Here is a 41315-nt window from a genome sequence, read left to right on the forward strand (position 1 = left end):
CCGCCGCCCGGCCGCATGATCGCGACCGGGCGACTGCTTAACTGCCAGTGCAACACATCAGAGATCACGTGTTGCGACGACCAGTGGAATCCGCCCACAGGAGGAACGGTGCGGGGCTTCGCCGTGTCCGGGACGGACAGAAGGTCGGCCGGCCGACAGGTCAGTCAGCGGGCCGACCGGGTGTCACTTCTTACGGCCGCGCTTCTCGCGGACCCGCACCGAGATGTGGATCGGGGTGCCGTCGAAGCCGAACTCCTCGCGCAGTCGGCGCTCGACGAAGCGGCGGTAACCGTGCTCCAGGAACCCGGAGGCGAAGAGCACGAAGCGCGGCGGCTTGGTGCCGGCCTGGGTGCCGAAGAGGATGCGGGGCTGCTTTCCGCCACGGACCGGGTGCGGGTGGGAGGCGACGATCTCACCGAGGAAGGCGTTCAGCCGACCGGTGGGAACGCGAGTCTCCCAGCCTTCGAGTGCGGTCTCGATCGCCGGGACCAGCTTCTCCATGTGACGGCCGGTAACAGCCGAGACATTGACCCGAGGCGCCCACGCAACCTGCGCGAGCTCCGTCTCGATCTCGCGCTCCAGGTAGTAGCGGCGCTCCTCGTCGAGGGTGTCCCACTTGTTGTACGCGATCACCATCGCGCGCCCGGCCTCCACGGCCATGGTGATGATGCGCTGGTCCTGCACGCTGATGGACTCGCTGGCGTCGATCAGGACGACGGCGACCTCGGCCTTCTCGACGGCGGCCGCGGTACGCAGCGAGGCGTAGTAGTCCGCTCCCTCCTGGAGGTGGACGCGGCGGCGGATGCCGGCCGTGTCGATGAACTTCCAGGTGATACCACCGAGCTCGATCAGCTCGTCGACCGGGTCACGGGTGGTGCCGGCCATTTCGTTGACGACGACCCGGTCCTCGTTCGCCACCTTGTTCAGCAGCGAGGACTTGCCGACGTTCGGACGGCCGATGAGGGCGATGCGCCGCGGTCCGCCGAGGGCGGTACCGAAGCGCTGGGCCGGAGCCTCAGGCAGTGCTTCGAGGACTGCGTCGAGCAGATCGCCGGTGCCGCGGCCGTGCAGCGAGGAGACCGGGTGCGGCTCACCGAGACCGAGCGACCAGAGCGCAGTGGCGTCGGCCTCACCGCTCTGGCCGTCGACCTTGTTGGCGCACAGGACGACGGGCTTCTTGGCCCGGCGCAGCAGCTTGACGACGGCCTCGTCGGTGTCGGTCGCGCCGACGGTCGAGTCGACGACGAAGACGACCGCGTCGGAAGCCTCGATCGCGTACTCGGCCTGGGCGGCGACGGAGGCGTCAATGCCCAGCACGTCCTGCTCCCAGCCGCCGGTGTCGACGACCTTGAAACGGCGGCCGGCCCATTCGGCCTCGTAGGTGACTCGGTCCCGGGTGACTCCGGGCTTGTCCTCGACGACCGCTTCGCGGCGGCCGATGATCCGGTTCACCAGGGTCGACTTGCCGACATTGGGGCGGCCGACGACGGCGAGGACGGGCAGCGGTCCGTGACCGGCCTCGTCGATCGCGCCCTCGACGTCCTCGACGTCGAAGCCCTCCTGCGCGGCGAGCTCCATGAACTCCGCGTACTCGGCGTCGCCAAGCGCTCCGTGCTCGTGGTCCGAGCCGCCGGAGTGAATCTGGTCGTTCATGAAGTCCGTTCCTCTTTGCATCATCATCGATGGACCACGATCACGCGGCCCACTACTCAAGTCTTACTTAGCGCCCAGTGAAGCGCCTGGCCCCGGCCAGGTGCGAGGTCAGCCGCTCCTGGATCCGTACCGTCGCCTCGTCCAGTGCCTTCCGGGTGCGCCGGGACGCACCTTCTTGTGCTTCGAAGGCGTCGCCGAAGACGACATCGACCCGGCTGCGCAAAGGCGGCAGTGCCGATATCAACCGCCCGCGGCGCTCAGTGCTTCCCAGGACGGCCACGGGGACGATCGGCGCCCCGCTGCGAACCGCGAAGTACGCGAGTCCGGCCCGCAGCGAGGCGAAGTCTCCTTCACCCCTGGTGCCCTCGGGAAAGATCCCCAGCACCCCGCCGTTCTGCAGCACGCCGAGGGCGTGGGTGACGGCGGTGCGGTCGGCGCTCGTACGGTCCACCTTCAGCTGACCGATTCCGCGCAGGAACGGGTCGAGGGGGCCGACGAACGCCTCTTTCTTGATCAGGAAGTGCACGGGCCGGGGCGCGGTGCCCATCAGCATCGGCCCGTCGATGTTGTGGGAGTGGTTCACCGCGAGTATGACGGGTCCGGAGGCGGGTACCCGCCACGCACCGAGGACGCGGGGCTTCCACAGCCCGTACATCAGCCCGATGCCGATCCCGCGCCCGACCGCCGCTCCACGCAGTGTGGGCGTGCCCGTGGCAGGGGTCACTTCGCGGCCCGCTTCTCCTCGACGAGGGTGACGACGCACTCGATGACCTGCTGCAGGGTCAGCTCGGTGGTGTCCACCTCGACCGCGTCGCCCGCCTTGGCGAGCGGCGAGGTCTTCCGGCTGGAGTCCGCGGTGTCCCGCTTGATCAGCGCCTCCTTGGTGGTGGCGAGATCGGAGCCCTTGAGCTCTCCGCTGCGACGGGCCGCGCGGGCCTCCGGGGAGGCGGTCAGGAAGATCTTGAGGTCGGCGTCGGGCAGCACGGTCGTGCCGATGTCACGGCCCTCGACCACGATGCCGACCTCGGCATCCGCGGCGATGGACCGCTGCAGCTCGGTGATCCGGGTCCGCACCTCGGGGACCGCGCTGACGGCGCTGACCTTGGAGGTGACCTCCGGCGTACGGATCGGGCCCGCGGCGTCCTCGCCGTCGACCGTGATCGTCGGGGCGGCCGGGTCCGTGCCCGAGACGATGACCGGCTTGTCCGCGGCGGTCGCGACCTCCGCGGCGTTGTGCACGTCGATGCCGTTGTTCAGCATCCACCAGGTGATCGCCCGGTATTGGGCGCCGGTGTCCAGGTAGCTCAGGCCGAGCTGGGCGGCGACAGCCTTCGACGTGCTCGACTTACCCGTGCCGGACGGGCCGTCTATGGCAACGATCACTGCGGCCGGGGCCGTCCGGGCGGCGGCGCTTACGGTTTCCACGGTGGTGGACACCTTCCTGGTACTCGGGGTGGGCGGGACGGGGACGCGCGAACCCGCCCCGCTCAAGGTTACCGAGTGTCTGGGCGGGCCTTTACACCCTGTGGACAAGTGCCCTCGGACCTGGCCACCGCGGGCCCGGGGGCGTCCGGCCGTGATGCGCGGGACACCACCTACTGGCGGATCGACCAGCCCCGCTCGCGCAGCGCCGTGGCCAGTGCGGGGGCCGCGCTCGGCTCGACCATCAGCTGCACCAGACCCGCCTGCTGCCCGGTGGCGTGCTCGATGCGGACGTCCTCGACGTTGATCCCGGCCCGGCCCGCGTCCGCGAAGATCCCGGCCAGTTCGCCCGGCCGGTCGCTGATGAGCACGGCCACGATCTCGTACGACGCCGGGGCCGCCCCGTGCTTCCCGGGCACCCTGACCCGGCCCGCGTTGCCGCGCCGCAGCACGTCCTCGATGGAGTCGGTGCCCTCGCGGCGCTTGTCTTCGTCGCCGGTCTGGAGGCTGCGCAGCGCCCGTACCGTCTCGTCGAGATCGGCGGCGACCCCGGCGAGCACATCGGCGACCGGGCCGGGGTTGGCGGAGAGGATCTCCACCCACATCCGGGGGTCGGAGGCGGCGATCCGGGTGACGTCCCTGATGCCCTGGCCGCAGAGGCGTACGGCCGTCTCGTCGGCCTCCTCCAGGCGGGCGGCGACCATCGACGAGATCAGCTGCGGGGTGTGGGAGACGAGGGCGACGGCCCGGTCGTGGGCGTCGGCGTCCATGACGACGGGAACGGCGCGGCAGAGGGCGACCAGCTCCAGGGCGAGGTTGAGGACCTCGGTGTCGGTGTCGCGGGTCGGGGTGAGGACCCAGGGGCGCCCCTCGAAGAGGTCGGCGGTGGCGGCGAGGGGGCCCGAACGCTCCTTGCCGGCCATCGGGTGCGTACCGATGTACGGCGTGAGGTCGACGCCGAGGGCTTCCAGCTCACGGCGGGGGCCGCCCTTGACGCTGGCGACGTCGAGGTAGCCGCGGGCGATGTCGTCCCGCATGGCGGTGGCGAGCACCGAGGCCACATGGGCGGGCGGTACGGCGATGACCGCCAGGTCGACGCGGCCCTCGGGCGCCTCGTCCGTACCGGCGCCGAGCGCGGCCGCGGTGCGGGCGGACGCCGGGTCGTGGTCGAGGAGGTGGACGTGGACGCCGCGCCCGGCGAGGGCGAGGGCTGCGGAGGTGCCGACCAGGCCGGTTCCGATGACGACGGCGGTTCTCACTGGGCGATGTCCTTGCGGAGGGAGGCGGTGGCCCCGAGGTAGACGTGCGTGATCTCGGACTTGGCGAGGTACGTCTCGACATGGGCGAGGATGCGCACCACGCGGGGCATCGCCCCTTCGATGTCCAGCTCCTGGGCGCAGATCAGCGGTACGTCGACGATGCCGATACCGCGTGCGGCGGCGGCCGGGAAGTCGCTGTGCAGATCGGGGGTGGCCGTGAACCAGATGCTGATCAGGTCGTCCGCAACGAGGCTGTTGCGCTCCAGGATGGCGGTGAGCAGGCCGCTGACCCGCTCGTCCATGTGTCCGGCCTCGTCCCGGTCCAGCTGGACAGCTCCGCGGACCGCTCGTACCGCCACGTCTGGCTCCTCACTTCTTCGTGCTGCTGTTCTTCGTGCCGTTGTTCTTCGTGCCGCTCTATGGTTGTCGCGCCTGCTCGGCGCCAACCTGCGCGTTTCAGCCTAGAGGGGCGAGGCGGCCGGCGACCGAGGTGCTCTTTCCGTGAGACACAGCGGTCATCGGGACGCTGCGGTGGCGTGCACGGCGAGCAGCGTCCGGGGGACCCGGCCGGCCGGCTGCGCCGGCAGGACGAGGGCCACCGCAGCGGGGACCGACTGGACGAAGAGGATCACGCGGTTCACGGTGGCCGCTCCGTACACCCGGGCGGTGATCAGGCAGCCGGCGAAGAAGATCTGCGCCTGGTACCCGACGGGGTCACCCGCCCGGCCGCTCCGTTGCCACCGCCCGCGCCGCCCTTGTCATCGCCCGGCGCGGGTGCCGGCCGGCGCCGGGACCATCCTCGGAACGCTCCGCTCCCGCCGCCCAGCAGGCTGCCGAGGTCGTTTCCTTGCCATGGTTCTGCCCCTCGGAAGAGGGATGGAGTATCGACAATGTCGGCCAGAACCGGTGCTTCTGCCACTTGGGCGATTCTGCCGCCGGGTTGCTAGGCCCTCGGCGTCCGCGGGGTCACGATGCCCATGCCGGAAGCAGACAGCTCACCGGTCGTGGCCACCACACAAGGAGCAAGCCATGGACGCACGACGAAGGACGGTCCTCACGGCAGCCGCAGCGGGCGCCGCCGGGCTGGTGACCGCTTGCGGCTCGTCCGGGGACGGAGCCAGCACGACATCCGCACCGGAGACCTCACCGGGCGTCACCCCGAGCACCAAGGCAAGCGCCACGCCGCCGAAAGGTTCCCCCGCGAGCGGCACGGCAAGCGCCACGGCGTCGAAAGGCTCCACCGCGAGCGGCACGGTTCTCGCCAAGACCTCGGACATCCCCGTCGGCGGCGGCACGATCTTCACGGAACAGAAGGTCGTGGTGACCCAGCCCAAGAAGGGCGAGTTCAAGGGCTTCTCCGCCATCTGCGTCCATGCGGGGTGCACCGTCGACTCGGTCAGTGACGGCACCATCAACTGTCCCTGCCACGGCAGCAAGTACCGCATCACGGACGCGGCGGTCGTGGCCGGTCCCGCGCCGGGCCCGCTGCCCACCGAACGGATCACCGTCACCGGTGACACCATCCGGCTCGCATGACACCGGCCGTCCCGGCGGGAGCCGAAGCCCCCGCCGAGACGGTCGCGTCAGGGCAGTCTGCGGACGTCACCAGCGACGACCGCCCGGCCTCCGTGGCCGCCCATCCGCACAGCAGCTCCACCGCGGCGACCCCGAAAGTGGGGTCATCGCGCTCACTGGAGGGGTACGCGCCGGGCCTTTCGGATCATCGTCATGCGGCCGATGCTGACGCCACGGCTCCCTGCCCGCAACGCATTTACCCGCACGTACGCTCACCCGCATGACCACCCAGGACGCCGAGGCCCTCGTACGCGACCACACGATCTACTCCTGCGTGATGGGCTCACGCGCGTTCGGGCTCGCCACGGACGGCAGTGACACCGACCGGCGCGGTGTCTTTCTGGCGCCGACCCGCCTCTTCTGGCAGTTCGAGAAACCGCCGAAACACGTCGAGGGCCCTGCGGAGGAGCAGTTCTCCTGGGAACTGGAGCGCTTCTGCGAACTGGCGCTGATCGCCAACCCCAATGTCCTGGAGTGCTTGCACTCCCCCCTGGTGGAACAGGTCGCCCCCGTCGGCCGCGAACTCCTCTCCCTGCGCGACGCGTTCCTGTCCCGCCTCGCCCACCGGACCTTCGTCCGCTACGCGCTGGGCCAGCGCAGGAAGCTGGAGGCGGATGTCCGTAGTTTCGGTGCGCCGCGCTGGAAGCACGCCATGCATCTGCTGCGGCTGCTGGCGAGTGGCCGGGATCTGCTGCGTACGGGAGAACTGACGGTCGACGTCGGCGCGGCCAGGGAGGAGCTGCTCGCGGTGAAGCGCGGCGAGGTTCCCTGGCCGGAGGTCGAACGCCGGATGACCCGCCTGGCCGAGGAGAACGACGAGGCGGCAGCGGGCTCCCCGCTCCCACCGGAGCCGGACCGGGCCCGGGTGGAGGACTTCCTGATTCGCACTCGCCGAGCGTCGGCGCTGTCACCCGGCGCCGACTGAACGGGCCCGCTCGCCACCACCACCGGTCTGCTGCCCCGTGACGGCCCGTCCGGGGTCGCGCAGGGCAGTCCCGGCAGGGCGATGAAGAAGACTCCGGGTTCCCCCGCGTCGCGCTGGACGTTCACCGCCCGGGGGGCGCTCCGGAGGGGGACCGGGTCACCACAGACCGTCCCCGGCGGGGTCACCCTCGTGCGAACAGCGTCGGTCCGGGCTCCTCGGCGAGTACCGGGCCGAAGTCCGTGACCGGCAGCCCGGCCTCGTGCAGGTGCATCGTTTTCGTACGCATGGATCAAGAGTCCCAGAGCGCCCCCAGCGACAGCAGATCGCTGCGGTACTCGATCCGCTCCGACCACTCCTTGGGCCAGGCCGCGGCCCCCAGATGTGCCCCGGCCAGCGCCCCGGTCAGGCAGCCGATCGAGTCGGAGTCGCCGCGCGTGCAGGCGGCCCGGCGCAGGGCGGTGACCGGTTCGTCGGGGAACAGCAGGAAGCAGTGCAGGGCCGTGGCGAGGGCGTCCTCGGCGATCCAGCCGTCACCGGTCGTCTCGCACGGGTCGTCCTCCGGTGACGGGTCGCGCAGGGCGTCCTGCACCCTGGCCAGTGCGGTCAGGCACTCATCCCAGCCGCGCCGGATGTAGCTCTCGCCGGAGTCGTCGCCCGCGTACCGCCACAGGTCGCCGAGCCAGCGCGAGAGGTAACGGCTGCTGTTCTCGTACGCGTACGAGCGCAGCTGCCCGATCAGCCCCGCCGGCTCCGCGCCCTGCGCCAGCAGGTACACCGCGCGCGCCATCAGGTCGGAGGCGGCGAGCGCCGTGGGATGTCCGTGCGTGAGGGCAGCCTGCAACTGCGCCGCGCCGGAACGCTGTTCCTCGCTCAGCCCGGGTACGAGTCCGACGGGCGCCACCCGCATATTGGCGCCACAGCCCTTGGAGCCTGTCTGGCTGGCCTCCTGCCAGAGCCGTTCGCCGTCGAGCAGCCGGCAGGCGGTCATGCAGGTGCGGCCGGGGGCGCGGTTGTTGTCCGGTGAGTGGTACCACTCGACGAATTCTTCGCGTACCGGCCGGGTCAGCCGCAGTGCGGTGAGCAGTCCCCGGTCCATGGCGGTGCGGATGCCCCGCGCGAGGGCCAGCGTCATCTGGGTGTCGTCGGAGACGATCGCGGGACGCGGCAGCCGCATCTGCCGCCACGGCCCGCACTTGGCGAGGATCGAGGGCACGTTGTTGAATTCGGTCGGGAAGCCCAGCGCGTCACCGAGCGCGAGCCCGGTCAGCGCGCCGGTGGCAGCGCCTTTGGTGATGGTCCTGGTCACGATCATGTGCTTCTTCCTTCCGGTCGCAGCAGTGGAGGGTGCAGGGCGGTGGCGGCACCCGCCCGGTACAGGGCGGCCGGTTTGCCCCGTCCGCCGGTGCGGCGCGGTGATCCCTCCACGGCCTGGACGAAGCCGGGCGTGGTGAGGACCTTGCGCCGGAAGTTGGGTCGGTCGAGCTCGACGCCCCAGACGGTCTCGTACACCTGTTGGAGCTCGCCGAGGGTGAACTCGGCCGGGCAGAAGGCGGTGGCAAGACACGTGTACTCGAGTTTGGCGCCGATCCTGTCGTGTGCGTCGGCGAGGATGCGGTCGTGGTCGAAGGCGAGCGCGCCGAGTGCTCCGGCGTCCCACCAGCGGGCGTTGGCCGCGTCCCCACCGCCGCGCGGCTCCGGAAGATCGGGGACGAGCGCGGCGTACGCGACGGAGACGACCCGCATCCTGGGGTCGCGGTCCGGATCGCTGTAGGTGCGCAACTGTTCCAGGTGGAGGGGGGAGACGGTGGACTCGGACAGCCCGGTCTCCTCCGCGAGCTCCCGGCGGGCGGCGGACTCGGCGGACTCACGGGGCAGGACGAAGCCGCCGGGCAGCGCCCAGTGCCCCTTGTACGGGTCCTCGCCGCGTTCGACGAGCAGGACGTGCAGCCGTCCGCCGCGGACCGTGAAGACCGCGAGGTCGACGGTGACGGCGAACGGCTCGAAGGCATGCGGGTCGTAGCCCTCCGGGGCGGTGCTCATCGTCGCTCCGGGAGGGGTGCGGCGAAGTTCCAGCCTGCGGCGAGCAGTGCGTCGACAGCGGTGAGCGCGGTCTCCAGACGCTTCTCATGCGTCCCGGCCAGCTCGACGAACGTCCTTCCGGTGCGGGTGAGTTCGGCCCGGAACCGGTCGGTCATCCAGGGCCGCAGCTCCTCGCCGTCGCGTAGTCCGTCGTCCTCGAAGGCAACACCGTCGTGGTCGGTGAGCAGCCACAGGTGATGGCCGACCCGGTCGGCGGTCTCCTCGACGAGCGGATTGCGGCCGCCGACGTACCGCTCGTGCCAGACCGTGGTGGCGAAGGAGTCGGTGTCGCAGATGAGCACCGGGGACCCGGTCCGGGCGGCGGCCTCCTCCTTGGCGTTCTGCGCCTCGGCGATCAGCGGGAAGTCGTCAGTGGTGAAGGCGACGTCCTCCCACTGCGCCTGGGGCCACCGGGCACGCAGTGCGGCCAGCTTCTGTTCGCTGAACTCCCGCCCGTACTCGGCGACGTACCGGGTCTGTGCCCAGACGCCGCCGCGCCGCCGGTAATGGTCGGCGAGGGCGCAGGCCATCGTGGTGGTACCGGTGGACTCGGCGCCGAGAACGACGATCCGGCGGGTGAGCGCGGCCCGCACGGGCGGTTCGAGGAAGTCCCAGCAGCCCACCGGGTCCTTCCGGACGGCGGTGCCGGAGACCGGAAAGACCGTGCGGCCGGGGTCGACGCAGACGGATTCGGCACCGAAGCGGCGGGCCAGTTCGTCCCCGTACGACTCCGAGGTGAAGACGGCGTCGACCGGTTCCAGGACGGCCTCGGTGAAGACAGCCATGTGGGCGTCCCAGATCGCCGGGTCGTGGAGATCCATCCGGGTGTCGTCGACGGCGCCGACGACCCGTACGTCCGGATGCACCTCCCGCATCCAGGCGACGCGATCGGTGAGCGGGACGGACTCGACAGAGGCGGCGCAGACCAGGACGGTCAGCCGCTCGCAGCGGTCCTGGGCGGTGCGGACGAGGTGGTGATGGCCGGCGTGCGGCGGATAGAACTTGCCGAGCACGAGCCCGTGCGCGAACCGCTTCATCGGGCCACCTCCGCCAACTCCCGCTGCCGGACGGCGAGATCAAGCTTCCAGTTGCGCAGCCCGACCAGGCACAGCGTCAGGAACCCGACGTAGAGCAGGGAGGTCAGGTAGAGCTCCTTGTACGCGTAGAGCGGGATGTACACCACGTCGGCGGCGATCCACAGCCACCACGACTCGACCAGCTTCCGGCACTGCCCGTACGTCGCCGCCAGCGACAGCGCGGTCGTCAGCGCGTCCCAGAACGGCACGGTCGAGTCGGTGGCACGGTCGAGCAGGACGGCCAGGGCGAGGGTCCCCGCCACCCCTGCCGCGCACAGCCAGGCCCATTCGGTGCGCGTGGTACTGCGCACCGGCAGGGCGGACGAACCCGGTCCACCCCCGTGGGTCCAGGTCCACCAGCCGTACACGGCAAGGGTGATGAAGACGAACTGCAGGCCGGCGTCGGCGTACAGACCGGACTGGGTGAACAGCAGGATGAAGAAGAGGTTGTTGGCGATGCCGATCGGCCAGTTGGCGAGGTGCTGACGGGCCACGAGCCAGACGCACAGCGCTCCGCTGCCGAAGCCGAGGACCTCGGTCCAGCTGACCGGGGTGTCCAGGACCGTCACCAAGGGTTGCTGCAGGGGATCGAGGATGTCCGCGAGACTCACACCCGCCTCCTTAATAGTCACACTGACTATAAAGACGCAATGACGGCAGCAAAAGACCCGCGACCGATTCCTGTTCGAAAATCGAAGCCAGGAACCGGCCGCGGGCGGGAGAGCGGACGGAGCGACAGGGCAAAGCCTGCCGGGAGGGGTCCCTAGAGACCGACCTCCCGCATCAGCATGCCCACCTCGGTGTTGGTGAGGCGGCGGAGCCAGCCGGACTTCTGGTCGCCCAGCGGGATCGGCCCGAAGGACGTCCGTACGAGCCGCTCGACCGGGAAGCCCGCCTCGGCCAGCATGCGGCGGACGATGTGCTTGCGGCCCTCGTGGAGGGTCACCTCGACCAGGTAGTTCTTGCCGGTGTTCTCGACGACCCGGAAGTGGTCGGCGCGGGCGTACCCGTCCTCCAGCTGGATGCCGTCCTTGAGGCGCTTGCCCAGCTCACGCGGGAGGGGCCCCTGGATGGCGGCCAGGTAGGTCTTCTTCACGCCGTACTTGGGGTGGGTGAGACGGTGGGCCAGCTCGCCGTGGTTGGTGAGCAGGATGATGCCCTCGGTCTCGGTGTCCAGCCGGCCGACGTGGAAGAGACGCGTCTCACGGTTGGTGACGTAGTCGCCGAGGCACTGGCGGCCGTCCGGGTCCTCCATCGAGGAGACGACACCGGCGGGCTTGTTCAGCGCGAAGAAGAGATACGACTGGGCGGCGACGGTCAGACCGTCGACCTTGATCTCGTCCTTGTGCACATCGACGCGCATGCCCTGCTCGACGACGATCTGTCCGTTGACCTCGACACGGGACTGCTCGATCAGCTCCTCGCACGCGCGGCGCGAGCCCATGCCCGCGCGGGCAAGGACCTTCTGCAGGCGCTCACCCTCCTGCTCGGCGCCCGGGAATGTCTTGGGCGTCCTGGTGTCGGGCTTGTTCGCGTACCTGTCCCGGTTGCGCTGCTCGATCTTGGCGTCGAGCTCGCGCGGACGGGACGGGGCGCCCTGCGGTCCACGCCGCGGGCCGCCGCTCCTGCCGCCGCCCTGCGCGGTCTTCGGCCCGCCCTTGGCGCCACCGCGCGCCGCGGAGCCGCGGCCCTTGCGGGGGCCGTCGCCGCTCTTCTCGCCGGCACCGGTCGTGCCGCCCACGTCGTAGCGGCGCTCCTCGGGCCGGGGCCGGCGGGGACGCTGGTCCTGCCTGTCGTCACGCCCGGCGCCGCCACCCCGGGGGTTCCGGTTGCCGCCGCTCTTGCCGCTGCCGCTGTTCCTGCCACTGCTTCGCATCAAAATTCCGTCTTGTCGTCTGCGTGAGTATCCGGGGTGTCCGGTGCGTCCGGATCGAACGACGGCACACCCTCTAGCGTCTCAGCCTCGATCGCGTCCGCCTCGGGGAGGAAGGGCGCGAGCTCCGGGAGCTCATCCAGGCCGCGCAGGCCCATCCGCTCCAGAAAGTAGTTCGTCGTCCTGTACAGGATCGCACCTGTTTCGGGTTCCGCGCCCGCGTCCTCCACCAGGCCCCTCTGCAGGAGGGTCCGCATCACGCCGTCACAGTTCACACCGCGCACCGCGGAGACGCGTGAGCGGCTGACCGGCTGCCGGTACGCGACCACTGCCAGGGTCTCCAGAGCGGCCTGGGTGAGCCGGGACTGCTGGCCGTCCAGCACGAAGCCCTCGACGGCCTCCGCGTACTCCGGGCGCGTGTAGAAGCGCCAGCCGCCCGCGACCAGCCGGAGATCGAAACCGCGGCGCTGCACGGTGTACTCGTCGGCCAGCTCCCGCAGCGCATCGGCAACGGCCCGCCGGGGCCGCTCCAACACCTTGGCCAGGTGTTCCTCGGTGGCGGGCTCGTCGACGACCATCAGGACCGCCTCCAGGGCGGGCTTGAGTTCAAGATCCGCGACAGTGGCGCCGACGCTGTCCTGCTCGCTGCTCTCAGTCATGCCTCTGCGCCCTCCTGGACGTCCTTGTCGAACTCGTCCGTCACCCTCGGTGAGGCATCCGCTCCCCCGGACCAGCGCACCATGAGCTCGCCGAGCGCCTCCTCCTGGTCGAGGGTGACGGCCTTCTCCCGGTACAGCTCCAGCAGCGCGAGGAACCGGGCGACGACGGTGAGGGTGTCCGCGGCGTCCTCGGTGAGCTGCCGGAAACTGATCTCCCCCGCCTCCCGCAGCCTCGCCACCACGATCTCGGCCTGCTCCCGCACGCTGACCAGCGGGGCGTGGATGTGATCGACGTACACCTGCGGCTTGGGCTTGGGCTGCATCGCCTTCACGGCGAGCCTGGCGAATCCCTCGGCGCCGATGCTGATGACCACCTCGGGCAGCAGGTCGGCATGGTGCGCCTCCAGACCGACGGTCCGTGGAAAACGCCGTCCCTCCGACTCGAGCCGGGCGCTGAAGATCTCCGCGATGCGTTTGTACGCGCGGTACTGCAGGAGCCGCGCGAAGAGCAGGTCGCGCGCTTCGAGCAGCGCGAGATCCGCCTCGTCCTCGACCTCGGCGGCGGGCAGCAGGCGGGCCGCCTTGAGATCGAGCAGGGTCGCGGCGACGACGAGGAACTCGGTGGTCTGGTCGAGATCCCAGTCCGGCCCCATGGCCCGGATGTGGGCCATGAACTCATCCGTGACCTTGGAGAGAGCGACTTCGGTCACATCGAGCTTGTGCTTGGAGATGAGCTGCAGAAGAAGGTCGAACGGTCCCTCGAAGTTGGCGAGCCGAACGGTGAACCGCCCGTCGCCCGCGGGTTCAGCGGGCCCAGCGGGACCCGGCAGCTCCAGCTCCGCAGGCTCTGCGGACTCCGAGGGCTCCGCGGGCTCTGCGAGCGCCGCAGGCTCTCTGGCGGCAGCGGGGCCGTCGGCGTCCGCGGACGCGGTGCCGTGCCCGTCCGCCGCGGCCGCCCGGTCGCCGTGCGCCGACGTCACGTCGCCATATGTGACCGCAGAGGACTCCGTGGTCCCGGTGACGGGGAGAAGGGTGGCGGGCGGCATGGCCGGGGCGCCTGGCTCCCCCGGCCACCCGGTCACCGACGGCTCGTCCGCACCCGGCGCGGGCCGGCCCCCCGGACCACGCCCCAGGGGGCGCCGGGGCGTACGGGCGGGCTCGTCGTTCGTTGGCATGGAGGTCCAGGGTGCGGCGGGATACGGGCGGCGGGCGACAGCCCGTTCAGGACGGGCCGGACTGCCGGCCGGCGGTGGCCGCTACGGTACGGTCCGCCCGCTGAGCAGCGCGGCTCTCCGGGCAGGCTACCGGCGCCCCGCCGGTCAGCGGCCGCGCAGCCGCCGTACGAGGATGCTCGCGTCGCCCCGCGCCTCCAGGTCCGCGAGGACCACCGCGACCGCCTCACGGACGATCCGCCCGCGGTCGACGGCGAGCCCGTGCTCGCCGCGCAGCACGAGCCGCGCGTGCTCGAGGTCCATCAGTTCCTCGGCGGAGACATAGACGGTGATCTTCTCGTCGTGGCGTTCCCGGCCGCTGGGCCGCCGGTTCGCTCCGCGCCCGCCTCCGCGCCTGCGCTGCTGCTGGACGGCCGGAACGGCCTCCTGCTGCGCGGCGGCGGAAGGGGAGGAGGCCGAGGGGCGGCGGGCGGCCTGCGCGGCCACGGCCACCCGGTCGCTGTCGTCGCCGCGGCTGTGGGAATCCCCCGCGTCGGCGTCCGCCGGCGCGTGCTCCTCCTGGGGGTGTACGGCGCCGGCCTCGGCCGCTCCCCCGGTCGCTCCGGAGCTGTCCGCCGCAGTCTCGTTCTCACCGGCCGGAGCCGGTACCCGCGCCTCGCCGTTCGCCTTGCGCCGCCGGTCCGCGGGGGACGAGGACTGCAGCCCCATCCCCCCGGTGGTACGGAACAGTTCGTCGGCCCCGGGCAGACTCACTCGGCGTGACACCGGGCGAGCACCTCCCTGGCGAGCTGGCGATAGGCGGCGGCACCGACCGAGTTGGAGGCGTACGTGGTGATGGGCTCACCGGCGACCGTGGTCTCCGGGAAACGCACCGTGCGCCCGATCACCGTGTGGTAGACGTGCTCGTCGAAGGCCTCGACGACCCGCGCGAGCACCTCGCGGCTGTGCACCGTACGGGAGTCGTACATGGTCGCAAGGATGCCGTCGAGCTCCAGCTCCGGGTTGAGCCGCTCCTGGACCTTCTCGATGGTCTCGGTGAGCAGTGCCACGCCGCGCAGAGCGAAGAACTCGCACTCGAGCGGCACTATCACCTTGTGAGCGGCCGTCAGGGCGTTCACCGTGAGCAGGCCCAGCGAGGGCTGGCAGTCGATCACGATGTAGTCGTAGTCGGCCATCAGCGGCTTCAGGGCGCGCTGCAGCGTGGACTCCCGGGCCACCTCGCTGACCAGCTGCACTTCGGCAGCCGACAGGTCGATGTTGCTCGGGAGCAGGTCCATGTTGGGCACGGCGGTCTTCAGGAGGACCTCGTCGGCCGACATGCCCCGCTCCATGAGCAGGTTGTAGACCGTGAGGTCGAGCTCCATCGGGTTGACGCCGAGACCGACGGACAGGGCGCCCTGCGGGTCGAAGTCGACGAGCAGGACGCGGCGTCCGTACTCCGCGAGTGCGGCACCCAGGTTGATGGTCGACGTGGTCTTGCCGACGCCGCCCTTCTGGTTGCACATCGCGATGATCTTCGCGGGACCGTGGTCGGTCAGCGGACCCGGGATCGGGAAGTAGGGCAGGGGCCGGCCGGTCGGGCCGATCCGCTCGCGGCGCTGGCGGGCAGCGTCGGGCGCGAGGGTGGCCGCGTACTCCGGATCGGGCTCGTACTCGGCGTCGGGGTCGTAGAAGTGCCCCTGGGGCACCTCGTCGAAGTCGGCGAAGTGGGCGGTCTCTCGGCCACTCTCGTTGCCGGCCATGGCGTTCACGTTTAGGCCGTCCATCATCTGGGGGGCTGTCGTCATGTGCTGGTGGGTGGCGAAGGTGCGGACAGCGACGGAGCCGACAGCCTCCAGCCCGTTCGGGCTCTGGCCCCGTGCAGGCATCCCTGGTTGAACACCCCCGGGAGTAAATGTCGACTCATTCACAAGTCGTCTTACCTCCTTGGACGTGACCAGGAAACTTATCGATAGGTCAGCGTGACACCATGCCGACGATTGGCGACTCTATGGCGTGTCACCGGTTCGCAGCAACACAATCCGCCGGACCCGGCCCGTTGTGTCGGCAATCGAACACCCTCCTGTCAAGGGTGTGCAGTCATTCCGGCGCACATTTCACAACTGCATGAAACGGTCAAAGGGTTACATTCGGCGCGAGTTGCGCGAAGGCCTCACGGGGGCCGACACACGTCCGGCCGGACCTTGCTCGGCAAGGTCCGGCCGGACGTGCGGGGTTGACGGAATGCGTTGACTCGTCAGCCGAGAAGGGTGCTCAGCTCGACGTGCTCCAGGCCGTGCGCCTCCGCCACCTCGCGGTAAACGACCTGGCCCTCATGGGTGTTGAGGCCCTTTGCGAGCGCGGCGTCGCGGCGCAGCGCCTCGACCCAGCCGCGGTTCGCGAGCTCCAGGATGTACGGCAGCGTCGCGTTGGTGAGCGCGTACGTGGAGGTGTTCGGCACCGCGCCAGGCATGTTGGCGACGCAGTAGAAGACCGAGTTGTGGACCGTGAAGGTCGGGTCGGCGTGCGTCGTCGGGTGCGAGTCCTCGAAGCAACCACCCTGATCGATTGCAATGTCGACAAGTACACTTCCGGGCTTCATCTTGGCGACGAGCTCGTTGGTGACCAGCTTCGGGGCCTTCGCGCCGGGGATCAGCACGGCGCCGATGACGAGGTCGGCCTCGACGACGGCCTTCTCCAGCTCGAAGGCGTTGGAGACGACGGTCTTGACCTTGGTGCCGAAGACCTTGTCGGCCTCGCGCAGCTTGTTGATGTCCTTGTCGAGCAGCGTGACGTGGAAGCCGAGCCCGACGGCGATCTGCGTGGCGTTCCAGCCGGAGACACCGCCGCCGATGACGACCGCCTCACCGGGGGCCGTGCCCGGGACACCGCCCGGCAGCACACCACGGCCGCCGACCGAGCGCATCAGGTGGTACGCGCCGACCTGGGGAGCCAGGCGGCCCGCGACCTCGGACATCGGCGCGAGCAGCGGGAGTGCGCGGTTCGCGGTCTCGACGGTCTCGTACGCGATGGCGGTGGTGCCGGACTCCAGCAGGGCGTCCGTGCACTCGCGGGAGGCGGCGAGGTGCAGGTACGTGAAGAGCGTCTGGTCCTTGCGGAGGCGGTGGTACTCCTCGGCGACCGGCTCCTTGACCTTCAGCAGCAGGTCGGCCGTGGCCCAGACCTCGTCGGCGGTGGGCAGGATCTGCGCACCGGCGGCGGCGTACTCCTCGTCCGTGATCGAGGACCCGACGCCGGCGTTCTGCTCGACGACGACCTGGTGGCCGTTGCGGACGAGCTCATGCACACCGGCGGGCGTGATGGCCACGCGGAACTCGTTGTTCTTGACTTCGCGGGGGATGCCGACCTTCACGTCGATCACGGTCCTTGACTCAGAGGGTTACTCGGGCATGGCGGTACATACCCGGACACACTTAGTGTAAATGGATACACCACGGAGGTTCGCGGTAAGACCAGTCTAATGAAGGGCTTCCTGCTGTCTAGCCTTATAAAGCATTAATTTTCCGCCGACGCACTGCGGATTTCGTAGGTAGAGCCCTTCTCGCCCAGGAGCCTGTCCCCCATACCACGGTGCAGCCGGGCCGCAGCGGGGTCTCCGAGCCGTTCGAGGGTGTCGGCCAGCCGGAGCTCCAGCGCCGCCTGCAGGCGTACGTCCTTGGCCTGCCGCGCCCACTCCACGGCCTCCTGGCAGGTCTGCAGCGACTCCTGCGGCCGCCCCGCGTACTCCTGCACCCGCGCGGCCTCACTGAGCGCCCGCGCCTGGGCGGGCAGGTCGCCGAGCCTGCGGTACCCGGCCGCCGCGGCCCGCCAGTTCCGCAGCGCCTCGCCGTACCGCCCGGCATAGGTGTGGACGGCGCCGAGCCGCCCGTACAACCGCGCCTCGTCGGCACGCTCGCCCTGGGTGAGCCGCTGCGCGAGCGCTCGGCCGAACCAGTCGGAGGCGCGGTGGAAGTCCCCCAGCTCGGCGTAGGCGCCGCCTACGGATTCCATCGCCCTGCCGGTCGCGTACGGGTCCTTCGCCGCCCGCCCGGCGTCCAGCGCGGCCCGGTATCGGGTCAGCGCCTCTTTCGTACGCCCGGTCCTGGCATCCAGATCGGCGAGATTGAGCAGCGCGGCAGCCTGCTCACGGTGCAGCTCGCGCCGCTCGGCGACGGCCAGGACCAGTCCGTGCAGCCCGTACAGATCGGGTGCGGCGGCCTCGGTGCCCTGGTGCACGGCCAGCGCCCGCACCAGCGCGGCCACCAACCGCCGCGCCAGGGTGTCGAGTTCACCGTCCTCGACGGCGATCCGGGCGGAGGCGAGCAGAGCGGGCCGGCGGATCCGCAGCCAGGCGGCGGCCGCTTCGGGATGCGGGAAGCGCAGTGAGCGCGGCAGCCCGGCGAGCTTCTTGCCGGCCGGGGAGCCCTCCGGCTCGGTGACCGCCCGGCAGGACTGCAGCTGCCGTACGGTCCGCTCCAGCATCCGGGCCCGGGCCAGCTGGATCTCGGCCGGCCGGTCCCGGTCCGCCAGCAGGGCGCGCAGCAACGGGACGAGGCAGCCGGGCACCTCGAACTGGCACAGCTCCGCGCCATTGGTCCGCAGCAGGCCCAGCAGGACGAAGTCGTCGAGGGTCGACTGGGCGGCCGAGACCGAGCAGCCGGCCAGCGCGGAGGCGGTGTGGGCGTCGGCGAGTCCGGCCGGGGCGAGCGCGAGCAGGCGCAGTATCCGGGCGGCGGTCGGCGGCAGGGACTCGTGGACCAGCCGGAAGGCACGCACCAGCGGGCGGGCAACGGTGGACTGCTCGTCGTCGTCCGGCAGCTCGTGCAGCTGCTTGGTGACGTCGGCGACCGATGCCATCGGATGGGCGGCGAGCCAGCCGCCGACCATGACCAGGGCGGCCGGCTGCCCGCCGCACACCTCGGCGAGGGTCTCGGCGGTCCGCGGGTCGACGGTGATCCTGACCTGGCCGATGGTGCGGGCCAGCAGCTGGACGGCGGAGCTCGCGTCGAGACCGCCGAGCGTGCAGGGCCGGACGCCGGGAATGCCGGTCAGCGGGCCCTGCGCGGTGGCGACGACGAGGCAGTCCGGGTTGTCCGGAAGCAGCGGGTCGACCTGCTCGGCGTCGGCCGCCTCGTCGAGCAGCAGCAGGGCGCTCCGTTCAGCGAGGGCCTCGCGGACCATCTCGGACAGTTCGTCACCGTCCGCGCCGGGCGGGCCGGTGACGCCCAGTTGGTCGAGGAGCTCGCGTGCGGTGCGCTCGGTGGGGACGGGGGCGCCGCCGGGTTCGGTGAGCCGGACCCGGAACAGCCCGTCGGGGTAGTCGCCGGAGTCCATGAGCCCGCGGGCGAGTTCTTCGGCGAGTGCGGTGCGTCCGGAGCCGGGGCGTCCGGCGATCAGCAGGACCCGGGCACGGGCGGTCTTGCGGCCGGCCAGGGTGTCCAGCCCGGCCCGTTCGATATCGTTCCGCAGCGCCTTCAACTCGCGTTCGCGGCCGAAGAATCGGGGTGGTGCGGCGCCTGACAGCTCCTCGGTACCCGCTGCCGTCGTCGGGCCGCTGGTGTCCACCGCCTGATCCGTCACGGGCCACGCTCCACTTCGCTGCACGCGTTGCCCGCCGGGACTCCGGACAGGGCATTCCGAGCGTAGTTCAGGCGTATGCGCCCTCAGAGTGGAGCACGGCGGGGCACCCCCCGATCGGATCGACAGTTCGTCCGATCGGAAGACTTATCTGCCTCCCGACGGACCGTCACACCTCGAACGGCCGGGCCGGCCACGGCGCCTCGGCCGGCCGCAACGAATCGATCCCGTCACCGGCGAGCACCGCCGCGAGCGAGAGGACACCCACCACGAGGCAGTTGTTGTGCAGCTCCCCGGCGAGCACCCCCCGTACGAGCTCCTGCAGCTCCACCCGTGCCAGCTCCATGTCGGCCTCCTCCTCGGAGACCGCGAAGCGCTCACCGTCCGCCTCGGAGAGGTTCCGGGCGAGGAAGATCCGTACGGCTTCGTCGCAGCCGCCGGGCGTGGTGTAGACGTCGGTCAGCACCCGCCAGTCCTCGGCCTTGGCGTACGCCTCCTCGTAGAGCTCGCGCTGCGCCGCGTGCAGCGGATTCTCACCGGGGACGTCGAGCAGTCCGGCGGGGATCTCCCAGAGCTTGTGGCGCACGGGATGCCGGTACTGCCGCAGTACGAGGACCCGGCCCGCGTCGTCGAGTGCGAGCACGGCAACCGATCCGGGGTGGACCTGGTAGTCGCGGCGGACGACCGAGCCGTCGGGCATCACCACGTCATCGGTGCGGACGCTGGTCTTGTTGCCCGTGAAGGGGGTCCCGGTCGCAGTGACCTGCCACTCCTCGGGCGTGTCCTGGATAACCATCTACGTCCTCCCACAAAAAACAGAAACCGGGGTACGGACCCTCGATCGATCCGTACCCCGGTCAACGGTAACGCCTGCCTGCCGCCGGACTACTTGCCCGACGTGGCGCCCTGCTTGCTGTCTGCCCGGGCGCCCGTCCTGCGCTCGACGGCCGCCTTCACCAGGCCCGCGAAGAGCGGGTGCGGGCGGGTCGGGCGGGAACGGAGCTCCGGGTGCGCCTGGGTGGCGACCAGGTAGGGGTGGATCTCGCGCGGGTACTCGACGTACTCGACGAGCTTGTTGTCCGGCGAGGTGCCGGAGAAGACCAGACCGGCCTTCTTCTCCAGCTCGGCGCGGTAGGCGTTGTTGACCTCGTAGCGGTGGCGGTGACGCTCCTCCACGTACGGCTGGTCGCCGTACGCCTCACGGACCAGCGAGCCCTCGGCGAGCTTCGCCGGGTACAGGCCGAGCCGCATGGTGCCGCCCAGGTCACCCGCGCCCTCGACGTAGGCGAGCTGCTCCTCCATCGTCGAGATGACGGGGTGGGAGGTGGCGGCGTCGAACTCGGTGGAGTTGGCGTCGGGGATCTCGGCGAGGTTGCGCGCCGCCTCGATCACGATGCACTGCAGGCCGAGGCAGAGGCCGAGCAGCGGCACCTTGTTCTCACGGGCGTACTGAATGGCACCGATCTTGCCGTTGACACCGCGGTCGCCGAAGCCGCCGGGGACGCAGATGGCGTCGACGTCGGAGAGCTGCCTGGCGGCACCGGCCGGAGTCTTGCAGTCGTCGGAGGCGACCCACTTGACCTTGACCCGGGCCTTGTTCGCGAAGCCGCCGGCCCGGATGGCCTCGGTGACGGAGAGGTACGCGTCGGGCAGGTCGATGTACTTGCCGACGAGCGCGACGGTGACCTCGTGGTCGGGGTTGTGGACGCGGTCCAGCAGGTCGTCCCAGGTGGTCCAGTCGACATCGCGGAACGGCAGGTCGAGCTTGCGCACCACGTACGCGTCCAGACCCTCGGTGTGCAGCACCTTCGGAATGTCGTAGATCGACTTGGCGTCCACACAGGCCACCACAGCGGCCTCGTCGACGTCGCACATCAGCGAGATCTTGCGCTTGATGGCGGTCGGTACGTCACGGTCGGCGCGCAGCACGATGGCGTCCGGCTGGATACCGATGTTGCGCAGCGCCGCGACGGAGTGCTGGGTGGGCTTGGTCTTGAGCTCGCCGGACGGGCCGATGTACGGCAGCAGGGAGATGTGCACGACGAAGACGTTGTCCCGGCCGACCTCGTGACGGACCTGGCGGACGGTCTCCAGGAACGGCAGCGACTCGATGTCGCCGACCGTGCCGCCGACCTCGGTGATGACGACGTCGACGTCGTCGGTGGCCATGCGGCGGATGCGGTGCTTGATCTCGTTGGTGATGTGCGGGATGACCTGCACGGTGTCACCGAGGTACTCGCCGCGCCGCTCCTTGGCGATGACCTGCGAGTACACCTGGCCGGTCGTGACGTTGGCGGAGCCGTCGAGGTCGACGTCGAGGAAGCGCTCGTAGTGGCCGATGTCCAGGTCGGTCTCGGCGCCGTCGTTGGTGACGAACACCTCGCCGTGCTGGAACGGGTTCATCGTGCCCGGGTCGACGTTCAGATAGGGGTCGAGCTTCTGCATGGTGACCCGAAGGCCCCGCGCCTTGAGCAGGGCACCCAGGCTGGAGGCAGTCAGACCCTTGCCGAGGGATGAAGCGACACCCCCGGTGACGAAGATGTGCTTGGTCGTCGTGGATGTGGGCTGCATAGCCAAAGGGGGCTCCCGTGGTCGCGGATCTTGAGGTGCGTACCGGCGTTGCCATCCGGAGATTCGGAGGTGCCGTCGCTGCGGTTCGGGGGCCTCGTCCGCTGTTGCTGACGACCACCGGTCCACGGGCTACCAGGGTATCAGCGACTCGGGGAGCCCGCTTCCGGCCACACCCGGCACACTCGTTGCACAGAATCACCGCACCGCCTTCACGCCCCACCCGTTCGGCGCAGACGTGTTGCCGGGACCGTCGCGCGGATCATGCACGTGCGTCGTATCCTGCTCGGACACTCGCCCCGGGCGAGGCATTGGAGCCCTCGGCTCACCACAACAACCCCTTGCAACGACCTCTTGACCCGCAGTAAGCGCCCCACGGGGCGACATGGCCGTTCGACTGGAGATGCACGTGGCCGGGCGCATCGAGGATTACGCACTCATCGGAGACATGCAGACCGCTGCCCTGGTCTGCCGGGACGGCACGGCCGACTGGCTGTGCCTGCCCCGCTTCGACTCGCATGCCATCTTCGCGGGACTGCTGGGTACCGAGGAGCACGGCTTCTGGCGCCTGGGCCCCGCGTACGCGACCGGGACGGAGCCACCGGCGGCGGACCGGCGGCGCTACCGCGGGGACTCCCTCATCCTGGAGTCGGAGTGGGATACGCCGCGCGGCACGGTCCGCGTGACCGACTTCATGCCCCCGCGTGACGGCGCGCCGCAACTGATCCGGATCGTGGAAGGGATCAGCGGCCGGGTGCCGATGCGCTCCGAGCTGCGCATGCGGTTCAGCTACGGGCGGGTCATCCCGTGGGTGCACAAGGTCGACGGCCGTACGGTCGCGGTAGCCGGCCCGGACTCCGTCTGGCTGGACACGCCCGCCGACACGTATGGCGAGAACCTGACAACGTACTCCGACTTCACCGTCGCACCGGGAGACCGGATCGCCTTCACCATCAGCTGGCAGCCCTCGCACCACGAGCCGCCCGGACTGCCGGACCCCGAGGGGTCGCTGGAGGCGACGGAGGACTTCTGGCGCGAGTGGGTCGAGCAGTGCACGTACCACGGCCCCTACCGCGAGGCGGTGGTCCGCTCCCTGATCACCCTGAAGGCACTGACGTACGCGCCGACCGGCGGCATCGTCGCCGCCCCGACCACCTCCCTGCCGGAGGACATCGGCGGCTCGCGGAACTGGGACTACCGCTACACCTGGCTGCGCGACGCGGCGATCACCCTCTCCTCGCTGCTGCGCACCGGCTACCGCGAGGAGGCCCGCGCCTGGCGCGAGTGGCTGCTGCGGGCGGTCGCGGGCGACCCGGAGAACCTGCAGATCATGTACGGCATCGCGGGCGAGCGCGAGCTGGGCGAGGCCGAGCTGGACTGGCTGCCCGGTTACGAGAATTCAAGCCCGGTCCGAGTCGGCAACGGCGCGGCGGGCCAGCTGCAGCTCGATGTGTACGGCGAGGTAATCGAGGCGCTGCACCTCGCCCACATGACGGGCCTGACCCGCAACGACTACGCGACGGGGCTCCAGCTCAAGCTGATCTCGTACCTGGAGAACCACTGGGACGAACCGGACGAGGGCATCTGGGAGGTGCGCGGGCCGCGCCGTCACTTCGTCCACTCCAAGGTCATGGCCTGGGTCGCCGTCGACCGCACCATCAAGCTGATCGAGTCCGGGGACATCGAGGGACCTCTGGAACGGTGGCGGGAACTGCGCGACACCATCCACCGCGCTGTCTGCGAGAACGGCTACGACAAGGAACGCAACACCTTCACCCAGTCCTACGGGTCGAGGGAGCTCGACGCGTCGCTGCTGCTGATCCCGCAGATGGGCTTCCTGCCCCCGGACGACAAGCGGGTCATCGGCACGATCGAGGCGATCCAGCGCGAGCTGTCCACGGAGGACGGCTTCGTGCTGCGCTACCCCACCAGGGGCGAGGACGCGGGCGTCGACGGTCTCGAGGGCGACGAGGGCGCGTTCCTGGCGTGCTCGTTCTGGCTGGCCGACGACCTGGCGATGATCGGACGGGTCGACGAGGCACGCCAGCTCTTCGAACGGCTGCTCTCGCTCCGCAACGACCTGGGACTGCTCGCGGAGGAGTGGGATCCGCGGCTGCAGCGGCAGGTGGGGAACTTCCCGCAGGCGTTCAGCCATGTGCCGCTGATCGACACGGCGCTGCGGCTGACGGCGAGCGGCGCCTACGTCGGCTGACCGCCGGCCGCCGGATGCGTGGCAGTGCGGTCTTCCCGGGCCGGTGCGGTCCGGGAACCGCCCTACGATGGAACTGACCTGTCACGCCCTCGGAAGGGGGCATCATGACGCCCCGCAGCACCGCCGGCACCGGTGACGCCACCGGTACTACGGACCTCGCCGTGGACGGTCTCCGCCGCGACCTCACCGGCGAGGCCTTCGCACCCGGGGACGCCGGATACGACGCGGCACGCAAGATCTTCAACGGCATGATCGACCGGCGGCCCGCAGTGGTCGCGCAGTGCGCGTCGGAGGCGGACGTGGCGCTGTCGGTCCGATTCGCCCGTGAGCACGGCCTGGAGATCGCGGTCCGTGGCGGCGGCCACAGCGTCGCGGGCATGTCACTCACCGACGGCGGACTGGTGGTCGACCTCCGCCGCATGAACAGCGTGACGGTCGCCCCGAGCGACCAGGCCGCACGCATCGGCGGCGGCGCGACCATGAGCGATCTGGACCGGGCCACCCAGCCGTACGGTCTGGCGACCACCGGTGGCCGGGCCTCCACCACCGGTGTGGGCGGCTTCACACTGGGCGGCGGCTCCGGCTGGCTGGAGCGGAGATTCGGTCTGGCCTGCGACAACCTGCTGGCCGCCGAGCTGGTGACCGCGGACGGCAGCACCGTCCACGCGAGCCTCGACGAGAACCCTGAACTTTTCTGGGCGCTGCACGGCGGCGGCGGCAACTTCGGCGTCGCCACCTCACTCACCGTCGACCTGCACGAACTGCCGGAGATGTCCTTCGCGCTGCTGCTGTACCGCCCCGAGGCCGGTCCCGAAGTGCTGCGTGCGTACCGGGACCTGATGGCCTCCGCGCCGGACGAGGCCGGCGGAGCCCTTCTCTACATCGCCGGGCCGCCCGAGGACTTCGTACCGGAGCATCTGGTCGGCACACTCGTCTGCGGCGTCCTGCTCACCTGTACCGGGCCGTCGGCCCGGGCCCGGGAACTGGCCGGACCGCTGCTCGCCCTCGACCACGAGTCCGAGGTGATCACCGACATCCCGTACGCGGACCTGCAGTGCATGCTCGACGCCCCGCCCGGGATGCGGAACTACTGGTCCGCCGAGTACCTGGACACCTTCCCCGACGAAGCGGTGGACCTGTTCTGCTCCCGCGCCGCCGACATGCCCGTCCCCTCCGCTTCGCAGCACGCCCTCTTCCCGATGGGCGGCGCGGTGGCCCGCGGCCCCGCCGAGTACCCGCTGCCGTGGCGCACCGCCCGCTGGGCCGTGCATCCGTTCGGCGTCTGGGAGAGCCCGTCCGACGACGAGCGCGGTCGCCAGTGGGTACGTCAGGTGCGCGCCGATGTGCGCCCCTGGTCCACCGGCGCCGTCTACCTCAACTTCATCGGGCGCGAGGGCTCGGGCCGGGTCGTCGCCGGACTCGGCGCCGAGAACCACGCCCGGCTCGCCGCGGTCAAGGCCGCGTACGACCCTGACAACGTGTTCCACCTCAACCACAATGTCGAGCCTGCCGCCGCCCGGTGAACTCCCCCGACGACGGCTCCGCAGCACCCGGCCGGTACCTTCCTGACCAGGACGACAGCCCGCCCGACACAAACAGAAGCACGAGGCCAGAACCAGTGGAGAACCAAGGCGGAATCACCGTGCAGCGCGCCCTGGAGCTGCCGGGGCTGCGCAGCGGACTCCCCGAGGTGGTGGCCGGCGCGGACCGGCTGAACCGCACGGTGCGCTGGGTGCACGCGGGCGAGGTCCCGAACATCGCGTCCCTCCTCAAGGGCGGTGAGCTGCTGCTCACCACCGGTCTGGGGCTGGGCACCCGCCCCGCCGAGCAGCGCACCTTCGTGCGCAGGCTCGCCGACCGAGGGATCGCCGCCCTGGTGGTGGAGCTCGGGCCGCGCTTCAGCAGACTGCCCGCCTCGATCGTGGACGCCGCGCGGGCAGCCGGTCTGCCGCTCGTACAGCTGCACCGCGAGGTGCCGTTCGTGACGGTGACCGAGGAGATCCACACCGAGATCGTCAACGGCCATTACGCGCTGCTGCGGCAGGCCGAGGACGTGCACCGGCGGTGCACAAAGGCGCTGCTCGGCGGCGGCGGGATCCCGCAGGTGCTCGGCATCCTGGCGGACTTCACCGCCAACCCGGTCTTCCTGGAGACGGCGGACGGCCAGCTGCTGTACGCGGCGGGCACCGAGTCCGGTCCGGTCTCCGCCGATCCGCTCCAGGTGTGGGACGGGATGCGCGGCGGCCGGGCGGCCCGCGAGGCACCGCCCACGGGTGCGGTGCTGGTGGATGTGCCGGGCGGTGGCCCCGGGTCCGGTTCGGTACGGGCCAGGCTGGTGCTCCTCGCGGTGTCCGGGCCGCTGGTGACGGTGCACCGGATGGCGGCGGAGCGGGCGGCGGGCATCCTCGCCGTGGTGCTGATGCAGGCCCGCCAGGAGGAGGAACTCGCCGCGCGCGGCCGCGGCGACTTCCTGACGGACCTCGCGGAGGGCCGGATCGCTCCGGGGGACGCACCCGCGCAGGCCCGCGTACTGGGCTTCAAGCCGGGCGAGGCGCCACTGCTGCCGGTGGTGATGCGACTGGCCCCCGAGCTGTCCCCGTCGGGCAACTGGGCGCTGCTGGCGCGCGCGGTCCTGGAGGAACTGTCATCGGTGGGCATGCCGGTGCTGCTCGGCGTCCGCCCCGTGGAGGGCAGGGTTCCGCTGCTGCTCGGCCTGCGGTCCGAGTCGGAGCGTACGGCGGTGGCCGACCGGGTCGCGGCGGCGCTGCGGGCCGGCGTCGAGCGGGCCGGGCTGGAGCGGGCGGGCGCGCAGCCGCCGGTCGTGGTGGTCGGAGTCGCCGGCGGCTGGGCGGCGGCCGGGGCGGGGCTGCGGCACGCGGCGGAGACGGCGACGGCCGCGCAGGGGCTCAGCAACCGGCCCTGGTACGACGCCCGGCGCCTGGACATCGACCTGCTGCTGTGGCGGCTGCGGGACCATCCGGACCTGGCGGCGTTCGTGGAACGGGCGATCGGCCCGCTGCGCGATCACGACCGCACCTCGCGCCCGCCGCTGCTGCCCACCCTGGAGTCGTATCTCGCCCACGCGGGCCGCAAGGCGGAGACGGCCCGCGAACTGCACCTGAACCGCCAGACCCTCTACAACCGTCTGGCCCGCATCGGTGAGCTGCTGGGCACCGACCTGGACGACCCCCAGACGGTCCTGGCTCTGAGCCTGGCCCTGAGAGCCCGCCGCCACGCCAGACCGGGCGCATCAGGAGACTGAGAACAAGACGGCCGCGGGACGCTCCGGCATCCCCGCCGTCACCTCACCATCCGCGCCCGGTCGCCAACGGCTGAGTCAGCTCGTCGTACACACTGAGGACTTGCGCGATCGTGTCGTCCTCCGTTGGCCAACTCGCCGCCTGCGCACGCCCCGCGCCGGCCATCCGCTCCCGAGCCGCCGGGTCCCCCAGCAGCCGTGCAACGACCCGCGCCATGGCTTCCGCGTTGCCGTACGGCACAAGTTCCGCCGCGTCCCCGACCAGTTCGGGCATCCCGCCCACCGCTGTGGCGACCAACGGCACCCCCATCCGCAGCGCCTCCTGCGCCACCAAGGACCGCGCCTCCCACCGGCTGGGCAGCAGGGCCAGATCGGCTTCGGCGAGAAGCTCGGCGACGTCGTCACGGCTACCGATCAGCCTGACGGGCAGTTCCTCGTCCCGGATCCGCCGCTGGAGCGCACCCCGCTCCCGGCCCTCCCCGGCGATGACCAGCAGAGGTACGGGGTCGAGCTGACGCCACATCCGTGCCGCGTCGAGCAGCGTGTCGTACCCGTGATGCGGTACGAGACTGCCGATGGAGACGAGTAACGACGGCCCCGCCACTCCGAGTTCGGCCCGCACCTTGCCATCGTCGCGGACAGTGGCGGGAATACGCGACAGGGGAATGGCGACCGGCGCGAGCCTCGCGTCGCGCGCGCCCCGCCGCCGCGCCCGGTCGACCAGATCCGACGACGTACCGAGCACAACGGCCGCCGCCCGGGCGGCCCTTCGCTCCAGGAGGTGGAGCAGCCGGCTGCGGGCACCTTCGGCGTACGCCCGGGTGTGCCAGGTCAGAACCAGGGGGGTGCGCCGCCCGCCGAGCGCAAGACCGGTGCGTACGGCGGCGTGCAGCCCGTGCGCATGGACCACGTCCACCCCCACGCAGGCGCCCCGCAGGGCGGCGACGGCGGCGGGGTCGCTGCACCGCGGTACGGGGACGAAGCGGGCCCCCGTACCGGAGAAGTCGTAGGCGCGGTCCAGTTCGGCCGGGGCGCAGACGGTGACGTGCACGCCTCTCGCCACCAGCCCCCCGGCCAGCGACCTGACGTGAGCGCTGCTGCCCGCACTGCCGCCGCCCAGGACTTGGACCGTACGCAGCTGTGACACGTTGAATGGCTCCCGGGGCTACCGAGTCGGCGGTATGTGCATCGCCAAGGATGCCAGTCCGTACGCACGTTCCGGCACCTCGGAGCCGTGGTTCCGGTGTGCGCAGCGACAACCGGGCGTGCGTTACCACCCGGACGGGTGAGGACAACGGTGCGATATTGCCCCGCCGGCGACCCGGTGCCCCGGCGACGCGTCAGCGCCCCGACAGCACGTCACCGATCCGACAGCGCCGGGCGAGCCCGCTGATCCGGTCCCCGTGGACCGCCGCGGCCAGGACCCCCGCCGCATGGGCGGCGAGCCCGCACCGGCCGTTGCCCGCAACGATCGCGAGGCCGACGGCCGCGCCCAGGGCATGCGCGCCCGCGTCCCCGATCACGGTGTGTTCCCCCAGCTCCTCGGCGGCGAGGGCGGCCACGGCCCCCATCGGCGCGGCAGCGAGTCCGCCCCTGACCAGCCCGGGGGTCCCGAGGGCGAGCACGGTGGCGGTCGCGACGCCCGGCCGCAGGTCCGTCAGGTTGACGAGATGAGCGGTTCCGGCGATCACGACACCGGCGAGGACCCGGTCGACGGGCCGTTCCTTCAGCAGGGCGCCCGCGGCGAGCCCGGCCGCCCCGATACCGAAGAGCTTCACGGCGCCACTGGTCACCTCGCCGTGCCGCAGCGCGGTGAGATGGGCGCGGAAGCCGCGGCGCGGATCCTCGGCGCCGGCGAAGTCGTCGTACGCGCCACAGCCCCCGGCGACCAGCACGGCGAGGGCGGCGGCGGTCCGGGTGCGGGGCGGCAGCGGGAGCACGGCGGCTCCGGCGGCGACACCGAGTGCGACAGCGGGCCCGGCGTACAGATCGACGGTGCGCCCCGCGTAGTTGGTCCGCAACCACCCCGGGCGCGGCCGCCCCCGCAGCGCCCGGTACACCCCGCCCGCGACCCCGGCGGCGACGGCACCGGCGGCGGCCCTGCTGGTCATTGCTCCCATGCCCGCCAGACTACGAGTCGGCCCCGAACACTCGGACGCAGGGGCGCCGAGGCCCGCGCGCACGCCGCACCGCACCGCAGACACCGAAGCCGGCCCGTCCCCGCGCCGAACGGCAAAAAACTCCCCCGCACAGCGGTGCGCCGCCTACCCGTCCGCCCGCGCCGCGGCCAGCAGCTCCTCCGCATGCGCCCGCGCCGTCTCCGAGTCCTCCTGCCCCGCAAGCATCCGGGACAGCTCCCGTACCCGGTCCTCGCCCTCCAGGACCGTGACACCGCTCCGGGTCACCGCCCCGTCGACCGTCTTCTCGACCAGCAGCTGCCGGTCGGCGAACGCCGCCACCTGCGGCAGGTGCGTGACGACGACCACCTGCGCGGACTTGGCGAGCTTCGCCAGCCGCCGTCCGACCTCGACGGCCGCCTTGCCGCCGACGCCCGCGTCGACCTCGTCGAAGAGGTACGTGGGTACGGGGTCGGAGCCCGCGAACACCACCTCGACGGCGAGCATCACCCGGGACAGCTCACCGCCCGACGCGCCCTTGGCGATCGGCCGGGGCTGGGCGCCGGGATGCGGGGCCAGCAGCAGTTCCACCTCGTCGGCGCCGGACGGACCGTAGAGCACGCTCCGCCCGCCGATGTCGATGCCGGACGCCTCGTCCGCCGCGTCGGTCTGCCGGATGTCGAAGGAGACCCGGGCGTGCGGCATGGCGAGGGAGGCCAGTTCCTCGGTCACCGCTTCGGCGAAGAGTGCCGCCGCCGCCGTCCGCGCATCGGTCAGCGCCTGTCCGAGCCCGGAGAGTTCGGCCCTCAGCGCGTCCCGTTCGGCCGTCAGCTCGCCGATCCGGTCGTCGTCGCCCTCGAGCTCGGTGAGCCGGCGCGCCCCTTCCTCGGCCCAGGCGAGCACGGCGGCGATGTCCTCGCCGTACTTGCGGGTGAGCGCCGTGAGCGCGGCGCGCCGCTCCTCCACCGCGGCGAGCCGCAGCGGGTCGGCGTCCAGCTGGTCGGCATACCCGGCCAGTTCGCCCGCCACATCGGCGAGCAGGATGGAGATCTCGCCGATCCGGTCGGCGAGCGCGGCGAGCGCCGGGTCGTGGGCGCGGACGGAGTCGAGCGACCGCCCGGCCGCGGCGACGACGGTCGTCGCGTCGACGGCCTCCTGGTCCTCCGGGTTGCCCGCGAGCGCGGCGTGCGCGAGGGCGGCCGCGGAGGCGAGCGCCTCGGCGTGACCGAGCCGTTCGGCCTCGGCGGCGAGATCGGTGTCCTCGCCGGGCAGCGGTTCGACGCCGGCGATCTCGCCCAGTCCGAAGCGCAGCAGATCCGCTTCCTGGGCACGTTCGCGGGCGCGCGTGGTCAGCTCGTCGAGCTCCGTGACGACGGCCCGCAGCCGCCGGTACGCCGCCGCGTACTTGGCGTGCGGCACGGCGACGCCGTCGCCCGCGTACCGGTCCAGGGCCTGCCGCTGCCGCGCGGGCTTGAGCAGCCCCTGCTGGTCGGTCTGACCGTGCACGGCGACGAGTTCGTCGGCGAGTTCGGTGAGTACGCCCACCGGCACGGACCGTCCGCCGAGATGGGCGCGCGAGCGCCCTTCCGCGGAAACGGTACGGCTGATCAGCAGCGCACCCTCGTCGATTTCGGCCCCGGCCTCCTCGGCCCGTACCGCGGCCGCGTCACCGGCGGATACCGTGATCCGTCCCTCGACGACGGCGGCCTTGGCGCCGATCCGCACCAGGGCGGGGTCGGCGCGCCCGCCGAGCAGCAGCCCCAGGCTGGTGACGACCATGGTCTTGCCCGCGCCGGTCTCGCCCGTCACCGCGGTGAAGCCGGGTGACAGCTCCACCACCGCGTCGTCGATGACTCCGAGCGACCGTATCCGCATCTCCTCCAACACGGACACGACCTTACGAGGTCCGGACCCCGGTGTGCGACGGACCCCGGCCGCGGATTCACTCTCCCGTGCGCCGGAGGGCCGTGATCTGCGGCACTGACGCGATCAGTGGGGCGCGCCCCGCCACCCCGAGACGGGCAGCGCGAACTTCGCCACCAGCCGGTCCGTGAACGAGGCCTGGTGCAGCCGCGCCAGCCGTACGGGCACGGCCCCGCGCCGCACCTCGACCCGTGCTCCGGCCGGCAGCTCCACGGTCCTGCGCCCGTCGCACCACAGCACCCCGTGCGGGGTATGCGGCTGGACCTCGACGGCGAGCACCGAGGTCGGCGACGTCACCAGCGGCTTGGCGAACAGGGCGTGGGCGCTGATCGGGACCATCAGCAGCGCCTCGACCTCCGGCCACACCACGGGCCCGCCCGCCGAGAAGGCGTACGCGGTGGAGCCGGTCGGCGTCGCACAGACGATCCCGTCGCAGCCGAAGCCGGTGACCGGGCGCCCGTCGATCTCCAGGACGACTTCGAGCATCCGCTCGGGCGACACCTTCTGCACGGCCGCTTCGTTCATCGCCCAGTCGGTGTGGACGATGTCGCCGTTGCTGTGCACGAGGACATCGATCGTCATGCGCTCCTCGACCCGGTACGCCCGGGTGACGACCCGGTCGACCACCTTGTCCAGGTCGTCCCGCTCGGCCTCTGCGAGGAAGCCGACCCGGCCGAGGTTGACACCGAGCATCGGCACCCCGGAGGCCCGGGAGATCTCGGCGCCGCGCAGCAGCGTCCCGTCCCCGCCGAGGACGATCAGCAGCTCACAGCCGTCCACGGCCGCGGGCGTGGCGTCGTCGACCGTCTCCACGGCCGTCGGGAGCGGCAAGTCTGCGGCCTCCGCGGCAAGGACCCGTACCCCGAGTCCGCTGCGCAGCAGCCCCTGCACCACGAGTTCGGCGCTGCGGATCGCGGCCGGCCGGCCGGTATGTGCCAAAAGAAAGACAGTTCGTGCCGCATTCGTCGTCAACGAGGCCCCTCCGCCACTGCACGGTCGACATCCGCGGGATCCAGCTCGGGCGCTCCGGCCCGCAGCCAGAGAAAATACTCGACGTTGCCGGAAGGCCCGGGCAGCGGGCTCGCGGTCACTCCGCGCACTCCGAGTCCCAGCGCCCAGGCCCGGCGCGCCACCTCCCGTACCGCTTCGGCCCGCAGCTCGGGGCTGCGCACCACGCCACCGCTGCCCAGCCGCTCCTTACCGACCTCGAACTGCGGCTTGACCATCAGGACCAGGTCCGCGTCGGGGGCGGCACAGCGCGCCAGGGCAGGCAGGACGAGCCCGAGCGGGATGAACGACAGATCGCCGACCACCAGGTCCACCGCCTCTCCGTCGATCGCATCCAGCGTCAATTCGCGTACGTTGGTACGGTCCTTGACGGTGACGCGTTCATCGGACTGCAGCGACCAGGCGAGCTGCCCGTAGCCCACGTCGACGGCGACGACATGACCGGCTCCGGCCCGCAGCAGTACGTCGGTGAATCCACCGGTCGACGCCCCTGCGTCCAGCGCCCGCCGCCCCTCGACCTTCAGCCCGAGGGGTACGAAGGCGGCGAGGGCGCCCGCGAGCTTGTGCCCGCCGCGCGAGACGTACTCGGGGTCGCTGTCGTCCTTGATGACGACGACTGCGGCGCTGGTCTCGACCTGGGTGGCGGGTTTGGTCGCGGTGTTGCCGCCGACGGTCACCCGCCCTGCGGCGATCAGCTGGCTCGCATGCTCGCGTGAGCGGGCGAGCTTTCGGCGTACCAGCTCGGCGTCGAGGCGGCGACGTGCCACTCCTGCCACGTTCGGTTCAGCTCCTGTTGTTGTACGGGGGCATCGGTGCGGGTACCGGTGCGGGTGCGGGCCGGGCATCCAGCGCGGTCAGCGCATCGCGCAGCCCATGGTGTACATCCTCGTACACCTCGATGTGTCCCTCCGCCGGGAGGTGGTCCGCGTCGGCCAGCCGCTCCAGCCCCGCGTCCACCTCGGCGTGTCCGGTGGGGGTGCGCGTGACGCCGAGGGGCGCGGCGGCTGCGGGCTCGGGTACGGGGCCGGCCGTCTCCGCCGATTCCCCGGGCGCCGCCCCGGGCTCCGGCATCAAGTCGCTCATGCGGAAACGCTACCGCGAAGGCCTGGGGTACCGTCGGTCACGATGGCGACCATGGCGGAGTGCCGCAGCGCACTCGACACACTTTCCGACAACCTCGAGACGGCCGAGGGCAACGTGCGCAGCGCGGCTGCCCTGGACCGCTCGCTGAGCTGTCACATCAAGGACCTCGGGATCACCTTCACCGGCCGTCTCAAGGATGGCCGGATCCAGGTACTCGACACGATCGAGGGCCCACCGAGCGAGAAGGCCGAGATCCGGCTCGCGATGAACGGCGACGACCTGGTGGCCATGGTGAAGGGGAACCTGAGCTTCGCAAAGGCCTGGGCCTCGGGCCGGGTCCGGCTGGAAGCAAGCATCCGAGACCTCATGCGCCTCAGAACACTGCTGTAGCACCCCCACCCCACCAGCCCCTTGGGCGACCGACCACACCCACGCCATTGAGCCTGCCACGCTGACCGATCACGCCCGCCGGAATCAAGCCCGTCCGGCGATCGAGGAGAGGCACGCCGACAGCCAGCGCAACCACGCTCAGGCCCGCACCGAATCCACAACGCGCGCGCCCCGCGCGGGCCGCGCGGCCGGCACCACCAACGGCGTCCCCGTCTCCGGATCAGCAATCACCTGACACCGCAGCCCGAACACCCGCTCCACCAGCTCCGCCGTGACCACGTCTCCCGGCGCCCCCGCGGCAATGACCTCGCCCTCGCGCATGGCAATCAGATGCGTGGCGTAGCGCGCGGCATGGTTCAGGTCGTGGAGCACGGCGACCAGCGTCCGCCCGCGCGTCTCATGCATCTCCGCGCACAGGTCGAGGACATCGATCTGGTGCTGGATGTCGAGGTACGTCGTCGGCTCGTCGAGCAGCAGCAACGGCGTCTCCTGCGCAAGCGCCATCGCGATCCAGACACGCTGCCGCTGACCGCCGGACAGTTCGTCGACATAGCGATCGGCCAGCTCGTGGACACCGGTCGACACCATCGATTCCTCGACAATGCGTTCGTCGTCCGGCGACCACTGCCGCAGCAGCCGCTGATGCGGATACCGGCCGCGTGCGACCAGGTCCGCGACGGTGATGCCGTCGGGCGCGATCGAGGACTGCGGCAGCAGCCCCAGGGTCTTCGCGACCTTCTTCGCGGGCATCGCATGGATCGTCTGCCCGTCCAGCAGCACCTGCCCCCGGCTCGGCTTGAGCATCCGGGACAGTGCCCGCAGCAGCGTGGACTTCCCACAGGCATTGGGGCCGACGATCACGGTGAACGAGTTGTCGGGGATCTCGACCGAGAGGTTCTCCGCGATGACCCGCTGGTCGTAGCCGAGGGTCACCGAGTCCGTGATGAGGCGCTGCATGGTCGTACTCCGGGAGTCGGTGGGACGGGTCATCGATGGGCTGGTCCTTCGGGGCGGATTCACCGTGCGACGGGTTCTCATATCCGCCCCGCCCTGCGCTCGGAGACGAGCAGCCACAGCAGGTAGCAGCCACCCAGCACGCCGGTGACGACACCCACCGGCAGCTGCCGGTCGCCGAAGGCGTCCATCGCGATCCAGTCGGCGACGAGCAGCAGAGCGGCCCCCATGAAGGCGGCGGGCGCCAGATTGGGCCCGGGCGAGCGGGTGAGCCGGCGTGCCAGCTGCGGGGCACTCAGCGAGACGAACGCGATGGGCCCGGCCGCGGCGGTGGCGACGGCGACGAGCAGCACGGCACAGCCCATCAGGACGAGCCGGGTGCGTTCCACCCGTACACCCAGGGCGTACGCGGCGTCGTCACCCATCTCCATCATGCGCAGCGCCCGCGCGTGCCCGAGCACCAGCGGAATGAGCAGGCCGCACACCGCGAGCAGCGGCCAGACCTGCGCCCAGTCGCGCCCGTCGAGCGAGCCGGTCATCCAGACGACGGCACGGGTCGCGTCGACCAGGTCGGCCTTGGTGATCAGATACTGCGAGGCGGCGGTGAGCATCGCGGCCGTGCCGATACCGACGAGCACCAGCCGGTAGCCGTGGACCCCTCGTTTCCACGCCAGCAGGTACACCGCGGCGCCGGTGAGCAGCCCGCCGACCACGGCGCCGCCCGCGACCGCGGTGGCCCCGCCCTGAAAGAGGACGATCACCGTCAGCGCACCGACCGTGGCGCCCTGGCCGAAGCCGAGCACGTCGGGGCTGCCGAGCGGGTTGCGGGAGATGGTCTGGAACACGGCGCCACCGACCCCGAGTGCCGCGCCGACCAGGAGCCCGACGAGGACCCTCGGCAGGCGCAGGTCCGTGACGATGAACTGTTGCTGGAAGGTGCCGTGCCCGAACAGCGTGCTGACGACCTCGCCGGGCGTCATCGCGTAGTCCCCGCTGCCGATGAGCACGATGCCGGCCCCGGCTGCGACGGCGGCAAGGAGCACGATCACCACGAACGCCCGGACGTCCACCCGGAAGGAGAGCCCGCCGCCGGTCCGTACGGCCCGGACCGCGCCGGCTCCGCCCTTCGTGCGGGTCTTCATGGCCTTCACAGCTGGGCCATCCTCTTGCGGCGTACGAGATGGATGAAGACGGGACCGCCGAGCAGCGCGGTGACGATGCCGACCTGCAGCTCGGACGGTCGGGCGATCACCCGCCCCACCACGTCCGCGCCGAGCAGCAGCACCGGCGCGAGCACAGCTGCGTACGGCAGGATCCACCGCATGTCGGGGCCGGTGATCGCGCGCACCAGGTGCGGGATCATCAGCCCGATGAAGACGATCGGCCCGCAGGCGGCGGTCGCGGCCCCGCACAGCAGGGTGACGGTGAGCATCGCGAGGACGCGGGTGCGGGTCAGATGGGCGCCGAGCGCCCTGGCGGTGTCGTCGCCCATCTCCAGGGCGTTCAGCGGCCGGGCGATGAGCAGTGCGAGGACGACACCGACCGCGATGAACGGCCACACCTTGCCGACGGTCTCCATGTTCGCCGAGGCCAGCGACCCGACCGTCCAGAACCGCAGTCGGTCGAGCGCCGCCGCGTCCAGCAGCTGTACGGCGTTGACATAGCCGAACAGCGCGGCGCCGGCCGCGGTCCCGGCGAGGGCGAGGCGTACAGGCGTCGCGGACCGGCTGCCACCGAGCAGGTACACCGCGACCGACACGACCGCGGCACCGAGGAACGCGAACCACACGTACCCGGTCAGCGAGGTGACACCGAAGAAGCTGATCGCGGACACGACAGCTGCCGAGGCTCCTGCGTTGACCCCGAGCAGTCCGGGTTCTGCCAGTGGGTTACGGGTCAGGGCCTGCATCACCGCCCCGGCGAGGCCGAGCGCGGTGCCGACGATCAGCCCGAGCACGGTCCGCGGGATGCGTACCTCCCGAACGAGGACATCGCCCGGGGTTCCCGAGGCGTGGAACAGACCGTGCCAGACATCGGCGAGGGGCAGCGCCTTGGCGCCGATCGCGATACTCGCGAGGCATACCAGCACCAGCGCGACCACGGCGACCAACAGCCCTACGGCACGGGTCGCATGGCGCCCGGGGGGCGCGGATGTCACCGGCGCGGCCCTGGGACCTGCGCTCGGCTCTGGCGGACTCTCAACCAACACGGAGTTAGGTTAGCCTAACCTATTGACTTGTCGAGCCATCCGGCTCCCCGCATCCAACGGAACGCCACATACGCCCGATTCATCCCGAAAGGATCCGTCGCCTCGGCGAACTCCCGGACTCCCCCGCCCAGTTGCCCAGGCCTCGCCCGCAGCACCCTCAGGCTGCCGCCGGACTACAGCCCGAGCCTGGCCACCGCCTTCCCCGCATCAAGCAGGCACGCCCCCTCACCGGCGTACGACCAGGCAGCCCCACACAGCGCCCGCAGCCCGTCGAGCACGTCCCCGTCGCCCTCCAGCGCCAGCTCGTCACCGCGCACCGCGGCCGTCCAGCCACCGCAGTCGAACCCACCGCCGTTCTCCGTCACCTCGGGCTGCCCGGTGAGCAGTCCCCGCAGATCCGCATCCACATACGTGGGCCGGTGCCTTGGCTCGGCCGCCACCAGCTGCGCCGCGTCCGTCACTCCGGTGAGCACCAGCAGTGAGTCCACCCCACCGTTGAACGCACCCTCGATATCCGTGTCCAGCCGGTCCCCGACCACCAGCGGCCGCTCCGCCCCGGTCCGCAGCACGGTCTCACGGTGCATCGGCGGCAGCGGCTTCCCGGCGACCTGCGGCTCGGCACCGGTGGCGATCCGTACGACCTCGACCGCCGCACCATTGCCCGGCGCGATCCCCCGGGCGCTCGGAATCGTCAGATCGGTGTTGGACGCGAACCACGGCACCCCACGGTTGATCGCGTACGCAGCCTCCGCGAGCCGTCCCCACGCCATGTCGGGACCGCCGTACCCCTGCGCCACCGCCACCGGCTCGTCGTCCGCCGACTCCACGGGCACCAGCCCGCGCTCCACCAGCGCGACCTTCAGCCCCTCGCCGCCGACCACGAGCACCCGAGCCCCGGCCGGCAGCTGATCGGCCATCAGCCGCGCCACCGCCTGCGCCGAGGTGATCACGTCGGCGGGCTCGGCCGGCACCCCGAGCTCGGTCAGATGGTCCGCCACGGCAGCCGGCGTACGCAGTGCATTGTTGGTCACGTACGCGAGATGCATTCCCCCGTCCCGCGCGGCGCCCAGCGAATCGACGGCATGCACGATCGCGTGACCGCCCGCGTACACCACCCCGTCAAGATCCAGCAGAGCCGTGTCGTACGCCGCGCTCAGCGCAGTGCTGATCCCGCTCGGCCGGGTCCTGCTCGCCTGACTCATATCTTTGCGCTCCTCATTACATGCCTCTCCTCAGATCATCGCGCATCGCCACAACGCACATACGATGCAGAAATGAAGACACCAGGTCCCACCGGCCAGGGGCTGCGCCTGATCCCGTTCCGCGGGCTGCGCTACGTCCCCGAGCGGGTCGGCAGTCTCGCCGCGGTGACCTCACCGCCCTACGACGTCGTCGTGCGCCCCGACGGGCTGCACCACCTGGAATCGGCGGACCCGCACAACATCGTCCGATTGATCCTGCCGCAGGCCGACACGCCCGACGCCCGCCAGGAGCAGGCCGCCGAGACTCTGAACCGCTGGCTCGACGAGGGCATACTGGCCCCCGAGAGCGAGCCCGCGCTCTACGTCTACGAGCAGCGAAGCGGCGAGATCCTGCAACGCGGCATCGTGGGAGCACTGGCGCTCTCCTCCCCCGCCGACGGCATCGTCCTGCCGCACGAGGACGTCATGGCCCATGTCGTCGAGGATCGCGCCAACCTGATGCGCACCACAGCCGCCCACCTGGAACCGCTCCTGCTCACCTACCGCAGCGAGGGCGACCCGACCGGCGCGACCGCTGTGATCGAGCGCACCATCCACCGGCCGCCGCTGCTCTCGACGACCACCGAGGACGGCTACCGGCACCGGCTCTGGGCGGTCACCGACCCAACCGACCGGTCCGAGATCGAGAGCGACCTCACTCGCCACCAGGCGCTCATCGCCGACGGCCATCACCGCTGGGCCACCTACCTCCGGCTGCAGCAGGAACACACCGACCCGGGCCCCTGGGACTTCGGCCTGGTCCTCCTCGTCGACACGGCCCGTTACCCGCTCCAGGTCCGCGCCATCCACCGGTTGCTGCACCGCTTCCCCGTCGCCGACGCACTGGCCGCATTGAACGGCGCCTTCCGAGTCCGCGACATCGAGGAACCACTCCCCGTTGCGCTCGACACCCTCGCCGAGGCGGCCGCCGAAGGCAACGCCTTCCTGCTGGCGGGCGACGGCCGATTCCATCTCGTCGACCGCCCGGACGAGGCACTGCTGGCCCGCACGATCCCGGCCGACCGCCCACTCGCCTGGCGCACTCTCGATGCGACGGTCCTGCACGCGACACTTCTCGATCATGTGTGGCAGATCCCCGACAGCCCGGAACGCATCGCGTACATACACGACACCCAGGCAGCCGTGGAACAGGCCGAGCGCCGCAACTCCACCGCGGTCCTGATGCATCCAGTACGCGAAGAAGTCGTCCGGGACCTGGCCCGACAGGGAGTTACCATGCCCCGCAAGTCGACCTCGTTCGGCCCCAAGCCGGCCACGGGCCTGGTCCTGCGCAGCCTCGCCCTCGACTGACCGCGGGCACGGACGCCGGACGCCGGACACAAAAAAAGAGGGCGGCATCCCTTCCGGGATGCCGCCCTCTCTCATGTCTTACGCCTTCGTCGACCCGTCCTCATCCGCATCGTCGACATCGCCATCAGCGTCGGGGCCGGCTTCGGCCTCGACCGTCTCGTCGTCGCTGTCACCGAGAGCGTCGACGAACTCGACACCGTCCAGCTCGGCGAGCCGGTCCGACGCGTCGGTGGCACCGTCCTTGTCGGCCTCCAGGGCCTTCGCGAACCATTCACGCGCCTCGTCCTCGCGCCCCGCGGCCAGCAGCGCATCGGCGTACGCATAGCGCAGTCGCGGCGTCCACGGGTGCACAGCGCTCGATGCGAGCTCGGAGCTCTGCAGGGTGACGATGGCGGCATCGATCTGCCCCATGTCCCTGCGCGCCCCGGCGGCCACCAGGCGCATCTCGACCTGCCCGGCCTTGTCCAGCTTCTGCACCTCGGGCTCGCCGGCCATGGCCATCGCTCGCTCGGGCCGCCCGAGTCCACGCTCGCAGTCGGCCATGACGGGCCACAGCTCCACGGAACCGGTCATCCGCTTCGCCGCGCGGAACTCGGCCAGCGCCTCCGAGTACTTCTGCGTCGCGTACGCGGCGAAGCCGGCCGCCTCCCGGACAGCAGCCACCCGCGAGGCCAGCCGCAGCGCGATACGCGAGTACGCGTAAGCCTGCTCGGGGTCCTCGTCGATGAGCCGGGCAACCATGACGAGGTTGCGGGCAACATCCTCGGCCAGGGTCTTCGGCAGGCTCATCAGCTCCTGCCGCACATCCTTGTCGATCTCGTCACCGGTGACGTCGTCAGGAATGGGAAGCCGCTTGATCGGCTCGCGGTCCCGGTCGTCCCGGCGGTCGTACCCACCACGGTCGTCGCGCCCCCGGTAGCCACCACGCTCGCGGTCGTCCCGCTGCCCGCGGTATCCACCGGCACCGCGGCTGTCGTCACGGCGGAACCCACCGCCACGGCTGTCGTCGTCGCGACGGGGCCCACGCAGCCAGTCCTCACGACGCTCGAAGCCACCGCCAGGACGCCCACCCCGCTCGTCATCACGACGCGGCCCGCGATATCCACCACGGTCGTCCTCACGCCGCGGGGCACGGTCGTCGCGGGGGAACCTGCCGGCGCCGCCACCGCCACGACTGTCATCCCGACGGAAGCCACCGGCACGGTCGTCGCGACGGAAGCCGCCCCGGTCGCCGCCGCTCGTGGGCCGACTGTCGTCACGGCGGAACCCACCGCCACGGCTGTCGTCGTCGCGACGGGGCCCACGCGGCCGGTCCTCACGACGCTCGAAGCCACCGCCAGGGCGCCCACCCCGCTCGTCATCACGACGCGGCCCACGGTACCCACCACGGTCGTCATCACGCCGCGGCGCACGATCATCGCGACGGAACCCACCACCGGAACCGCCACCGCGGCTGTCGTCACGGCGGAACCCACCACCGGAGCCACCACCGCGGCTGTCGTCACGGCGGAAGCCGCCGCCACGGCTGTCGTCGTCGCGACGGGGCCCACGCGGCCGGTCCTCACGACGCTCGAAGCCACCGCCAGGGCGCCCACCCCGCTCGTCATCACGACGCGGCCCACGGTACCCACCACGGTCGTCATCACGCCGCGGCGCACGATCATCGCGACGGAACCCACCACCGGAACCACCGCCGCGGCTGTCGTCACGGCGGAACCCACCACCGGAACCACCGCCACGGCTGTCGTCACGGCGGAACCCACCACCGGAACCACCGCCACGGCTGTCGTC

Annotated in this window: 37 protein-coding genes and 1 pseudogene; 7 read left to right on the top strand and 31 right to left on the bottom strand. The window is 71.2% G+C overall.

All coding sequences use genetic code 11. The features are described from left to right. Window positions 1-183: 183 nt before the first annotated feature. The 6 genes and pseudogenes from der to AB0915_RS22125 form a co-directional block, all read right to left on the bottom strand. Window positions 184-1653: a ribosome biogenesis GTPase Der gene (der, locus tag AB0915_RS22100; protein ID WP_358858151.1), complete on the bottom strand. Its 1470-nt coding sequence runs from the start codon at window positions 1651-1653 to the stop codon at window positions 184-186. Window positions 1654-1720: 67 nt separating this feature from the next. Then, entirely contained in the window at window positions 1721-2377 is a 657-nt protein-coding gene (locus tag AB0915_RS22105; RefSeq protein WP_366692708.1) for a lysophospholipid acyltransferase family protein, read from the bottom strand. Further along, complete coding sequence (gene cmk / locus AB0915_RS22110) at window positions 2374-3090, bottom strand: (d)CMP kinase (protein ID WP_366692709.1); 717 nt, start codon at window positions 3088-3090, stop codon at window positions 2374-2376. Before cmk ends, AB0915_RS22105 begins: the two co-directional genes overlap by 4 nt. A 158-nt stretch (window positions 3091-3248) precedes the next feature. Next, window positions 3249-4334, bottom strand: coding sequence for a prephenate dehydrogenase (locus AB0915_RS22115; protein ID WP_366692710.1), 1086 nt, complete (start codon window positions 4332-4334; stop codon window positions 3249-3251). Beyond that, window positions 4331-4693: a chorismate mutase gene (aroH, locus tag AB0915_RS22120; RefSeq protein WP_358858155.1), complete on the bottom strand. Its 363-nt coding sequence runs from the start codon at window positions 4691-4693 to the stop codon at window positions 4331-4333. Before aroH ends, AB0915_RS22115 begins: the two co-directional genes overlap by 4 nt. 156 nt (window positions 4694-4849) lie before the next feature. Then, window positions 4850-5056, bottom strand: a pseudogene (locus AB0915_RS22125) (DUF1304 family protein); the annotation flags it as partial. A gap of 307 nt (window positions 5057-5363) precedes the next feature. Between AB0915_RS22125 and AB0915_RS22130 the strand changes: the two are divergent. Together AB0915_RS22130 and AB0915_RS22135 are read left to right on the top strand one after the other, a co-directional pair. Further along, entirely contained in the window at window positions 5364-5870 is a 507-nt protein-coding gene (locus tag AB0915_RS22130) for a Rieske (2Fe-2S) protein (RefSeq protein ID WP_366692711.1), read from the top strand. A 259-nt stretch (window positions 5871-6129) separates the two neighbouring features. Next, complete coding sequence (locus AB0915_RS22135; RefSeq protein ID WP_366692712.1) at window positions 6130-6834, top strand: nucleotidyltransferase domain-containing protein; 705 nt, start codon at window positions 6130-6132, stop codon at window positions 6832-6834. 289 nt (window positions 6835-7123) lie between these two features. Here AB0915_RS22135 and AB0915_RS22140 read toward each other — a convergent pair whose 3' ends face one another. The 13 genes from AB0915_RS22140 to AB0915_RS22200 all read right to left on the bottom strand — a co-directional run bounded on the left by AB0915_RS22140 (window position 7124) and on the right by AB0915_RS22200 (window position 21820). Next, window positions 7124-8146 (bottom strand): ADP-ribosylglycohydrolase family protein, encoded by a 1023-nt coding sequence (locus AB0915_RS22140; RefSeq protein WP_366692713.1) that lies wholly within the window; start codon window positions 8144-8146, stop codon window positions 7124-7126. Beyond that, window positions 8143-8874 (bottom strand): NUDIX domain-containing protein, encoded by a 732-nt coding sequence (locus AB0915_RS22145; RefSeq protein ID WP_366692714.1) that lies wholly within the window; start codon window positions 8872-8874, stop codon window positions 8143-8145. Before AB0915_RS22145 ends, AB0915_RS22140 begins: the two co-directional genes overlap by 4 nt. Beyond that, window positions 8871-9950 (bottom strand): AAA family ATPase, encoded by a 1080-nt coding sequence (locus tag AB0915_RS22150; RefSeq protein WP_366692715.1) that lies wholly within the window; start codon window positions 9948-9950, stop codon window positions 8871-8873. The genes AB0915_RS22145 and AB0915_RS22150 overlap by 4 nt, the downstream gene beginning before the upstream one ends. Beyond that, window positions 9947-10600, bottom strand: a complete 654-nt coding sequence (gene pnuC / locus AB0915_RS22155) for a nicotinamide riboside transporter PnuC (protein WP_366692716.1) — start codon at window positions 10598-10600, stop codon at window positions 9947-9949. The genes AB0915_RS22150 and pnuC overlap by 4 nt, the downstream gene beginning before the upstream one ends. Before the next feature lie 152 nt (window positions 10601-10752). After that, window positions 10753-11865, bottom strand: a complete 1113-nt coding sequence (locus AB0915_RS22160) for a pseudouridine synthase (RefSeq protein WP_366692717.1) — start codon at window positions 11863-11865, stop codon at window positions 10753-10755. Further along, window positions 11865-12521 (bottom strand): SMC-Scp complex subunit ScpB, encoded by a 657-nt coding sequence (gene scpB / locus AB0915_RS22165; protein WP_366692718.1) that lies wholly within the window; start codon window positions 12519-12521, stop codon window positions 11865-11867. Before scpB ends, AB0915_RS22160 begins: the two co-directional genes overlap by 1 nt. Further along, window positions 12518-13696, bottom strand: a complete 1179-nt coding sequence (locus AB0915_RS22170; protein WP_366692719.1) for a segregation/condensation protein A — start codon at window positions 13694-13696, stop codon at window positions 12518-12520. Before AB0915_RS22170 ends, scpB begins: the two co-directional genes overlap by 4 nt. A 144-nt stretch (window positions 13697-13840) precedes the next feature. Beyond that, window positions 13841-14446: a hypothetical protein gene (locus tag AB0915_RS22175; RefSeq protein WP_366692734.1), complete on the bottom strand. Its 606-nt coding sequence runs from the start codon at window positions 14444-14446 to the stop codon at window positions 13841-13843. Beyond that, on the bottom strand, window positions 14443-15561 hold the full coding sequence (locus AB0915_RS22180) for a ParA family protein (RefSeq protein WP_358858168.1): 1119 nt from the start codon (window positions 15559-15561) through the stop codon (window positions 14443-14445). The genes AB0915_RS22175 and AB0915_RS22180 overlap by 4 nt, the downstream gene beginning before the upstream one ends. 368 nt (window positions 15562-15929) lie before the next feature. Beyond that, complete coding sequence (gene ald, locus AB0915_RS22185; RefSeq protein ID WP_366692735.1) at window positions 15930-17045, bottom strand: alanine dehydrogenase; 1116 nt, start codon at window positions 17043-17045, stop codon at window positions 15930-15932. A 143-nt stretch (window positions 17046-17188) separates the two neighbouring features. Continuing rightward, a complete protein-coding gene (locus AB0915_RS22190; protein WP_366692720.1) occupies window positions 17189-19252 on the bottom strand; it encodes a tetratricopeptide repeat protein in 2064 nt (687 codons plus the stop codon). Window positions 19253-19418: 166 nt separating this feature from the next. After that, window positions 19419-20045: an NUDIX hydrolase gene (locus tag AB0915_RS22195; RefSeq protein ID WP_366132890.1), complete on the bottom strand. Its 627-nt coding sequence runs from the start codon at window positions 20043-20045 to the stop codon at window positions 19419-19421. Window positions 20046-20134: 89 nt separating this feature from the next. Next, the gene (locus AB0915_RS22200; protein WP_366692721.1) at window positions 20135-21820 is read right to left on the bottom strand and encodes a CTP synthase; all 1686 of its coding nucleotides are present in this window, start codon (window positions 21818-21820) and stop codon (window positions 20135-20137) included. 406 nt (window positions 21821-22226) lie between these two features. Here AB0915_RS22200 and AB0915_RS22205 point away from each other — a divergent pair, with 406 nt between their 5' ends. The 3 genes from AB0915_RS22205 to AB0915_RS22215 all read left to right on the top strand — a co-directional run bounded on the left by AB0915_RS22205 (window position 22227) and on the right by AB0915_RS22215 (window position 27291). Beyond that, complete coding sequence (locus tag AB0915_RS22205) at window positions 22227-24029, top strand: glycoside hydrolase family 15 protein (RefSeq protein ID WP_366692736.1); 1803 nt, start codon at window positions 22227-22229, stop codon at window positions 24027-24029. Between the two features lie 104 nt (window positions 24030-24133). Beyond that, complete coding sequence (locus AB0915_RS22210) at window positions 24134-25552, top strand: FAD-binding oxidoreductase (protein ID WP_366692722.1); 1419 nt, start codon at window positions 24134-24136, stop codon at window positions 25550-25552. 95 nt (window positions 25553-25647) lie between these two features. Next, window positions 25648-27291 (top strand): PucR family transcriptional regulator, encoded by a 1644-nt coding sequence (locus tag AB0915_RS22215; protein WP_366692723.1) that lies wholly within the window; start codon window positions 25648-25650, stop codon window positions 27289-27291. Between the two features lie 43 nt (window positions 27292-27334). Here the strand turns inward: AB0915_RS22215 and AB0915_RS22220 are convergent, their stop codons facing one another. The 6 genes from AB0915_RS22220 to AB0915_RS22245 form a co-directional block, all read right to left on the bottom strand. Continuing rightward, on the bottom strand, window positions 27335-28435 hold the full coding sequence (locus AB0915_RS22220) for a glycosyltransferase family 4 protein (RefSeq protein ID WP_366692724.1): 1101 nt from the start codon (window positions 28433-28435) through the stop codon (window positions 27335-27337). Window positions 28436-28628: 193 nt separating this feature from the next. Further along, window positions 28629-29408, bottom strand: a complete 780-nt coding sequence (locus tag AB0915_RS22225; protein ID WP_366692725.1) for a hypothetical protein — start codon at window positions 29406-29408, stop codon at window positions 28629-28631. Window positions 29409-29552: 144 nt separating this feature from the next. After that, a complete protein-coding gene (gene recN / locus AB0915_RS22230) occupies window positions 29553-31298 on the bottom strand; it encodes a DNA repair protein RecN (protein WP_366692726.1) in 1746 nt (581 codons plus the stop codon). A 96-nt stretch (window positions 31299-31394) separates the two neighbouring features. Then, window positions 31395-32300, bottom strand: coding sequence for an NAD kinase (locus AB0915_RS22235; RefSeq protein WP_327247138.1), 906 nt, complete (start codon window positions 32298-32300; stop codon window positions 31395-31397). Continuing rightward, window positions 32297-33112 carry a TlyA family RNA methyltransferase gene (locus AB0915_RS22240; RefSeq protein ID WP_366692727.1) on the bottom strand — a complete coding sequence of 272 codons (816 nt, stop codon included), beginning with the start codon at window positions 33110-33112 and terminating at the stop codon, window positions 32297-32299. The genes AB0915_RS22235 and AB0915_RS22240 overlap by 4 nt, the downstream gene beginning before the upstream one ends. A gap of 7 nt (window positions 33113-33119) precedes the next feature. Then, window positions 33120-33407 (bottom strand): hypothetical protein, encoded by a 288-nt coding sequence (locus tag AB0915_RS22245; RefSeq protein ID WP_366692737.1) that lies wholly within the window; start codon window positions 33405-33407, stop codon window positions 33120-33122. 54 nt (window positions 33408-33461) lie between these two features. On the opposite strand from AB0915_RS22245, the gene AB0915_RS22250 reads away from it, so the two are divergent. Next, the gene (locus tag AB0915_RS22250; RefSeq protein ID WP_366692728.1) at window positions 33462-33809 is read left to right on the top strand and encodes an SCP2 sterol-binding domain-containing protein; all 348 of its coding nucleotides are present in this window, start codon (window positions 33462-33464) and stop codon (window positions 33807-33809) included. Window positions 33810-33947: 138 nt separating this feature from the next. On the opposite strand, the gene AB0915_RS22255 is transcribed toward AB0915_RS22250, so the two are convergent. From AB0915_RS22255 to AB0915_RS22270, 4 genes are all read right to left on the bottom strand, one after another. Next, the gene (locus AB0915_RS22255) at window positions 33948-34766 is read right to left on the bottom strand and encodes an ABC transporter ATP-binding protein (RefSeq protein WP_366692738.1); all 819 of its coding nucleotides are present in this window, start codon (window positions 34764-34766) and stop codon (window positions 33948-33950) included. A gap of 77 nt (window positions 34767-34843) precedes the next feature. After that, on the bottom strand, window positions 34844-35905 hold the full coding sequence (locus AB0915_RS22260) for an iron chelate uptake ABC transporter family permease subunit (protein ID WP_366692739.1): 1062 nt from the start codon (window positions 35903-35905) through the stop codon (window positions 34844-34846). A 5-nt stretch (window positions 35906-35910) separates the two neighbouring features. After that, a complete protein-coding gene (locus tag AB0915_RS22265; protein ID WP_366692729.1) occupies window positions 35911-36921 on the bottom strand; it encodes an iron chelate uptake ABC transporter family permease subunit in 1011 nt (336 codons plus the stop codon). Between the two features lie 224 nt (window positions 36922-37145). Further along, entirely contained in the window at window positions 37146-38174 is a 1029-nt protein-coding gene (locus AB0915_RS22270; RefSeq protein WP_366692730.1) for an HAD hydrolase-like protein, read from the bottom strand. 72 nt (window positions 38175-38246) lie between these two features. On the opposite strand from AB0915_RS22270, the gene AB0915_RS22275 reads away from it, so the two are divergent. Continuing rightward, on the top strand, window positions 38247-39524 hold the full coding sequence (locus AB0915_RS22275; RefSeq protein WP_366692731.1) for a DUF1015 domain-containing protein: 1278 nt from the start codon (window positions 38247-38249) through the stop codon (window positions 39522-39524). Window positions 39525-39602: 78 nt separating this feature from the next. Here the strand turns inward: AB0915_RS22275 and AB0915_RS22280 are convergent, their stop codons facing one another. Continuing rightward, window positions 39603-40313, bottom strand: a complete 711-nt coding sequence (locus tag AB0915_RS22280) for a tetratricopeptide repeat protein (RefSeq protein WP_366692732.1) — start codon at window positions 40311-40313, stop codon at window positions 39603-39605. Then, the coding region (locus AB0915_RS22285) for a hypothetical protein (RefSeq protein WP_366692733.1) at window positions 40313-41315 on the bottom strand (1003 nt) is incomplete at its 5' end. The genes AB0915_RS22280 and AB0915_RS22285, both read right to left, overlap by 1 nt.

Origin of the sequence: Streptomyces sp. NPDC048411 (assembly GCF_040704695.1) — a bacterium.
Lineage (GTDB): Bacteria > Actinomycetota > Actinomycetes > Streptomycetales > Streptomycetaceae > Streptomyces.

Excerpts from the sequence above, each read along its gene's own strand:
- der (WP_358858151.1), bottom strand. The coding sequence starts at position 1,653 with ATGAACGACCAGATTCACTCCGGCGGCTCGGACCACGAGCACGGAGCG.
- AB0915_RS22130 (WP_366692711.1), top strand. The coding sequence starts at position 5,364 with ATGGACGCACGACGAAGGACGGTCCTCACGGCAGCCGCAGCGGGCGCC.
- AB0915_RS22135 (WP_366692712.1), top strand. The coding sequence starts at position 6,130 with ATGACCACCCAGGACGCCGAGGCCCTCGTACGCGACCACACGATCTAC.
- AB0915_RS22140 (WP_366692713.1), bottom strand. The coding sequence starts at position 8,146 with ATGATCGTGACCAGGACCATCACCAAAGGCGCTGCCACCGGCGCGCTG.
- AB0915_RS22145 (WP_366692714.1), bottom strand. The coding sequence starts at position 8,874 with ATGAGCACCGCCCCGGAGGGCTACGACCCGCATGCCTTCGAGCCGTTC.
- AB0915_RS22150 (WP_366692715.1), bottom strand. The coding sequence starts at position 9,950 with ATGAAGCGGTTCGCGCACGGGCTCGTGCTCGGCAAGTTCTATCCGCCG.
- AB0915_RS22160 (WP_366692717.1), bottom strand. The coding sequence starts at position 11,865 with ATGCGAAGCAGTGGCAGGAACAGCGGCAGCGGCAAGAGCGGCGGCAAC.
- scpB (WP_366692718.1), bottom strand. The coding sequence starts at position 12,521 with ATGACTGAGAGCAGCGAGCAGGACAGCGTCGGCGCCACTGTCGCGGAT.
- AB0915_RS22170 (WP_366692719.1), bottom strand. The coding sequence starts at position 13,696 with ATGCCAACGAACGACGAGCCCGCCCGTACGCCCCGGCGCCCCCTGGGG.
- AB0915_RS22180 (WP_358858168.1), bottom strand. The coding sequence starts at position 15,561 with ATGCCTGCACGGGGCCAGAGCCCGAACGGGCTGGAGGCTGTCGGCTCC.
- AB0915_RS22195 (WP_366132890.1), bottom strand. The coding sequence starts at position 20,045 with ATGGTTATCCAGGACACGCCCGAGGAGTGGCAGGTCACTGCGACCGGG.
- AB0915_RS22200 (WP_366692721.1), bottom strand. The coding sequence starts at position 21,820 with ATGCAGCCCACATCCACGACGACCAAGCACATCTTCGTCACCGGGGGT.
- AB0915_RS22210 (WP_366692722.1), top strand. The coding sequence starts at position 24,134 with ATGACGCCCCGCAGCACCGCCGGCACCGGTGACGCCACCGGTACTACG.
- AB0915_RS22225 (WP_366692725.1), bottom strand. The coding sequence starts at position 29,408 with ATGGGAGCAATGACCAGCAGGGCCGCCGCCGGTGCCGTCGCCGCCGGG.
- AB0915_RS22245 (WP_366692737.1), bottom strand. The coding sequence starts at position 33,407 with ATGCCGGAGCCCGGGGCGGCGCCCGGGGAATCGGCGGAGACGGCCGGC.
- AB0915_RS22250 (WP_366692728.1), top strand. The coding sequence starts at position 33,462 with ATGGCGACCATGGCGGAGTGCCGCAGCGCACTCGACACACTTTCCGAC.
- AB0915_RS22255 (WP_366692738.1), bottom strand. The coding sequence starts at position 34,766 with ATGCAGCGCCTCATCACGGACTCGGTGACCCTCGGCTACGACCAGCGG.
- AB0915_RS22260 (WP_366692739.1), bottom strand. The coding sequence starts at position 35,905 with ATGAAGACCCGCACGAAGGGCGGAGCCGGCGCGGTCCGGGCCGTACGG.
- AB0915_RS22270 (WP_366692730.1), bottom strand. The coding sequence starts at position 38,174 with ATGAGTCAGGCGAGCAGGACCCGGCCGAGCGGGATCAGCACTGCGCTG.
- AB0915_RS22275 (WP_366692731.1), top strand. The coding sequence starts at position 38,247 with ATGAAGACACCAGGTCCCACCGGCCAGGGGCTGCGCCTGATCCCGTTC.
- AB0915_RS22280 (WP_366692732.1), bottom strand. The coding sequence starts at position 40,313 with ATGAGCCTGCCGAAGACCCTGGCCGAGGATGTTGCCCGCAACCTCGTC.